Annotated in this window: 62 protein-coding genes and 1 pseudogene (1 of these 63 cut by a window edge); 33 read left to right on the top strand and 30 right to left on the bottom strand. The window is 60.6% G+C overall.

Features of this window, described 5'->3' with window-relative positions:
• From TU80_RS27295 to metG, 8 genes and pseudogenes are all read right to left on the bottom strand, one after another.
• On the bottom strand, positions 1 to 76 hold the 5' portion of the coding sequence (locus TU80_RS27295) for a PA3496 family putative envelope integrity protein (RefSeq protein WP_017844628.1). 104 nt of this gene lie to the left of the window's left edge; 76 of the gene's 180 nt are visible here — the first part of the coding sequence; its start codon is at positions 74 to 76; its stop codon lies off the left edge, out of view.
• A 107-nt stretch (positions 77 to 183) separates the two neighbouring features.
• Positions 184 to 822: an endonuclease III gene (gene nth / locus TU80_RS27290; protein ID WP_046384541.1), complete on the bottom strand. Its 639-nt coding sequence runs from the start codon at positions 820 to 822 to the stop codon at positions 184 to 186.
• 25 nt (positions 823 to 847) lie between these two features.
• Positions 848 to 1,342, bottom strand: a complete 495-nt coding sequence (locus TU80_RS27285) for an Rnf-Nqr domain containing protein (RefSeq protein ID WP_057005823.1) — start codon at positions 1,340 to 1,342, stop codon at positions 848 to 850.
• The gene (locus TU80_RS27280) at positions 1,335 to 1,919 is read right to left on the bottom strand and encodes an RnfABCDGE type electron transport complex subunit G (RefSeq protein WP_057005822.1); all 585 of its coding nucleotides are present in this window, start codon (positions 1,917 to 1,919) and stop codon (positions 1,335 to 1,337) included. Before TU80_RS27280 ends, TU80_RS27285 begins: the two co-directional genes overlap by 8 nt.
• Complete coding sequence (locus TU80_RS27275) at positions 1,916 to 2,875, bottom strand: RnfABCDGE type electron transport complex subunit D (protein WP_057005821.1); 960 nt, start codon at positions 2,873 to 2,875, stop codon at positions 1,916 to 1,918. The genes TU80_RS27280 and TU80_RS27275 overlap by 4 nt, the downstream gene beginning before the upstream one ends.
• Before the next feature lie 556 nt (positions 2,876 to 3,431).
• Positions 3,432 to 3,803 (bottom strand): annotated as a pseudogene (gene rsxB, locus TU80_RS34075) (electron transport complex subunit RsxB); the annotation flags it as partial.
• A 17-nt stretch (positions 3,804 to 3,820) separates the two neighbouring features.
• Positions 3,821 to 4,393, bottom strand: coding sequence for an electron transport complex protein RnfA (locus TU80_RS27265; protein ID WP_057005819.1), 573 nt, complete (start codon positions 4,391 to 4,393; stop codon positions 3,821 to 3,823).
• 103 nt (positions 4,394 to 4,496) lie between these two features.
• Positions 4,497 to 6,548, bottom strand: coding sequence for a methionine--tRNA ligase (metG, locus tag TU80_RS27260; protein ID WP_057005818.1), 2,052 nt, complete (start codon positions 6,546 to 6,548; stop codon positions 4,497 to 4,499).
• 171 nt (positions 6,549 to 6,719) lie between these two features.
• On the opposite strand from metG, the gene apbC reads away from it, so the two are divergent.
• A complete protein-coding gene (gene apbC, locus TU80_RS27255; protein ID WP_046384535.1) occupies positions 6,720 to 7,814 on the top strand; it encodes an iron-sulfur cluster carrier protein ApbC in 1,095 nt (364 codons plus the stop codon).
• A gap of 498 nt (positions 7,815 to 8,312) precedes the next feature.
• On the opposite strand, the gene fdxA is transcribed toward apbC, so the two are convergent.
• Together fdxA and mutS are read right to left on the bottom strand one after the other, a co-directional pair.
• On the bottom strand, positions 8,313 to 8,636 hold the full coding sequence (fdxA, locus tag TU80_RS27250) for a ferredoxin FdxA (RefSeq protein ID WP_003222178.1): 324 nt from the start codon (positions 8,634 to 8,636) through the stop codon (positions 8,313 to 8,315).
• Positions 8,637 to 8,778: 142 nt separating this feature from the next.
• Positions 8,779 to 11,370 (bottom strand): DNA mismatch repair protein MutS, encoded by a 2,592-nt coding sequence (gene mutS, locus TU80_RS27245; RefSeq protein WP_057005817.1) that lies wholly within the window; start codon positions 11,368 to 11,370, stop codon positions 8,779 to 8,781.
• A gap of 197 nt (positions 11,371 to 11,567) precedes the next feature.
• Here mutS and TU80_RS27240 point away from each other — a divergent pair, with 197 nt between their 5' ends.
• The 24 genes from TU80_RS27240 (at position 11,568) to recX (ending at position 26,873) form a co-directional block, all read left to right on the top strand.
• A complete protein-coding gene (locus tag TU80_RS27240; RefSeq protein WP_026139757.1) occupies positions 11,568 to 12,302 on the top strand; it encodes a LexA family transcriptional regulator in 735 nt (244 codons plus the stop codon).
• Between the two features lie 710 nt (positions 12,303 to 13,012).
• Positions 13,013 to 13,357 (top strand): phage holin family protein, encoded by a 345-nt coding sequence (locus TU80_RS27235; RefSeq protein ID WP_017844641.1) that lies wholly within the window; start codon positions 13,013 to 13,015, stop codon positions 13,355 to 13,357.
• A 20-nt stretch (positions 13,358 to 13,377) separates the two neighbouring features.
• Positions 13,378 to 13,893 carry a hypothetical protein gene (locus TU80_RS27230; protein ID WP_057005816.1) on the top strand — a complete coding sequence of 172 codons (516 nt, stop codon included), beginning with the start codon at positions 13,378 to 13,380 and terminating at the stop codon, positions 13,891 to 13,893.
• 3 nt (positions 13,894 to 13,896) lie between these two features.
• A complete protein-coding gene (locus TU80_RS27225) occupies positions 13,897 to 14,508 on the top strand; it encodes a phage baseplate assembly protein V (RefSeq protein WP_057005815.1) in 612 nt (203 codons plus the stop codon).
• Positions 14,509 to 14,517: 9 nt separating this feature from the next.
• Positions 14,518 to 14,850 carry a phage baseplate protein gene (locus TU80_RS27220; RefSeq protein ID WP_017844644.1) on the top strand — a complete coding sequence of 111 codons (333 nt, stop codon included), beginning with the start codon at positions 14,518 to 14,520 and terminating at the stop codon, positions 14,848 to 14,850.
• Positions 14,847 to 15,842, top strand: a complete 996-nt coding sequence (locus TU80_RS27215) for a baseplate J/gp47 family protein (RefSeq protein WP_057005814.1) — start codon at positions 14,847 to 14,849, stop codon at positions 15,840 to 15,842. Before TU80_RS27220 ends, TU80_RS27215 begins: the two co-directional genes overlap by 4 nt.
• Complete coding sequence (locus TU80_RS27210; RefSeq protein WP_057005813.1) at positions 15,839 to 16,477, top strand: phage tail protein I; 639 nt, start codon at positions 15,839 to 15,841, stop codon at positions 16,475 to 16,477. Before TU80_RS27215 ends, TU80_RS27210 begins: the two co-directional genes overlap by 4 nt.
• Entirely contained in the window at positions 16,474 to 17,004 is a 531-nt protein-coding gene (locus TU80_RS27205; protein WP_057005812.1) for a phage tail protein, read from the top strand. Before TU80_RS27210 ends, TU80_RS27205 begins: the two co-directional genes overlap by 4 nt.
• A 119-nt stretch (positions 17,005 to 17,123) precedes the next feature.
• Positions 17,124 to 17,840 carry a hypothetical protein gene (locus TU80_RS32825; protein WP_126586115.1) on the top strand — a complete coding sequence of 239 codons (717 nt, stop codon included), beginning with the start codon at positions 17,124 to 17,126 and terminating at the stop codon, positions 17,838 to 17,840.
• Positions 17,841 to 17,848: 8 nt separating this feature from the next.
• Positions 17,849 to 18,118 carry a hypothetical protein gene (locus TU80_RS27200; RefSeq protein ID WP_057005811.1) on the top strand — a complete coding sequence of 90 codons (270 nt, stop codon included), beginning with the start codon at positions 17,849 to 17,851 and terminating at the stop codon, positions 18,116 to 18,118.
• A gap of 90 nt (positions 18,119 to 18,208) precedes the next feature.
• Positions 18,209 to 18,382 (top strand): hypothetical protein, encoded by a 174-nt coding sequence (locus TU80_RS33165; RefSeq protein ID WP_169796396.1) that lies wholly within the window; start codon positions 18,209 to 18,211, stop codon positions 18,380 to 18,382.
• Positions 18,383 to 18,384: 2 nt separating this feature from the next.
• Positions 18,385 to 19,551 (top strand): phage tail sheath protein, encoded by a 1,167-nt coding sequence (locus TU80_RS27195; protein ID WP_017844650.1) that lies wholly within the window; start codon positions 18,385 to 18,387, stop codon positions 19,549 to 19,551.
• Positions 19,551 to 20,057, top strand: coding sequence for a phage major tail tube protein (locus tag TU80_RS27190; protein WP_017844651.1), 507 nt, complete (start codon positions 19,551 to 19,553; stop codon positions 20,055 to 20,057). The genes TU80_RS27195 and TU80_RS27190 overlap by 1 nt, the downstream gene beginning before the upstream one ends.
• A 51-nt stretch (positions 20,058 to 20,108) precedes the next feature.
• Entirely contained in the window at positions 20,109 to 20,681 is a 573-nt protein-coding gene (locus TU80_RS27185) for a phage tail assembly protein (RefSeq protein ID WP_057005810.1), read from the top strand.
• A complete protein-coding gene (locus TU80_RS33750) occupies positions 20,678 to 20,803 on the top strand; it encodes a hypothetical protein (protein ID WP_017844653.1) in 126 nt (41 codons plus the stop codon). The genes TU80_RS27185 and TU80_RS33750 overlap by 4 nt, the downstream gene beginning before the upstream one ends.
• A gap of 6 nt (positions 20,804 to 20,809) precedes the next feature.
• On the top strand, positions 20,810 to 21,994 hold the full coding sequence (locus TU80_RS27180; RefSeq protein ID WP_057005809.1) for a hypothetical protein: 1,185 nt from the start codon (positions 20,810 to 20,812) through the stop codon (positions 21,992 to 21,994).
• On the top strand, positions 21,994 to 22,377 hold the full coding sequence (locus tag TU80_RS27175; RefSeq protein ID WP_057005808.1) for a phage tail protein: 384 nt from the start codon (positions 21,994 to 21,996) through the stop codon (positions 22,375 to 22,377). The genes TU80_RS27180 and TU80_RS27175 overlap by 1 nt, the downstream gene beginning before the upstream one ends.
• Entirely contained in the window at positions 22,370 to 22,582 is a 213-nt protein-coding gene (locus tag TU80_RS27170; RefSeq protein ID WP_057005807.1) for a tail protein X, read from the top strand. The genes TU80_RS27175 and TU80_RS27170 overlap by 8 nt, the downstream gene beginning before the upstream one ends.
• 12 nt (positions 22,583 to 22,594) lie before the next feature.
• Positions 22,595 to 23,605 (top strand): contractile injection system protein, VgrG/Pvc8 family, encoded by a 1,011-nt coding sequence (locus TU80_RS27165; RefSeq protein WP_057005806.1) that lies wholly within the window; start codon positions 22,595 to 22,597, stop codon positions 23,603 to 23,605.
• A gap of 22 nt (positions 23,606 to 23,627) precedes the next feature.
• Positions 23,628 to 24,185, top strand: a complete 558-nt coding sequence (locus TU80_RS27160) for a glycoside hydrolase family 19 protein (protein WP_057005805.1) — start codon at positions 23,628 to 23,630, stop codon at positions 24,183 to 24,185.
• On the top strand, positions 24,173 to 24,673 hold the full coding sequence (locus TU80_RS27155) for a lysis system i-spanin subunit Rz (protein ID WP_057005804.1): 501 nt from the start codon (positions 24,173 to 24,175) through the stop codon (positions 24,671 to 24,673). The genes TU80_RS27160 and TU80_RS27155 overlap by 13 nt, the downstream gene beginning before the upstream one ends.
• A gap of 81 nt (positions 24,674 to 24,754) precedes the next feature.
• Positions 24,755 to 25,255, top strand: a complete 501-nt coding sequence (locus TU80_RS27150; RefSeq protein WP_017844660.1) for a CinA family protein — start codon at positions 24,755 to 24,757, stop codon at positions 25,253 to 25,255.
• An 83-nt stretch (positions 25,256 to 25,338) separates the two neighbouring features.
• Positions 25,339 to 26,397 carry a recombinase RecA gene (recA, locus tag TU80_RS27145; RefSeq protein ID WP_017844661.1) on the top strand — a complete coding sequence of 353 codons (1,059 nt, stop codon included), beginning with the start codon at positions 25,339 to 25,341 and terminating at the stop codon, positions 26,395 to 26,397.
• 8 nt (positions 26,398 to 26,405) lie between these two features.
• Positions 26,406 to 26,873 (top strand): recombination regulator RecX, encoded by a 468-nt coding sequence (recX, locus tag TU80_RS27140; RefSeq protein ID WP_017844662.1) that lies wholly within the window; start codon positions 26,406 to 26,408, stop codon positions 26,871 to 26,873.
• Between the two features lie 61 nt (positions 26,874 to 26,934).
• Here recX and TU80_RS27135 read toward each other — a convergent pair whose 3' ends face one another.
• Both TU80_RS27135 and TU80_RS27130 read right to left on the bottom strand, forming a co-directional pair.
• Positions 26,935 to 28,047 (bottom strand): LOG family protein, encoded by a 1,113-nt coding sequence (locus TU80_RS27135; protein ID WP_046384508.1) that lies wholly within the window; start codon positions 28,045 to 28,047, stop codon positions 26,935 to 26,937.
• Positions 28,048 to 28,427: 380 nt separating this feature from the next.
• Complete coding sequence (locus TU80_RS27130; RefSeq protein WP_046384507.1) at positions 28,428 to 28,868, bottom strand: PA3611 family quorum-sensing-regulated virulence factor; 441 nt, start codon at positions 28,866 to 28,868, stop codon at positions 28,428 to 28,430.
• A 198-nt stretch (positions 28,869 to 29,066) separates the two neighbouring features.
• On the opposite strand from TU80_RS27130, the gene TU80_RS27125 reads away from it, so the two are divergent.
• From TU80_RS27125 to TU80_RS27115, 3 genes are all read left to right on the top strand, one after another.
• Complete coding sequence (locus TU80_RS27125) at positions 29,067 to 29,786, top strand: tRNA-uridine aminocarboxypropyltransferase (RefSeq protein WP_026139758.1); 720 nt, start codon at positions 29,067 to 29,069, stop codon at positions 29,784 to 29,786.
• Positions 29,787 to 30,038: 252 nt separating this feature from the next.
• Positions 30,039 to 30,689, top strand: coding sequence for a response regulator transcription factor ErdR (erdR, locus tag TU80_RS27120; RefSeq protein ID WP_057005803.1), 651 nt, complete (start codon positions 30,039 to 30,041; stop codon positions 30,687 to 30,689).
• Positions 30,690 to 30,764: 75 nt separating this feature from the next.
• On the top strand, positions 30,765 to 31,127 hold the full coding sequence (locus TU80_RS27115; protein ID WP_017137081.1) for a diacylglycerol kinase: 363 nt from the start codon (positions 30,765 to 30,767) through the stop codon (positions 31,125 to 31,127).
• Between the two features lie 3 nt (positions 31,128 to 31,130).
• Here the strand turns inward: TU80_RS27115 and TU80_RS27110 are convergent, their stop codons facing one another.
• A complete protein-coding gene (locus TU80_RS27110; RefSeq protein WP_046384505.1) occupies positions 31,131 to 32,057 on the bottom strand; it encodes a LysR family transcriptional regulator in 927 nt (308 codons plus the stop codon).
• A 125-nt stretch (positions 32,058 to 32,182) separates the two neighbouring features.
• Between TU80_RS27110 and fpr the strand changes: the two genes are divergently transcribed.
• Positions 32,183 to 32,962: a ferredoxin-NADP reductase gene (fpr, locus tag TU80_RS27105; protein ID WP_017844669.1), complete on the top strand. Its 780-nt coding sequence runs from the start codon at positions 32,183 to 32,185 to the stop codon at positions 32,960 to 32,962.
• Between the two features lie 117 nt (positions 32,963 to 33,079).
• Here fpr and tsaA read toward each other — a convergent pair whose 3' ends face one another.
• The 5 genes from tsaA to rimO all read right to left on the bottom strand — a co-directional run bounded on the left by tsaA (position 33,080) and on the right by rimO (position 37,020).
• Positions 33,080 to 33,775, bottom strand: a complete 696-nt coding sequence (tsaA, locus tag TU80_RS27100) for a tRNA (N6-threonylcarbamoyladenosine(37)-N6)-methyltransferase TrmO (RefSeq protein WP_057005802.1) — start codon at positions 33,773 to 33,775, stop codon at positions 33,080 to 33,082.
• 3 nt (positions 33,776 to 33,778) lie between these two features.
• Positions 33,779 to 34,240 (bottom strand): YehS family protein, encoded by a 462-nt coding sequence (locus TU80_RS27095; protein WP_017844671.1) that lies wholly within the window; start codon positions 34,238 to 34,240, stop codon positions 33,779 to 33,781.
• 68 nt (positions 34,241 to 34,308) lie between these two features.
• Positions 34,309 to 35,019 carry an rRNA pseudouridine synthase gene (locus TU80_RS27090; RefSeq protein ID WP_053254683.1) on the bottom strand — a complete coding sequence of 237 codons (711 nt, stop codon included), beginning with the start codon at positions 35,017 to 35,019 and terminating at the stop codon, positions 34,309 to 34,311.
• A gap of 71 nt (positions 35,020 to 35,090) precedes the next feature.
• Positions 35,091 to 35,564, bottom strand: a complete 474-nt coding sequence (locus tag TU80_RS27085; RefSeq protein ID WP_046384503.1) for a GNAT family N-acetyltransferase — start codon at positions 35,562 to 35,564, stop codon at positions 35,091 to 35,093.
• 115 nt (positions 35,565 to 35,679) lie between these two features.
• Positions 35,680 to 37,020, bottom strand: coding sequence for a 30S ribosomal protein S12 methylthiotransferase RimO (rimO, locus tag TU80_RS27080; RefSeq protein WP_046384502.1), 1,341 nt, complete (start codon positions 37,018 to 37,020; stop codon positions 35,680 to 35,682).
• Positions 37,021 to 37,333: 313 nt separating this feature from the next.
• Between rimO and TU80_RS27075 the strand changes: the two genes are divergently transcribed.
• The 3 genes from TU80_RS27075 (at position 37,334) to TU80_RS27065 (ending at position 41,024) form a co-directional block, all read left to right on the top strand.
• A complete protein-coding gene (locus TU80_RS27075; RefSeq protein ID WP_057005801.1) occupies positions 37,334 to 39,235 on the top strand; it encodes a potassium transporter Kup in 1,902 nt (633 codons plus the stop codon).
• A 225-nt stretch (positions 39,236 to 39,460) separates the two neighbouring features.
• The gene (locus tag TU80_RS27070) at positions 39,461 to 40,567 is read left to right on the top strand and encodes an NADH:flavin oxidoreductase/NADH oxidase (RefSeq protein WP_017844676.1); all 1,107 of its coding nucleotides are present in this window, start codon (positions 39,461 to 39,463) and stop codon (positions 40,565 to 40,567) included.
• A 271-nt stretch (positions 40,568 to 40,838) separates the two neighbouring features.
• Positions 40,839 to 41,024, top strand: coding sequence for a hypothetical protein (locus tag TU80_RS27065; protein ID WP_017844677.1), 186 nt, complete (start codon positions 40,839 to 40,841; stop codon positions 41,022 to 41,024).
• 59 nt (positions 41,025 to 41,083) lie between these two features.
• Here TU80_RS27065 and TU80_RS27060 read toward each other — a convergent pair whose 3' ends face one another.
• From TU80_RS27060 to TU80_RS27025, 8 genes are all read right to left on the bottom strand, one after another.
• Positions 41,084 to 42,709, bottom strand: coding sequence for a glucan biosynthesis protein D (locus TU80_RS27060; RefSeq protein WP_026139759.1), 1,626 nt, complete (start codon positions 42,707 to 42,709; stop codon positions 41,084 to 41,086).
• Between the two features lie 355 nt (positions 42,710 to 43,064).
• Positions 43,065 to 44,489, bottom strand: coding sequence for a gamma-aminobutyraldehyde dehydrogenase (locus TU80_RS27055; RefSeq protein ID WP_017844679.1), 1,425 nt, complete (start codon positions 44,487 to 44,489; stop codon positions 43,065 to 43,067).
• A gap of 82 nt (positions 44,490 to 44,571) precedes the next feature.
• Complete coding sequence (locus TU80_RS27050; RefSeq protein WP_010563467.1) at positions 44,572 to 45,381, bottom strand: ABC transporter permease; 810 nt, start codon at positions 45,379 to 45,381, stop codon at positions 44,572 to 44,574.
• Positions 45,371 to 46,294, bottom strand: a complete 924-nt coding sequence (locus TU80_RS27045) for an ABC transporter permease (RefSeq protein WP_057005800.1) — start codon at positions 46,292 to 46,294, stop codon at positions 45,371 to 45,373. Before TU80_RS27045 ends, TU80_RS27050 begins: the two co-directional genes overlap by 11 nt.
• A gap of 1 nt (position 46,295) precedes the next feature.
• A complete protein-coding gene (locus TU80_RS27040) occupies positions 46,296 to 47,330 on the bottom strand; it encodes an ABC transporter ATP-binding protein (protein WP_057005799.1) in 1,035 nt (344 codons plus the stop codon).
• Positions 47,331 to 47,450: 120 nt separating this feature from the next.
• A complete protein-coding gene (gene ydcS, locus TU80_RS27035; RefSeq protein WP_017844682.1) occupies positions 47,451 to 48,602 on the bottom strand; it encodes a putative ABC transporter substrate-binding protein YdcS in 1,152 nt (383 codons plus the stop codon).
• A 73-nt stretch (positions 48,603 to 48,675) separates the two neighbouring features.
• Positions 48,676 to 50,133, bottom strand: coding sequence for a gamma-aminobutyraldehyde dehydrogenase (locus tag TU80_RS27030; RefSeq protein ID WP_057005798.1), 1,458 nt, complete (start codon positions 50,131 to 50,133; stop codon positions 48,676 to 48,678).
• Between the two features lie 132 nt (positions 50,134 to 50,265).
• Entirely contained in the window at positions 50,266 to 51,177 is a 912-nt protein-coding gene (locus tag TU80_RS27025; protein WP_017844684.1) for a LysR family transcriptional regulator, read from the bottom strand.
• A gap of 168 nt (positions 51,178 to 51,345) precedes the next feature.
• Here TU80_RS27025 and TU80_RS27020 point away from each other — a divergent pair, with 168 nt between their 5' ends.
• Positions 51,346 to 52,056 (top strand): tellurite resistance TerB family protein, encoded by a 711-nt coding sequence (locus tag TU80_RS27020; RefSeq protein WP_017844685.1) that lies wholly within the window; start codon positions 51,346 to 51,348, stop codon positions 52,054 to 52,056.
• Positions 52,057 to 52,109: 53 nt separating this feature from the next.
• Here the strand turns inward: TU80_RS27020 and TU80_RS27015 are convergent, their stop codons facing one another.
• The 4 genes from TU80_RS27015 to TU80_RS33160 all read right to left on the bottom strand — a co-directional run.
• On the bottom strand, positions 52,110 to 52,724 hold the full coding sequence (locus TU80_RS27015) for a hypothetical protein (RefSeq protein ID WP_057005797.1): 615 nt from the start codon (positions 52,722 to 52,724) through the stop codon (positions 52,110 to 52,112).
• A complete protein-coding gene (locus tag TU80_RS27010) occupies positions 52,721 to 53,356 on the bottom strand; it encodes a DUF2515 family protein (RefSeq protein ID WP_057005796.1) in 636 nt (211 codons plus the stop codon). Before TU80_RS27010 ends, TU80_RS27015 begins: the two co-directional genes overlap by 4 nt.
• 188 nt (positions 53,357 to 53,544) lie before the next feature.
• Positions 53,545 to 54,156: a hypothetical protein gene (locus TU80_RS27005; protein WP_057005795.1), complete on the bottom strand. Its 612-nt coding sequence runs from the start codon at positions 54,154 to 54,156 to the stop codon at positions 53,545 to 53,547.
• Positions 54,153 to 54,775 (bottom strand): DUF2515 family protein (locus TU80_RS33160; RefSeq protein WP_057005794.1); only part of this gene is annotated, 623 nt, incomplete at its 5' end. The genes TU80_RS27005 and TU80_RS33160, both read right to left, overlap by 4 nt.

Here is a 54,775-nt window from a genome sequence, read left to right as displayed (position 1 = left end):
CAGGTGCTTCCTGCCCATCGTCATCCGACTCGACAAGGTCATCGTCCACTTCCAGTTGTTCTTTGCCAGTGCTCATAACGTTAACTCCGGGCTAAGACTGCCGTTGGCGCTCCTTATAACGATATTCCATGAGCGGGTAAAAAAGATTTTTTCAATCGATAGATCGAAAAAACCTATGATCCCTCAATCGTCCGACGTCTTGTCCTTGTATTCGCACAGGTCTTCGATGCGACAGCTGCCGCAGCGCGGCTTGCGGGCCTGGCAAACGTAGCGCCCGTGAAGGATCAGCCAGTGATGCGAATCGAGCAGATACGGCTTGGGGACAAACTTCATCAGTTGTTTTTCCACTTCCACCACATTCTTGCCGCGGGCAATGCCGGTGCGGTTGCTCACCCGGAAAATGTGAGTGTCCACGGCCATGGTCAGTTGCCGGAACGCCGTATTGAGCACAACGTTTGCCGTTTTGCGGCCCACGCCTGGCAAAGCCTCTAGCGCTTCGCGGGTTTGCGGCACTTCGCCGCCATGCCGCTCCACCAGTAGGCGGCAGGTCTCGATGACATTTTTCGCCTTGCTGTTGTACAAGCCGATGGTCTTGATGTATTCGGATAAACCTTCCACGCCCAAGGCATGGATCGCTGCCGGCGTGTTCGCCACGGGATACAGTTTGGCCGTGGCCTTGTTGACGCCGACGTCTGTGGATTGGGCCGAGAGAATCACCGCAATCAGCAACTCAAACGGCGTGGAGTAGGCCAGTTCGGTTTTGGGTTCCGGATTGTCTTCGTGGAGCCTGCGGAAAATTTCCAGGCGTTTTGCGGCGTTCATGGGGCAGGCGATTCCTTGCTGGCGGTCAGCGTGATTGTGAAAAATGGGCCCAGGCTTGCAACCCAGCGAGCAATAACCCGAGCAGGATAAACCCGGCCGGCATCAATGTGGTGGCGGCACTGGCGCGTAACAACCCCATGACGAGCATGAGCGCGGCGAACAGGCCGACCAACCGTAGCTGCGCCTTGCGCTGGCCCGCCTCAAAGAAACCATGGTGTTCCAGGACAACGCATTGCACGCTGATCAGCGCGAGGTAGATGCCCAACTGCTGATACAGCGGCAGCGCAAATGCCTGCAACAGTAGCTGCACACAACTGACCAGTGTCGCGGCGACCATCAAGCTGGCACCCAGCCGCAGGGACGCGCTCAGGCGCGAGCGTACCGCGCGCATGACCAGGCCGTAGAGCGTCACGGTCAGCGCCGACAACGCCAGGAAACTCAGGGCTTTGGGCAGGGTGTCAGTCACCCCGAGCAACGGTGCCAGCAGCGTTGCATTGGCCAGGCCAACGGCTCTAGTCATGGGCGTCGGGCTCCAGCAGGGATGAGCGGTGCTCGTCGAAATAGCGCAAAGCGTCATGGGTGGCGCTGATCACCGCTCGAGAGGTGAGGGTGGCACCGGCTATTTGATCGACGGTCGAGTCTTGCATGTCCGTGCGCGAACGCCCCTTGAATGAGGCCAGCCAAGGGTTGCCGGGCTGGCTGATAAGCCCGCCCAGGGTTGGGGTTTCCGATTGCGCCAGGGTCTTGATGCCCAGCAGCTTGCCGTCGCGGTCAATGGCGATCAGCAGTTCGATCGGGCCGGCATAGCCGCTGGTGCTCAACCGCAGCAGCACCGCGCTGGGTTGGCCCGACAGGCTGACCCGATAGCCACCCAGCAGTTGGCTCTCCTCCAGCGGCTGCGCAGCGATCGGCAGCGGTTGCTCCAGCGGCTGATTGTCATAACGGTCGGCGGGTAGCAGGTCGAGCAATGCCTGGCGCTTCAGGGCCAGGGCCTGGCGCGCGGCGTGATCGGCAGTCAGGTGCTGAAGGGTCAGGATCAGCGTGCCGCCGCCGATAGCGATCAGCAACGCCAGCAGTACGCCTCTGTGCGACTTCATAGGCTGACCGCCGGCTGTTTCGCGGCCACCAGGCGTTCCAGCGCCGGCACGGCCAGGTTCATCAGCAGCACCGCAAAGGCTACACCGTCCGGGTAACCGCCCCACGTGCGAATCAGATACGTCAGCAGGCCCACGCCCACCCCGAACAGCAGCCGGGCCCTGGGGCTTTTGGGGCCGGAGACCGGCTCGGTGACGATAAAAAATGCGCCGAGAAGCGTGGCGCCCGTCAGCAGATGAAACAGCGGCGAGCCGTGGGAGTCAGAGCCCGAGCCATTCCAGCACAGCAGGCTGATCACAAACAGGCTACCCAACATGCCCAAGGGCGCGTGCCAACTGAATACCCGCTGGCGCAACAGCCACAGCCCGCCGGCCAGAAACGCCAGGTTCACCCACTCGCTGCCCTTGCCGCCGACATGCCCAAATGCCGGGTTGCGCGCGAACAGTTCATCGATGGTCAGGCTTTTGTTCAGTCGCAGGGCGTCCAGTGCCGTGGCCTGGGCCCAGGCATCGGGCGCGTCGCGGTGCAGGCCGAATACCTGTTGTGCGCCGGCCAGCAGGTCCATGCCGTGGGTGGTCGGCCAGTGCGTCATGAGTTGCGGAAAGGCCACCAGCATCGACGCATACCCGACCATCGCCGGGTTGAAGGGGTTGCGCTGGCCGCCGTACAGGTGCTTGCCCAGCAGCAGTCCACTGGCCACGGCCGCCACGCACAGCCACCAGGGGCAATAGGGCGGCAGTGCCAGGGCGAGCAGGGTCGCGCTGACCAGGCTGCTCAGATCGCCGCCACGCGCCCCCCGCAGGCGTTGCACGCCCGCATCGACCAGCAGTGCGCAGCCCGTCGCCAGCAACAGATTGATCAACACGCCCCAACCGAACAGCCAGAACATTGCCAGCCCACCCGGCAGTGTCGCCAGCAACACCCGTTGCAGGGCCTGTTGAGGCTCAAGCGTGGCCATGGGCATCCACCTGGCGCTGTGCTGCGTCGAGATTGGCGTGTGCCTCGGCCAGTTGCTGTGGGTCGGCGTTCCTATCCTGGGCTTTCTTCAATTCGGCGCGCCGCATTGCCAGTTGGATCTTGGCGCGCTTTAGATCGGCGGTGTTGGCGGGGGCCGGCGTTGCAGGCGCGGGGTTCACCTCCAGAGCGGCCAATGCCTGCTCCGCGGCTTCGAACTGTTGTTGCAGCACGATCAGTTGCGACTGCTGTTCAAAGGTGGGCGGATGCCCGAATGCCTTCAAGGATTTATGCAACTGTGCACGGCTCATCGCCACGTTGATCTTGGCTTTCTTGATCGCGGCGTCCTGGGCTGCCTGCGCCGCATCGATCGGCACGGCGGCCAACGGCGCGGCTCGCTTGGCGCGGGCCAGGCGTTCGGCCTGTTTGTGTTCTTCTTCCCGTTGCAGGCGCGCGTTGCGTTGCTCAAAGCGTCGCCGTGCGCGGTCTCGCTTCAAGCCGCGCGCGCGGCGCTGGTGGTCGTTGGTCGCCAGGCCGCCGACAATCGGCAGCACCGCCACTAGCGGGCGCATCTCGATGCAATCGACCGGGCAGGGCGCGACGCACAGGTCGCAACCGGTGCATTCGTCGATGATCACGGTGTGCATCCATTTGGCCGCGCCGACAATTGCATCCACCGGGCAGGCCTGGATGCATTTGGTACAGCCGATGCATTCGGCCTCACGGATGTAGGCAATCTGTGGTGGCGCTTCGCCGCGGCTGGTATCCAGTGCCAGTACCGGCACGTTCAGCAACTGCGCGAGCGCGCCGATCGTTTCCTGCCCGCCCGGCGGGCACTTATTGATGGCTTCGCCTTGGGCGATCCCTTCGGCGTAGGGCTTGCAGCCCGGGTGCCCGCACTTGCCGCATTGGGTTTGCGGGAGCAGCGCGTCGATACGTTGAATCAGGCTCATGCTTTGATCATTGCGTTGAAACCCAGAAAAGCCACCGCCATCAGCCCGGCGCTGATCAGTTCGACCGGCAGGCCGCGGAAGGGCAGCGGGATGTCGTTGTCGGCGATGCGCTGGCGCAAGTCGCTGAACAGGCTCAGCACCAGCCAGAAGCCGAGCCCGGCGCCCACGCTCAGTGCCGCCATGTGCGCCAGCCCCTCATCATCTTCAATGCCCAGCAACACCACGCCCAGTACCCCGGCGTTGCCCAGCAGCAGCGGCCATAACCCTTCCGTCGGCAGCGTCGGGCGCAGGCGCATGAGCGCGCCGAGCACGGGGCGGATCAGCAGCGCGGTCAGCGGTAAAAACACCCACAGCCGCAGGGCAGTCAACCCCAACGGTTGCAGCACGTAGTGATCCAGCAAATAGGCCAGCACGCCGCTCACTGCCATCAACACGGTGGTGGCAATCCCCAATGCATGCACCCGCGAGCGTGAATGCGCGGCCAGTATCGGGTCGACGGCCAACGGCATCTGCAACACGAGGTTGTTGATCAGGGCGGCGCTGACAAGGGTGAGGAGCATATCGGTCATGGGCATGCCGGTTAAGCGAACAGGGCCTGATTATCCGGCAAGCGAGAAGGGGGTACTAGCTGAAAAGCCCTGTCGCCGCGACGACAGGGCTGTTTTGCAGGGCTTACTTGATGCGTTGACCCGGCTTGGCGCCGCTGTCAGGGCTCAGCAGGTAGATTTCTTCGCCGCCGGGGCCGGCCGCCATCACCATGCCTTCGGAAATACCGAACTTCATTTTCCGCGGCTTGAGGTTGGCGATCATCATGGTCAGGCGACCATTGAGCTTGGACGGGTCCGGATAAGCGCTCTTGATCCCGGAGAACACGTTGCGTTGCTCGTCGCCGATGTCGAGGGTCAGGCGCAGCAGCTTGTCGGCACCTTCCACGGCTTCGGCCTTGAGAATCAGCGCAACCCGCAGGTCGACGGCGGCAAAGGCGTCGAACTCGATCTCCGGGGACAGCGGGTCCTTGACCAGTTCACCGTTGCCAGCCGGGTTCGATTCGCCGGTGTCGGTCGGGCTGGCGACCAGGTCTTCTTTCGACGCGTCGCTCATGGCCTGGACTTTTACCGGGTCGATACGGGTCATCAATGGCTTGAACTCGTTCAATTGATGGTTGCTGAGCAAGCTGGCGTGGTCGTTCCAGGTCAGCGGCGCGACGTTGAGGAACGCCTCGGCATCCGCGGCCAGCAACGGCAGCACCGGCTTGAGGAAGATCACCAACTGGCGGAACAGGTTGACGCCGGTGGCGCAGATGGCCTGGACTTCCGCCTGCTTGCCTTCCTGCTTGTTCAGCGACCACGGTGCCTTGTCGGCGATCCACGCGTTGGCGCGGTCGGCCAGGCCCATGATTTCGCGCATGGCGCGGGCAAAGTCGCGGGCTTCATAGGCATCGGCGATGCTTGGCGCGGCGGCCAGGAACGCGTCGGTCAGTTCCGGTGCGGCATTCTCGGCCACCAGCACACCGGCATTGCCCTTGTGGATGAAACCGGCGCAACGGCTGGCGATGTTGACGACTTTGCCGACGAGGTCCGAGTTGACCTTCTGTACGAAGTCTTCCAGGTTCAGGTCAAGGTCGTCGACACCACGGCCCAGCTTGGACGCATAGTAGTAGCGCAGGTATTCCGGCGACAGGTGATCCAGGTAGGTGCGCGCCTTGATGAAGGTGCCACGGGACTTGGACATCTTCTGGCCGTTGACGGTCAGGTAGCCGTGTACGTTGATGCCGGTCGGCTTGCGGTAGCCCGCACCTTCGAGCATCGCCGGCCAGAACAGGGCGTGGAAGTTGACGATGTCCTTGCCGATGAAATGGTACAGCTCGGCGGTGGAGTCCTTGCCCCAGAACGCATCGAAGTCCAGCTCCGGCGTGCGCTTGCACAGGTTCTTGAAGCTGGCCATGTAGCCGATCGGGGCGTCCAGCCACACGTAGAAATACTTGCCCGGCTCGCCTGGGATCTCAAAGCCGAAGTACGGCGCATCGCGGGAAATGTCCCACTGTTGCAGCCCGGCATCCAGCCATTCGGCGATCTTGTTGGCGACGGCGTCCTGCAGGGTGCCGCTGCGCGTCCAGGTTTGCAGCATCTGCTGGAAATCCGGGAGCTTGAAGAAGAAGTGCTGGGAATCCTTGAGCACCGGTGTGGCGCCGGAGATCGCTGACTTGGGGTTCTTCAGGTCGGTGGGGGCGTAGGTGGCACCGCATTTTTCGCAGTTGTCGCCGTACTGGTCCTCGGTGCCGCATTTCGGGCAGGTGCCCTTGATGAAGCGGTCGGCCAGGAACATTTTCTTTTCCGGGTCGAAATACTGCGTGATCGAGCGCGTGGCAATGTGCCCGGCGTCCTTCAACCGCAGGTAGATCTGGCTCGACAGCTCGCGGTTTTCGTCGGCGTGGGTCGAATGGAAGTTGTCGAAGTCGACCAGGAACTCGGCAAAGTCGGCGCTGTGTTCAGCCTGCACATTGGCGATCAGTTGTTCCGGGGTGATGCTTTCCTTTTCGGCGCGCAACATGATGGCCGAACCGTGGGCGTCGTCCGCGCAGACATAGATGCATTGATTGCCGCGATGCTTCTGGAAGCGCACCCACATGTCGGTCTGGATGTACTCAAGCATATGGCCAAGATGGATGGAACCATTGGCATAGGGCAGGGCGCTGGTGACGAGGATCTTGCGTGGCTCGGACATGGGGCTCGGCTACTCGATGAAACGGAGGTCGGCCACTATAAAGCGCCGGCAAATATATTTCACCCCGTGGCGCTGTTTCAGCATCTTCCCAACCTGCGAAAGCATGCCGTTAAGCCGCTGGAACGGTTAGGATAGCCGCCTGTTTCAGTCAGTCTTTTTCGGGAGTAGCCCATGAGCGCCGTTAATCGCGCAGCGGTGGAAGCCGTTCTTCGCCAGTACACCGACCCCTATTTGAACCAGGATCCGGTCAGTGCCGGTTGTGTCCGCGCCATCGAGATCCAGGGCGACCAGGTGTCGGTCCGGATGGAACTGGGCTATGCCGCCGGTCTGTTCAAGAGCGGCTGGGCGCAGATGCTGCAAATGGCCATCGAAGGCCTCGACGGCGTGCGTTCCGCCAAGGTCGACATTCAGTGTGTGATCGCGCCGCACAAGGCCCAGGCGCAGATCCCCGGCCTGGCCAATGTGAAGAATGTGGTGGCCGTGGCCTCCGGCAAGGGCGGCGTGGGCAAATCCACCACGGCGGCCAACCTGGCGCTGGCGCTGGCGCGCGAAGGCGCCCGCGTGGGGATTCTCGACGCGGATATCTACGGCCCGAGCCAGGGCGTGATGTTCGGCATTGCCGAGGGCACCCGCCCGAAAATCAAGGACCAGAAGTGGTTCGTGCCCATCGAGTCGCTGGGTGTGGAAGTGATGTCCATGGCGTTCCTGACCGACGACAACACGCCGATGGTGTGGCGCGGGCCGATGGTTTCCGGCGCTTTGCTGCAACTGGTGACCCAGACCGCCTGGGGCGATTTGGACTACCTGGTGATCGACATGCCGCCAGGCACCGGTGACATCCAGCTGACCCTGGCGCAAAAAGTCCCGGTGGCCGGTGCGGTGATCGTGACCACGCCGCAGGACCTGGCGTTGCTGGACGCGAAGAAAGGCGTGGAAATGTTCCGCAAGGTCAACATCCCGGTGCTGGGCGTCGTGGAAAACATGGCGGTTCACATCTGCTCCAACTGTGGCCATGCCGAGCACCTGTTCGGTGAGGGGGGCGGCGAGAAGTTGGCGACCCAGTACGGCGTCGAACTGCTGGCCTCGCTGCCGCTGGCGATGGTGATTCGCGAACAGGCCGATGGTGGCAAACCGACAGTGGCGGCCGAGCCTGATGGCCAGATCGCCATGGTTTATCAGGAACTGGCGCGTCACGTGGGCGCGCGGATTGTCCTGCAAGAAGCGGCTTCACCGGCCATGCCGACGATTACAGTCAGCGACGACTGAGTCATTCGTAGGAAACAAGCCCCGCTATTGTCGGGGCTTTTTCTTGTCCGCCGAACGGCCAGGTATCGCTTGTCAGGCTCTTACGCAGTTGCTCGTGTAAGCATTTGCTTACTCTCGCGTAAGTGTTTGGTTTTTTTTGCGTTCCTGGACGTCGCGAATTGTCTGGCCATATTTCTAATCAATTGAAATATAACAATTATTTATTGGCTCGCGAGAGCGAAAGCTCGGCAGGCGGCGGGTTGGGTTGCGTTGTACTTCCCTGGGAACTGGTTACTATCAGTCCTGTGTCCACGGATTGACACAGCCATCAAGGAACGATGGTTTGAAGGAACGTCGCAGGATGCGATTCATCAGGATGATGAAAAAGGAATACAGGGACTAGGGAAAAAATGTGGGCGGGTCATACCGCCCCTTTTTTCGCCTGCAGAAAAGTGAAATGCCTGCCCCTGAACGCAAAAAAGGCCCGCAAGGGGCCTTTTTTGTTGGGCTGCGGCGCTGTCAGCGCTCGAGATCCTTGATCTTGCCTTTTACGCCATCCCACTCTTCCGCATCCGGCAGCGACTCTTTCTTCTCCGTGATGTTCGGCCAGATTTCCGCCAGTTCGACGTTCAACTGGATAAATTCCTGCATATCTTCCGGGACCTCGTCCTCGGAGAAAATAGCGACGGCCGGGCATTCAGGTTCACACAGGGCGCAGTCAATGCACTCATCCGGGTGGATCACCAGGAAATTCGGGCCTTCGTAGAAGCAGTCCACCGGACAGACTTCTACGCAGTCGGTGTATTTGCACTTGATGCAGTTGTCGGTGACGACGAAGGTCATTTCTAATTTTCTCCTCAGGCGGCGGCAGCGAAACCCCTTATGGTGGGGCCCGCGAGGTTTGAGAGCGATAATCTGCGAGCCAGGCTAAAAGCCCGCAGCATCCCAAACCGCGCGAGATAATATCAGCTTGCAAGCGTCTGCGTTAGATCTGTGTCTTCAGTGTATAGAGCATTTCCAGCGCTTTTCGCGGTGTCAAGTCGTCCAGGTCAAGTTTTGCCAATTCATCCAGCACCGGATGGGGCAGGCTGGCAAACATATCGCTCTGGTGTGGCGCGTTGGATTTGCTGTTGCTCTTCTTCGGGCTGGCGACCACGGTGTCGTGGGGCAGGGCGGTGGCTTCCAGGCGGCTGAGGTGCTCGCGGGCGCGGCTGATCACGTCGTTCGGCACACCGGCCAACTGCGCCACGGCCAGGCCGTAACTCTGGCTGGCCGGCCCTGGCAGCACATGGTGCAGGAACACGATACGTTCGTTGTGCTCGGTGGCATTGAGATGCACGTTGGCCACCAGCGGCTCGCTTTCCGGCAGCACGGTCAGTTCGAAGTAGTGGGTGGCGAACAGCGTATAGGCGCGCAGGTGCGCCAGGCGCTCGGCCGCCGCCCAGGCCAGGGACAGGCCGTCGAACGTGCTGGTGCCGCGACCGACTTCGTCCATCAGCACCAGGCTGCGCTCGGTGGCGTTGTGCAGGATGTTCGCGGTTTCGCTCATCTCCACCATAAAGGTCGAGCGGCCGCCGGCGAGGTCATCGCTGGAACCGATCCGCGTGAAGATGCGGTCCACCAGGGACAGCTCGCAACTGGCCGCTGGCACAAAGCTGCCGATATGCGCGAGCAACACGATCAATGCGGTCTGACGCATGTAGGTGGATTTACCGCCCATATTCGGACCGGTGATCACCAGCATGCGGGTTTCGTCATCCAGCGACAGATCGTTAGCGACAAACGGCGTGGTCAATACCTGCTCCACCACCGGGTGGCGCCCCTGCACGATACGCATGCAGGGTTCGCTGACAAACCGCGGGCAGTTCAAGTCAAGGTTCAGCGCGCGCTCGGCCAGGTTGCTCAGCACATCCAGCTCGGCCAGGGCGGCGGCGGTGTCTTGCAGTGGCGCGAGGCGGCTGATCAAGTCTTCGAGCAGTGCTTCATACAGCATCTTTTCCCGCGCCAAGGCACGGCTCTTGGCCGACAGCGCTTTATCTTCGAACGCTTTCAGCTCGGGGGTGATGAAGCGTTCGGCACCTTTAAGGGTTTGACGACGTTGATAGTCGATGGGCGCCTGCTCGGCCTGCTTGCTCGGCAACTCGATGAAGTAGCCATGCACACGGTTGTAGCCGACCTTCAGGTTGGCCAGCCCGGTGCGGGCTTTTTCGCGGGCTTCCAGGTCGATCAGGAACTGCCCGGCGTTTTCGCTCAGGGACTGCAGTTCATCCAGTTCGCTGTCGTAACCGGTCTTGAGTACGCCGCCGTCGCGGATGATCGCCGGCGGGTTGTCGATAATGGCTTTTTCCAGCAGGGCCGCGAGGTCCGGATAGGTGCCGGTGGTGACGGCCAGCTGTTGCAGGTGCGGCGTGTCCAGTTCGGTCATCGCCGCTTGCAACTGCGGCAGGGCGCCGAGGGCATCGCGCAGGCGCGCCAGGTCGCGCGGGCGTGCGTTGCGCAGGCCGATCCGCGCGAGGATGCGCTCGATATCGCCGATTTCTTTCAACTGTGGCTGCAGCTTTTCGAAGCGATAGCCGTCGAGCAGGCAGGTAATCGACGTCTGCCGCGCTTGCAGCACCGTCAGGTCGCGCAACGGACGGTTCAGCCAGCGCGTCAGCAAGCGGCTGCCCATGGCGGTCTGGCAACGGTCGACCACCGATTGCAGGGTGTTGTCGCGCCCGCCCGCCAGGTTGGTGTCCAGCTCCAGGTTGCGACGGCTGGCGCCGTCGAGCACCACGGTATCGTCCAGGCGCTCATGGCGCAGGCTGCGCAAGTGCGGCAGGGCGGTGCGCTGGGTTTCCTTGGCGTAGCTGAGCAGGCAACCGGCGGCGCCGATGGCCAGGGTCAGGGTTTCGCAACCGAAGCCCTTGAGGTCCTGCACGGCGAACTGCTGGCACAGACTTTTCAGCGCCGAATCACGCTCGAAATCCCACGGCGCGCGACGCTTGGTCCCACGACGACGTTCCGCCGGCAGGTCCTTTGGCCAATCATCCGGGATCATCAGCTCCACCGGATTGATACGCTCCAGCTCCGCCAGCAGGTTCTCCCAGCCTTTGGTCTCCATCACGCTGAAGTTGCCGCTGGTGATATCCAGCACCGCCAGGCCGAACAAGCGCTCGTCGCCGAGCACCGCAGCGATCAGGTTATCGCGACGCTCATCGAGCAGCGCCTCATCACTCACCGTCCCCGGCGTAATAATACGCACTACCTGACGCTCAACCGGCCCTTTGCTGGTAGCCGGGTCGCCGATCTGCTCGCAGATCACCACCGACTCGCCCAGCTTCACCAGCTTGACGAGGTAGCCTTCCAACGAATGGTAAGGAATCCCACACATCGGAATCGACTGCCCCGCCGACTGCCCACGGGCGGTCAGGGTGATGTCCAGCAACTTGGCGGCTTTCTTCGCGTCTTCGTAGAAGATCTCGTAGAAATCGCCCATGCGATAGAACATCAACTGATCAGGGTGCTGGTTTTTCAGGCGCCAGTACTGCTGCATCATTGGGGTGTGGGAGGACAGATCGGAAGTGGTTTTACTCATCAGATAATTAGCGAATTCGTTAAAAGGAGTGGCAAAGGGGGCACTTGGCCCGGCTGATTTTGCGATGGCGGCAAGGTTAACACGCGAGGTCGACCCTTCGCAGGCCTGCTCAAAAGACACGGTAAGTGCATAAAAAATGCATGGTCAATGCAAATTAGCATTTGCCAAGCTTCAAATCTGTCGTCACTATCCGCTTTATGCAAAAACGCAACGTTTCTATCGTCTTAAGAGAATTGCTGGACCGCGACCGGATCTCCCCCACGGAGCTTCACCGGCGTACCGGCGTGCCTCAATCCACGCTGTCCCGGATCCTCAGCGGCAAGATCGTTGACCCCTCGGACAAGCATATTTCGCGCATTGCCGAGTACTTCCGCGTCAGCACCGACCAACTGCGCGGGCGCGCGGCGGTGGGCGTTTCGCGGGATGAAGGGCGCGACCCGATGCATTCGGAACTCAAGGACATAAGCCTGTGGGATGACGACACCCCCGTGAATGACGACGAGGTGTCGATCCCCTTTCTGCGTGAGGTTGAATTGGCTGCTGGATCAGGAAGATTCGTCATCGAGGAAAGTGAGAAGGCCAGCCTGCGGTTCGGCAAGCGCAGCCTGCGGCATAACGGTGTGCAGTTCGACCAGGCCAAGTGTGTGACGGTGCGCGGCAACAGCATGTTGCCGGTGCTGCGTGATGGCGCGACGGTGGGGGTGAATGCGGGCAAGAGTGCGATTGGCGACATCGTCGATGGCGACTTGTACGCCATCAATCACAATGGTCAGTTGCGGGTCAAACAGCTCTATCGCCTGCCTTCCGGGATTCGCCTGCGCAGTTTCAACCGCGATGAGCACCCGGACGAAGACTACAGCTTCCAGGACATCCAGGATGAACAGATCAGCATCCTCGGTCATGTCTTCTGGTGGGGCATGTACGCCCGTTAACCTTTTTGCGTAAGACGAAGCCCGCCAATCAGCGGGCTTTTTTTCGTCTGTAGAAAGGCATCAAACCCTTTGCCAGTAAGGCTTACAATGCATCAGTGCATTTGTTTGGTAAAAATAAATGCATTTGTGCATTGACTGTATATGCATACATGCATATTCTTTGTCTCAAGCCGGCCAACAAGGCTCGGTGGAGGCGGCAAGGATGCTGCCAGGAACGACAAGGAAGGCACGCAACATCGGCACGGACGCCATCGAAGCGATGGCAGGGATGCCAGGTAACACCGGCAAGGATGCCGACGCTCTTTAGTTTCACCGTTTTACAAGAACAGGCAGCGATGAACCGGCCTTGACGGTTCAGAGGGTTGGCAACTGACCCGGGTGTGCAGCGTAAAGCACCAGAAGCAGTTATCCGGCAGACAGGGATCGTGGTCGGAAAAACATTGAGGAAAGATCCGTACCGCGCCAGTAGCGCCGAAAGATCGAGTACCCAGCCTCACCCATACTGTTCCTTTTGAAGGCGTCTTTTGTCGCCATGCGGCGTTGCCGCTCAACAACAGCCACTCCTCACAAGAGGATCGTATGGGTGAGGCTGGGCACAGGACCGCATTACTGAAAAGCCCGGGCAACCGGGCTTTTTGGAATGCCTACCTATAAATGGATTTACCCAAACGCCGGCATTTTGCCGGCATTGCTCAGCCAGGAGGCGTGACATGACAAACGAGCAGCAAGCGTTAGCGGAAATGCCTATCTGGCTGGTGATCGTACTGGCGCTGATCGGCGGAGTTTCTGGCGAAATGTGGCGCGCCGACAAGGAGGGCGCCCGTGGTTGGTCGCTGATCCGGCGCCTCGCGTTGCGGTCCGGGGCGTGCATGGTCTGCGGGGTCTCGGCGTTGATGCTGTTGTACGCCGCCGGCATGTCGATCTGGACCGCCGGCGCCCTCGGCTGCCTGACAGCGATGGCCGGTGCAGACGTCGCCATTGGCCTTTATGAACGTTGGGCGGCCAAGCGCATTGGCGTCGACGAGGCCCCGCCCTCCCGCCCGGATCAGCAGTAACCGCTGCAAGGACGCGACTGATGACATCTATCGAAAAACCTTCCCAACTGCCCATCGCAATTGGCGAAGCGCTCAAGGGCGCCTTCCCACAATTGCGTGTGGGCAACCACCAGGACTTCCAGGGCACCGGGGATAAAACCGGCGTGCTGATTACCGTGGAACGCAACGGCCCCGGCGTTCGATCCCTTGAAGGACGTAAGGCCCATGCATTGTCGGTGTCACTCATGGCCAGGGTTGCCAGTGGTTCGGCGCCTTACGACGCCTGCGACCTGGCCAGTCAATTGATGGATTTGGCCCTCGATAATCGCTGGGGCCTGCCGTCGGACCAGTGTGACCTGCCAAGCGCCATCGTCGCGGCGCCGACCCTACAGGGCAGTGCCGAAACCGACTACGACAGTTGGACAGTGTCCTTCACCCAAAACATCTACCTCGGCTCGCCGATACTCGAAGATCCCACCGGAAAACCGCTGTTTGCCTGCACGTGGGAAGTCTCGAATATCGACGATCCTGACCAATACCGACCTTTGCAGGAGTAGTCCATGTTCGATGCTTTGTTACGCATGCAACTGGGACCGATCGTCGAGCGCCTGGCGGAAATGGAGGCCCAGCTCGAAGACCTGTACCGACGCGCTGAAAGCTTTTGTCGGATCGGCATATGCCAGCAGGTCGACGCCGCCAGCAATACCTGCATCGTCAGCCACGGCGACTTGCTGACCCCGGCGATTGGTTTTTTCAACCCCAGCGCGGGGGCGCAGACCGAAACGCGCATCCCGTCAGTGGGCGAGCAATGTTTGTTGCTCAACTATGGCGGTGGGGAAGGCGCTGCGCAGTCGGTAGCGCTTTTCGGCCTCAACAGTAGCCTGTTTCCGGCGGTCTCCAGCGTTGCATCGTTGACCCGGCGCCGCCACCAGGACGGAACGCAAAGTGACTATGACGACGCCAGCCACACATTCAACTGGACCAACGGGCCCACCGTGTTCAGCGGTTCCCGCGAACAGATCGAGGCGAAGGTCGGGGCCGCCACGCTGCAGATGAGCGCCAAGCACATCACCTTGCAACTCGGCGCCGTCGGTGTGCTGCTGGATGCCGGCGGCGTGCATTTGAGCGGCCCGCTGGTGGATCACCAAGGCCGCGTGATCAGCACCGCATAAGGATTTGCCATGATCGGAATCGATAGGAATACCGGGGCAGCGGTCGATGACTGGCTGCAATTCGTACAGCGTGCCACCCGAGCGCTGACCACCCCCGTGGGCACTCGCCAGAAGCGCCCGTTGTACGGCTCGCTGATCCCCCAACTGCTCGGGCAGAACCTCGGCGACGACCTCTTGATCCTCGCCCAAAGCCACGCCGCCAAAGCGTTCTACAACGTCGAGAACGGCATCGCCGACTTTCAACCCCAGGTCATCGTCGCCAGTCGCCAGGGCGCCGGTCTGTTGCTGCGGTTTGCCGGCACGTGGAAAAACCGCCAACAATCCTTCGAGGTCATGACATGAGCATGCTGATCCCTGGCCAGAACCAACTGGCGGAGCCGGCTATCATTGCCGTCGACGCGTTCGAGCTGTTGCTGGCGCAATTCAAGGCGTTCGTCATCGACTACGTCGCCGCCCGCGCGCCACAAAGTGCCGCCAAACTCAAGGTCAGCCTCGATAACGAAAGCGAACTGCTGAGCCTGGCCCTGGAAGCGTTTTGCGTGCGTCTGCAAACCCACGAACGCCAGTACAACGCACGCATCAAGCAGATGCTGGCGTGGTGGGCCACCGGCAGTAACCTCGACGCGCGCCTGGCCGATATGGGCCTGGAGCGCCAGGTGCTGGACCCCGGCGACCCGGCGGCCTTCCCGCCGGTGCCGCCGACATTGGAAAGCGACGACGACGCACGCTTGCGCTATTACTTGGCGCCCCACGCGCCGGCGGCGGGTTCTCGCATGCAGTATCGCCGCGAGGTGTTCACCCTCGGCGAACGACCTGCGGTCAATGTAAAAAGCGCGACACCGGGTGTGGTCACGGTCACCTACACCTTCGACCCGGATGGTTATGCGGCTCAGGTCAAGGATGGCAGCGGCCGACGCACCGCCCCCGGTGAGGTGATGGTGACGGTGCTGTCCAGGGACGGCGATGGAACCGCTTCCGCCGATTTGCTTGACGGCGTGCGCAGACATTTCGCACGCCCCGATGTACGGCCGGAAACTGATCTCGTCACTGTCCAAAGTGCGCAGATCCAACGCTACAAGATTCGCGTGGTGGCCAAGATCAACGCCGGCCCGGACTCGGGCCTGACCCAAGTGGCCGCGCAACGCTTGCTGCAAACCTACGCCGAATCCTGTCACCGCCTGGAAGGGCGCGTCGACCCGAGCTGGATCGACTACGCCATCCACAGCGCCGGAGCGGCGCAGCTGCAAATCCTCGAACCGCTGGCACCGATTGTCTGCTCGGCGTTCCAGGCGCCGTATTGCACGGGTGTCGAGGTGGAGGTACGCACGCTATGAGTGAGCCCAAACCGAGTCTGTTGCCCGCCAATAGCTCACCGCTGGAAAAAGCGTTGGACCTGGGGTTTGGCAGGTTGCTCGAGCGGATCATGCCGCCGTTTCCGGCCTTGATGAACCCGCTGCAAACACCCTCCGAATTCCTTCCTTACCTGGCCGCCGACCGAGGCGTCAGCGAATGGGACGCGGATGCCAGCGAAACGGAAAAGCGCCTCACCGTGGGCTTGTCCTGGCAGATCCAGCGCCAGGCCGGCACGCCCAAGGCTTTGAGTTATGCGGTGGAGTCGCTGGGTTTCAGCCCCAACATCAGCGCCTGGTATCAACAGCGGCCGCAGGGCGTGCCTTACACCTTCGATGTGCAGGCGATCATCGGGCGCAGTTGGTCCAGCGGTGACCATAACCGATTGATCCGCCGTATCAACGCCGCGAAGAGCGAGCGCGACCAGGCGACGATTACCGTGGTTCACCAGACACAAGCACGCCTTGGCCTGACCGCGATTGTCCACGCCCCGTTTAACGACAGCGAGTTAAGCCTGCAAGGCGCGTTACCCGAACTTGCCTTGGGCGCTCGACTTAACAGTGCTGGCATTGCCCGGCACTACACCATTAACGACTACGACCTCAGGGCGCAGCCATGACAGATGACATTACGCGCCTGGTGCGCTTCACCTCCAAGGGTTTGGATGAAGTGCTGCAGGCAAAGAACCAGGGCTTGAAAGGCGAAATCACCCACATCGGCGCCGGCACCGGCCGCTACAACCCAGACGGCACGGAAGTGGCCTTGCGTGACGAGCGCCAGCGGGTGGCGATTGTGGATTACGAGGACTTGGGCGAGCGCCAACTCAGGATGGCCGCGCTGTTCGATGGCGATGGCGAGTATGAGATTGGTGAGTTCGGTTTTTACCTCGCCAGTGGGACGTTGTTGGCGGTGTATTCGGTAGCTGGGAAGTTGCTGACGTATAAAGCGGCGGCGGCTCGGGTGCTGCAGAAGTTCACGTTGGATGTTTCGCCGTTGCCGGCGGAGAGCGTGACGGTAGTTGTCGGTGTGGAAAATTTCAATGTGTTGTTAACCGAGGAGATAGCCCAACTCGCAACTGCTAGTGTTGACAATATGGCTCGGTATACGGGGCTTCTCTTTCGACTTGTCAAACTGGAGGGGAAATAGTGGCAGTGGGTGAGTTGAGCAAAAACGACACTCAGTGAGTATTTCGCTTGAGAAGTTTTCTGGGGTCAGCCGAGCTTGTGTAATGGTGGAATTTAGATGGCTAATAGGATGAATTTAAAATGAGTTTGGAAACTACGATTGCAGGTCTTGTGGCAGCCGCAAATAAGTTGACGGATACCGTAAACTCAAAAATTTCGGTTATTGATAACGCAGTTTCTGAGGCCCAAGCTTCATTTGGGCTGTTTAAGACGTCGTCGCGCTCTGAATATCCAGCAGTAAATGTTTTGCCAAATGCGTCATTTTTTGCTGATGCAAATGCGGATGGTATCCCTGATAGTTGGGCTTTCTCTTCGGCGAATTACATGAACTTGCCTTCTGGGGCTGCTGTCTTGGTTCAAGCAAAACTTGAAACGTTGACGGCGCATCAGACAGAAATAGAGAAGCTTGGGAGGACTTCAAACTCAACCGGTTTTGTATATTTGAATGCCTTGCGTTTGAGTGTCAAAGGAGATGCGGTGAATGCTGTTTGGGCAAGGGTTCAGGCTTCTTTGGTTCAGGCGTTTGCAGGTTTGTATTCTGGCGGTTGCTTTATGAATATTACTAACCCAGGAGCGATCGTCGAGGCCGGCGTCGGTGGTGGCAACTACTATTCGCCTGGAATAACGCCTTATAATCTTTCCAAGGGGGGCTGGCAGTGGGTTAGCTCACCTCGAGGAATTGTTAGCTACCAAAAGGCACATTGTATTAATTTTAAGGTTAATCCGGGTATGAGTACAGATGTTCTCATTGCTATGCCGGTTGCTGTCGATGGTTACTTGGATCGTCCCGTTATTTGAGGTGTTGTATGGCTAGAGTTTTTTTTGAAGGGCAGGTCATCGCGCAAGGCGACATTGAACAGTTAGTCGAAATGCATTCTGTCGGCATGTTTCCGGAGGCCGCTGATCTGAGTGAGTTAAACCGTGAGAAAAGCCTTAAAGGGCGACGTAATGCTTACGCCTTAGAGTCTGACCCTCTGTATATCGAGTATCAGTACGATAATAGCGAAGAAAAGGAAAGAATCTGGCGAGAGAAGGTTCTCGAAATTAAAAAGCGATATCCGCTTACAGAAGAATGACATTCAGTTGCCGCGAAAGCGGTTTTTTTTCGTCTCCCCAAAGCCCCTCCCGCAGGGGCTTTGGTGTTTTCCACCCGGAGAATTCAACACATGCCCACTCGCCAAACCTACACCGTCCTCATCCCATTCCCCATCGGCGCCGGCCATTGGTCCACCGCCGGCCAGGAACTGGAGCTGCTGGACGTCGAAGCATCCGCCCTGCGCACCGCGGGCCGCTTGGAACTGACCAGCGTCCTCAATACCACCCCCAAGAAGGCTGAATAATCATGGCTGAGGTTTTGAACTTCGAGCACAACGGCATCACTGTGAACGCAACTGAGTCCCCCGAGGCCATGGGTGGCCTGGGGGATAACGTGATCGGCCTGGTCGGCACCGCGCCGAATGCCCACGCGTCGATCCCGAAAAACGCCCCGTTCCGCATCAACAGCTTCACCACCCAGGCGCTGCTGGACCCTACCGGCAGTGAGGCGGGCACGCTGTTTCAGGCGGTGTACCAGATCCTCAAAGTGGTCAAGGTACCGGTCTACGTGGTGATCGTGGAGGAGGGCGCCACCCCGGCTGACACGATCAACCATGTGATCGGCGGTAACGAACCGGTCACCGGGCGCAAACTTGGCCTGGCGGCCCTGAGCAGTGTGCCGGAAGACCTGACCATCATCGGCGCCCCAGGCTTCACCGGCACCAAGGCCGTGGCGAGCGAGTTCGCCGCCTTCGGCAAGCGCATCAAGGCCCGTGTGGTGCTGGATGGCAAGGACGCCTCTGTTGCCGATCAGGTGACCTACAGCGGCGAACTGGGCGGTGCCGATCTCGGTTTCGACCGCTGCCTGCTGGTACACAACATGCCGTCGGTGTACTCCAAGGCCGCGAAGAAGAATGTGTTTCTTTCGCCGTCGTCCCTGGCCATCGCTGCACTGGCCAAGGTCAAGCAGTGGGAAAGCCCGGGTAATCAGGTGACCTTCGCCGAGGACGTTTCCCGCGTGGTCGAGTACAACATTCTCGACACGTCCACCGAAGGCGACCTGCTCAACCGCTACGGCGTGAGCTACTACGCCCGCACCATCCTCGGCGGTTTTTCGCTGCTGGGTAACCGCTCCATCACCGGCAAGTTCATCAGCTACGTCGGCCTGGAAGATGCCATCAGCCGCAAGCTGGTCAAGGCCGGCCAGAAGGCCATGGCCAAGAACCTCACCAAGTCCTTCATGGACCAGGAGGTCAAGCGCATCAACGATTGGCTGCAAACCCTGGTCGCCGACGAAACCATCCCCGGCGGCAGTGTGTACCTGCACCCGGAGTTGAACAGTGTCGAGAAGTACAAGAACGGCACCTGGTTCATCGTTATCGACTACGGCCGCTATGCGCCCAATGAACACATGATTTATCAACTCAACGCCCGCGATGAAATCATCGAGCAGTTCCTGGAGGACGTTCTCTAATGTTTACCAACCGAGTCAGACAGGCCATTGCGGCCACCCTCCAAGGCCTGCCGCTGTCCGCGACCGTGGAAGAGTTCACCCCGCCGAAGATCGAGTTCGACATGGAGTCCATGTCCGGCGGGCGCTTCATTGCCGAGGAAATGGCCAAGAGCGGCAAAGTGCTCAACGCCAAGCTGATCCTGCAAGGCGCCGGCCCGGAAATCATGCTGGCCCTGGGCGTGCGGATGGGGGACGACATTCTGCTGAACGTGCGTGAAGCCGGCCAGGATCAGGACGGCAAGACCTACTTCACCTACCACACCGTGGGCGGCAAGCTCAAATCCCTGGAGGAGGCAAAGCTGAAGATGGGCGAGAAGGCCACCACCACGCTGGAGCTGTCCTGCCGCACCTATAACCGCCTGGAAAACGGCATTTCGGTGATCGACATCGACGTGCGTACCCAGAAGTTCGTCCTCAACGGCGTCGATATTCTGGGCGACGCCCGCCGCGCGGTGTTGATGCCGTAACCCCTCGGGGGCGGGCTCGCTCGCCCCCATACTTGACCAAGGAATTGCCCCATGGCCTGGATGCCACCGCTGCACCTCCTGCTGGCCCCGATCACCGCCGACACCGGCGCGACGATCGAGCAGGTGCAACTCAAACCGCTGTACTACGCCGCGCAAAAAGACGCGCTGGCCCGGGCCGGTGATGACGAGGACGACCAATTCTTCGAACTGGCGAAACTCGCCACCGGCCTGTCGGAAAAAGAGCTCGACCAACTCAAGCGCCCGGACTACGTGAGCATCGCCCAATACGTACATGAGATGTCGACGCGCCCGGCGTCATTCTTCCTGCAAACGCCCGAAGTTGCGGCCCACGACCAGCCCGTCCACCTGCTGTTGCCCCTCGACGCGGCCGGCCGCACCTGGACCGAGCTGCCCCTGGAAATGCCCGCCCTGCGCGCGACCAAAGTGATGAAAAAACTCGCCACCAACAAAGAGCGCGCCGAGTTCATCACCGCCCACTGCACTGGCCTGATGATCCCCGATCTGGCCGGCCTGACCGTGCCTGACTGGACGGAATTGCAGGAGCGCATCGATGATTTTTTAAACAAACCGGCGGACTTCTTTCGGAGCGCGACATCGAAGTGATCCTCGACGTGGTGCCGCTGATTTACTCGGTCAATGAAGCGGAAATCCTCGACTGGGACGCCGGAAAAGCACTGCGCCGCTACGACATCGCGATCACTCGCCTTGGCGTCAAACAGGAGTAGAGCGGGATGCAAGAGACTCAATACGAGATCAGGCTCGCCGAAGAAGACAAGCGCTGGATGACCTTTGCGGCCCTGTCCAACGAGGCGACACTCAACAGTGTGCTGACCCCCCTTCCTGATACTTTTGTCGGGCCTTCCAGCCTGGATGCCGAACCGCAGCCATCGTCGGAACTCGGCCTGGCGCTGGTCACGGTGAGCCTGGATATCAACGCCTTGACCCTTGAGCAAGTGCGGTTGCGCGAGACGTTGGAAACGCTCAACAGCACATTATTCATTACCAGTGATTCACTGGCGCTCAGGACGGTCGATAGCGCCTCGCAGGCGCAGAACAGTCAACCCAAGGAGCCGCCGCCGGCCGCCGACTCCTGGGTCGACAAAAGCCTGCAGTTCGGGGCCGATGCGGCGAAGACCATTGCCAAGGATGTGGGCTCGAGTTTGTGGGATACGGCCAAGAGCAGGGTCTCGGGCAAGGCCATTGATGCACTGGCGCAAAAGTTTCCCAAAGCCGGCAAGTGGCTTAAAGACGACAAAGACAAGGACAAGGACAAGGACAAGGACAAGGACAAGGACTGCTGCTGCGGCGGCGAGTCTCTTCGTGGCGCCGTTACCCCGAGCATCATCTTGCCGCCTGGCTATGAGCGTTCTGGCGGGAAAAAGACTTCCGCGAAAAAAACCGCCAAGTCGACGCGGTGGCGGGAGTTGCCCGTCCCCCGTGGCCTCGGCCCGTTGAAGTATGCCGACACCGCCATCAATGTGATCCAGGGCATACGCGATGGCGACGCAAAAGCAGTCACCACCGGCCTGTCTACGGCCGGTGGTGCCTGGGCCGGCGCCTCTGCCGGCGCGGCCATCGGCACCCTGGTTTTGCCTGGCATCGGCACGGCTGTAGGCGGCGCAATCGGCGGCTTGCTCGGCAGCGAAGCGGGCGCTTGGCTTGGGGACAAACTGTTCAGCCCCGCTGACCGCCTGCCCGCACCCAATGCCGTCAGCAAGGAACTCAACAGCGCATGCACGGACAATGTGCAAGTCACCCTGGCCCCCAGCATCCAGATCACCGGCGTCAACCCCGCCGATGCCCAGCAGGTGGTCAATCAGGTGATCCAGGCTCTGCAATTCCAATGCCTGCCGATGCTCTCCGACACCCTCGGGGTTCGGCGCAATGCGGCACTGGCCGATCCAGGAGGTGATTGATGCGACAACAGATGGTGCTGGGCGATTTCATTTTTGGGCTCGCCCGTGGGTTTGCCTATTCCTCGCTGACCCGTAACAGCGACGGCGGCTGGGCTGACCTGACGATTATCGCGAGCAAACCGCAGTCGCGGCAGAACGGCCAGAAGCTGGAAAAACTCACCTTCAGCGGCACGGCGATGTACGGCGTGGGCATGCAACGCCTGGACGAGTTGCGCGCCCTGCAAAATCTACGCGTGCCGCTGCCACTGGTGGATGGCATTGGCCGCAACTGGGGCCTGTGGCGGATCAATTCGGTGATGGAAACCCAAAGCAACGTGATCGATGACGGTACCGCCATGCTCATGACCTGGAGCCTTGAATTGGAGGAATTCATCAATGCGTAGAGTGCGAAGTATTGCCGGTGATTCGGTCAACCTGCTGCTCTACCGCGAGCTGGGGCGTTGCGATGATGCCGCGGAAGAAACCCTCTGGCGCTTGAACCCCACGCTTGCCGAATACGGCCCGTTGCTGCCGGCTGGCGTGTGGGTGATCGTGCCCGAAATGGCTTCGCGGCCGGCGGCGTTGCGCCTCGTTTCGGCGTGGGATTAAGAAGGAGGCTACATGGCTCAGGGATTTACGCCAATTGTGGAGTTCTATGGCGCCAACGCGGCGCTGCTCAATCAACGTCTGATGCACTGGAGCCATACCGACGCGGCGGGCCTTGAGTCCGACCGCCTTGAACTGACGCTCAACATCGAGGGCCTGGAGGGCCTGCCCAGTCTGAGTGGCAAGATCGGTTTGCGCGTCGGTTATCAAGAGTCCGGCTTGGTGGAAAAAGGCGAATTTGTCATTACCCAGCGCACGCCGGTGCTGTTTCCCATGCGCTTGCTGATCGTCGCCACCGCGGCGCCATTCAGCGCGAGCGATGCCAGTGGTTACCGCCAGCGTCGATCCGCCAGTTATGGACCGATCACCCTGGGCGCGCTGTTTCGCCAGATGGTCAGCCGCCACGGCTATTCGCCGCGGGTGGCACCGGCGCTGGAGGGCATTGCGATTGCCCACATCGACCAATCCAATGAAAGCGACATGGCGTTCATCACCCGCCTTGCCAAACGTTATGGCGCCGTCACCAAACCGATCAACGAACTGTACGTGCTCGCCGAGGCCGGGCAGGTCAAGTCACTCTCCGGCCAGCAACTGCCGGACGTGACACTGTCGGTCACCGAGGACAATCGCCCCGGCGATCAAGCATTCATCACCGCCAAGCTCGACGAAACCTCGCGCGCCAAATACCAGGGCAGCCGCGTCACCTGGTGGGATGCCGCCGCGGGCAAGCAGCGGGTGGTTCAGGTCGGGGTTGCGCCCTTCAAGACCTTGCGTCAGCGCTGCCAGAACGAAGCCGAGGCGCGGGCGGTGGCTGAGGGTGAATTGCGCCGCGTGGGCCGTGAAGACCTCAAGCTGCAGATCGATTGTCCGGGGAACCCGCTGTTATCGGCCGAAGGGCTGTTGCTGCTGGATGACACCTGGCCTTCCTACATGCAGGGGCGCTGGTCGATTACCAAGGTGACGCATGTCGGCGATCCGGTGACGGGCTATCGCAGTTCGGTCACGGCCGGCGGGTTGTCGGCGTAGTATCTTTTACGGAGTAGGCACCATGCTGATAACACTGCCCCAGCTTCTTTACATCATGCCGGGCGCCCGCCTCAGCGCGGGCACTTTTCTATCCCCGTTAAATGCGGCATTCGCTCGCTACGCGATCGACAATCCGAAACGCCTCGCCGCCTGCCTCGCCCAGATCGGCCATGAATCCGGCGAGTTGCACTACGTCCGCGAACTGGGCAGCGATCAATACCTGAGCAAATACGACACCGGTACCCTGGCCGTTCGCCTGGGTAACACCGCCGAAGCGGATGGCGACGGCCAGAAGTACCGGGGCAGGGGGCTGATTCAGGTCACCGGGCGTCGCAACTATTTAATCTGCAGCCAAGCGCTGTTTGGCGATGAGCGCCTGCTGCTGCAACCGGAACTGTTGGAACAGCCGCAATGGGCCGCCGAATCCGCCGCCTGGTTCTGGCAACGCAACGGCCTGAACGAACTGGCGGACAACGACCAGTTCACCACCATCACCCGGCGTATCAACGGCGGGCTCAATGGTTTGGAAAACCGCCTGCAGTTGTGGGCACGGGCGAAGGCGGTGTTATGCGTTTCCTAGGGGCTTGGCGCCTGATCGGTGTGTGCCTGTTGGTGGCGCTGACTTGGCAGGTGCAGGCCTGGCGATTGGGTGCGCAGATGGAGCGGCAATCAACTGCCCATGCCCAGGCGCTCAGTCAGCAAAATCAGGCGGCCTTGCGTCAACAACAGGCCGAATACGACAAACGGCTGGCGCTTGAGCAACAACTCAGCGCCATTGACCAACAACATGCTCGGGAGTTGAGCGATGCACAACGTCATCAGGCCGCTCTGCGTGATCGCCTGGCCACTGCTGATGTGCGGTTGTCAGTCCTTCTCGACGCCAGCGACAGCGCCAGTGGTTGCGCAATGCCTGCCGCCACCGCCGCCGGCGGCGTGGTTCATGCAGCCCCGCGAGCCCGACTTGACCCGGCGCATGCTCAGCGAATTATCGCCATCACCGACGACGCGGATAACGCCGTGATCGCCTTGCGCGCCTGTCAGGCGTATGTGCGGGCCATCGTGCGTTAGTGTCTTGATGCACGCTGCAACTTGCATGGCCGATGGGCTCATGTAGGGTAGGCCAATGCCCGCTCATTCCAGGAGACCTCCGTGAAAGAAATCACCCAACTGGCCGCTGAACTGGGTCGACGTCTACAGGTGCTCAATGCCCACGTCACCACCGCCGAGTCCTGTACCGGCGGCGGCATCGCCGAAGCCATCACGCGCATACCGGGGAGTTCGGCGTGGTTCGAGGCGGGATATGTCACCTATTCCAACCGGCAGAAAACTCGGCAGCTGGATGTGCCGGAGGCACTGTTCGGCAAAGTGGGGGCGGTCAGCCGCGAGGTGGTGGAGGCCATGGTCAGGGGCGCCCAGGAAAAAAGCCTGGCGCGCTTTGCCGTGGCGGTCAGCGGCGTGGCCGGGCCCGATGGCGGCTCGCCGGAAAAACCGGTGGGCACGGTATGGTTGGCGTTCGGCGTGGGTGACGAGGTCACGGCCGAGCGCCAGCACTTCCCCGGCAACCGCGATGAGGTCCGCCGACAAACGGTAAAGGCCGCGCTAGAGGGCTTGTTGCGACGAGCTGCAGCAGAAATAGAAAATCAGGGGTAGGCGATCTCCGATCTTTGTGGAACAATACTGTCTACTTATACAGGTGTTGGCCGTCAGGCCTTATTGATTACGTGAGGACTTTAATGGACGAGAACAAGAAGAAAGCCTTGGCTGCGGCCCTGGGTCAGATCGAACGTCAATTCGGCAAGGGTGCCGTAATGCGTATGGGCGATCACGACCGTCAGGCGATCCCGGCTATTTCCACTGGCTCTCTGGGTCTGGACATCGCGCTCGGCATTGGCGGCCTGCCAAAAGGCCGTATCGTTGAAATCTACGGTCCTGAATCTTCCGGTAAAACCACCCTGACGCTGTCGGTGATTGCCCAGGCGCAAAAGATGGGCGCGACCTGCGCGTTCGTCGACGCCGAGCACGCCCTGGACCCTGAATACGCCGGCAAGCTGGGCGTGAATGTTGACGACCTGCTGGTTTCCCAGCCGGACACCGGTGAGCAAGCCCTGGAAATCACCGACATGCTGGTGCGCTCCAACGCTATCGACGTGATCGTGGTCGACTCCGTGGCGGCCCTGGTGCCAAAAGCTGAAATCGAAGGCGAAATGGGCGACATGCACGTCGGCCTGCAGGCCCGTCTGATGTCCCAGGCGCTGCGTAAAATCACCGGTAACATCAAGAACGCCAACTGCCTGGTGATCTTCATCAACCAGATCCGGATGAAGATCGGCGTCATGTTCGGCAGCCCGGAAACCACCACCGGTGGTAACGCGCTGAAGTTCTACGCGTCGGTCCGTCTGGACATCCGCCGTACCGGCGCGGTGAAGGAAGGTGACGAGGTTGTCGGTAGCGAAACCCGCGTCAAAGTCGTTAAGAACAAAGTGGCCCCGCCATTCCGTCAGGCTGAGTTCCAGATTCTCTACGGCAAGGGTATCTACCTGAACGGCGAGATGATCGACCTGGGCGTGCTGCACGGTTTCGTCGAGAAATCCGGTGCCTGGTATGCCTACAACGGCAGCAAGATCGGTCAGGGCAAGGCCAACTCGGCCAAGTTCCTGGCGGACAACCCGGATGTCGCCGCCGCGCTTGAGAAGCAGATCCGCGACAAGCTGCTGACCCCCGCGCCGGACGTGAAAGCTGCAGCCAACCGTGCGCCGGTTGACGAAATGGAAGAAGTCGACACTGACGTCTGAAGCAAACGATGACCGTTGTGCTGGATACACTCGTCGCCGTTCGGCGCACTGCGATGGACCTGCTCGCGCGTCGCGAGCATGGTCGAGTCGAACTGACGCGTAAACTGCGTCAGCGCGGTGCGTCCGCCGAGATGATCGACACTGCCCTCGACCGGTTGACGGAAGAAGGGCTGCTGTCGGAAGCCCGTTACCTCGAAAGTTTTGTGTCCTACCGAGCGCGCTCCGGCTACGGCCCGGCGCGAATTCGTGAAGAGCTGAGCCAGCGCGGCCTGCAACGTGCCGACATCGACCTCGCCCTGCGCGAGTGCGGTATCAGCTGGCAGTCACAGCTGGAAGATACCTGGCGTCGCAAGTTTTCTGGGCATCTTCCGATTGATGCCAGGGAACGCGCGAAACAAGGGCGCTTCCTGAGTTATCGCGGGTTTTCGATGGAAATGATCAATCGGTTGTTCAGCGGTCGGGACATGGACGACTGAACAACGCAAAAAATAAAAGGCCCGCTATGAAAATAGCGGGCCTTTTTTTTTTGCTCAAAAATCACGCCGGCTCCGGCGCCACCCGTTGTTGTGTCTTGCCCTGAGCCTGCGCCCAGTTCTCCGGCAAGTTGATGTAATCCACCAACTCCCGCAACCGGCCCTGATCACGCCCGTTGAAGTTGAACACCAGTCGCGTCAGATGACTGAACTGCGGCTCATCGTGCTCTTCTCCGGTGTAGGCGAGCTGCTGAAAGTCTCCACTCAGTCGCAGGCTGGCGAACTCTTTTTGCACCTGAGCCAGCGCCCGTTCACTGAGCGGATGATTCATGCGTATCACAAACTCACGCTTCAGCCAGCGGGTAGAGTGGAAGTTGGCATAAAACTGGTTGATCTCGTCTACCGCAGCTTCAGCGCTGTACACCAGGCGCATCAGCTTCAGGTCGGTAGGCAGCACATAGCGATTGGCTTCCAGCTGGCTGCGGATAAAGTCCAGGGCGCCTTGCCAGAAACCGCCACCTGGCGCATCGAGTAACACCACCGGCACCAGTGGGCTCTTGCCGGTCTGGATCAGCGTCAGTACTTCAAGCGCTTCATCCAGGGTGCCGAAACCGCCGGGGCACAACACCAGCGCATCGGCCTCCTTGACGAAGAACAGCTTGCGCGTAAAGAAGAAGTGGAACGACAGCAGGTTCTCGGTGCCGTCGATGGTCGGGTTGGCATGCTGTTCGAACGGCAGGGTAATGTTGAAGCCCAGGCTGTGCTCCAGGCCGGCACCTTCGTGGGCGGCGGCCATGATCCCGCCGCCGCCGCCGGTGATCACCATCAGATCGGAGCGCGCCAGTGCCGCGCCCACTTCCCGGGCCAGGGCATAGAGCGGGCTTTCCACCGGCGTGCGCGCCGAGCCGAACACCGTCACTTTGCGCCGCCCCTTGAACTGTTCCAGCACGCGGAAGGCGTGGTCCAGTTCGCGGATGGCTTGCAAGGTGATTTTGGCGTTCCAGCGGCTGCGGTCGTCCTGTGCCATGCGTAGCGCGGTGAGGATCATGTCGCGATAAAGGGGGATATTCGGGCTGTTGGGTGCGATCAACTGGAGTTGAGCTTCGACCTGCTGCGTGAGGTCGACCCCGTTTGCTTCAAAATGCTGGAGCAGGCGGTCATTCGGTTCGTAAGGCATTCAACTTCTCCTTCTTCACAGAGCCTGGGCGGGCGGCGAAATGTTCGTCCGTGGCCACGACACTGCATGTGTCGCTGCATGCCCATGGCATTGCACAGTGTTCGCCAAGCGGCAAAGCGCGACTCTGTATGTTCCTTGTGATTTAAAAACCTTTGCACTGCACATGGCAGGAGGACAACTCTGTTTTGCCCTGAAAATGTTACAGAACAGCATGGGAACTGGGCTGAGCGGGTTGTGGGAATGAGACGATCATGGGCCGAAAAACCCTTGGCTGGCAACCGCTTATTGGTCTCACGTCACCGCGTGCAGCGTTCGGCGGCAAACACAAACGAGGGAATTGCGCGCCACTGGACAGCAGCGCGCGGCGGGACATGCGCGAGTTACTTTTTCTTCTTCGCCGCAGTTGGTGCCGGGCAGTCTGCTTCGACGAATTTCACCGAAGCCACCGGGCGGTTGGTCTTGTTTTCGGTGATTTCGTAGCGCATCACCGCGCCCTTGGCCATCAGCTCGCGGTAGCCGTGGTTCAGGCACACGCTTTGTCCGAGCTGGAAATACACCGCCTTGGGGTTGGCACGCATCTGTTCGGCACGATCGGGCAGCACGCTGAGGTGATCGATCAACTGCATGCCTTCAACGGTGTAGGCCACTTCCAGGGTTTTTTCATCGATTTCCCGGGGCAGGTCTTTGTTGCTTTCAGCCGCGACGCTTTGCAGCTTCTTGTTCATTTGGGCCTCCAGCAGCGAGGCCGCCTGGGCGCCAACAGGCAAGACCAGCGCGAGGGCGACGGATGGGGCGACAAGACGCAGCATGGAACGCAGCATGAAACTCTCCTGATTCGGTTACTGGTGCATAGACCAGCCACTGGGCTGTGCGTTCAGTGGCGCGCAATTATAGGTGAGCCCTGGCCGGTACAGCCAGGCGTATTGCTGGGAAGTGCGTGTGGCTCTGGTAAACTGCGGCCACTTAAGCCTTCCTCGAGTTCCCCCAGTGTCGATTTTCCTTTCCGTGCGGCGCATCCGATGAGCCACGCCGTCTCTCGTCTGCGTACCCAGCGCCTGGCGCGCGCCATCAGGCCTTTCGTCAATCGGGGTTCGCGTGCCGAGCGCTGCCCCGGCTGCCGGGTGATCCCCGCGTATTGCTTGTGTGCCTGGCGGCCCAAGGTCCAGGCCCGGTCTGCGATGTGCCTGTTGATGCACGACGTCGAACCGATGAAGCCCAGCAACACCGGCTGGCTGATCGCCGATGTGATTGACGACACCAGCGCGTTCGCCTGGTCACGCACCGAGGTCGACCCCGGGCTGCTCACTTTGCTGGCTGATCCGCAGTGGCAACCCTACATCGTGTTCCCCGGCGAATTCGTCGCGCCGGAACGGGTTGTCAGTGAGGTCAAGGTGGGGGAGGGCAAGCGCCCGCTGTTTATCCTGCTGGACGGCACGTGGAGCGAAGCGCGCAAGATGTTCCGTAAAAGTCCCTATTTGGAGCATTTGCCGGTCCTCAGCCTGGCCCCCGAGCAGCTGTCGCGCTACAAACTGCGTCGTTCCAAGCGGGATGATCATTTCTGCACCGCCGAAGTCGCCGCGCTGTGCCTGGAGCTGGCCGACGACGGCGCGGCCAGCGAAGTACTGGACGCTTACCTCGACGTGTTCAGCACCCATTATCTGGCCGCCAAGTTCCAGTTGCCGCTGGACTCGACGGATATCGTCCATACTCGTCTAGCGCCCTACATCCCGGCGGTATAACCAGACGACGTTTGCATGATGGCACCGTAAATCCGACAACCGCTAAACTGCCCATTGGCGTAGTGCTTGACCACCCAGGCTACGCTGGGCATGCTGGGCGCCGATCAGGGCGCAACCGTGAATTTCCAACGTCGTTTCAGGTGCTTTTGACGTTGAGCATGCCCTGTGGTGATGGCTGCCTGGCCGTTACCTTGTGTATTGGCGAACCCTGAACCCATCAGGGCTGCCATAAAAAACAGGATCATTTAATCAATGGCCACATACGAAATCCTGATAGCTGATGACCACCCGCTGTTTCGCAGTGCGCTGCATCAGGCAGTAACGCTGGGCTTGGGCCCCGATGTCCGTCTGGTTGAAGTGGCCAGCATTGCCGAGCTGGAAACCCGCCTCACCGAAAAATCCGACTGGGACCTGGTGCTGCTCGACCTGAACATGCCTGGCGCCTATGGGTTTTCGGGGCTGGTGCTGTTGCGCGGGCAATACCCGCAGATTCCCGTGGTGATGGTCTCGGCTCAGGAAGAAGCCGATGTGGTGGTGCGCTCCAAGGAGTTTGGCGCCAGCGGTTTCATTCCCAAATCGAGCTCCATGGAAAAGATCCAGAAAGCCGTGCGCGCGGTGCTGGAGGGCGATGTGTCCTGGCCGCCGCAAGCGTTTGAAGAGATCAACGTGTCCGACGAAGCCAAGGCTGCCCGCGATGGCCTGGCCAGCTTGACGCCCCAGCAGTTCCGGGTGCTCACCATGGTCTGCGAAGGCTTGTTGAACAAGCAGATCGCTTACGAGTTGAGCGTGTCGGAAGCGACCATCAAGGCCCACGTCACCGCGATCTTTCGCAAGCTGGGGGTGCGAACGCGAACCCAGGCGGCGTTGCTCTTGCAACAACTTGAGTCAATTTCGCAGCATTAAGCTATTGTCGATTCACGCTTTTTTGACTTTGCGTGATCTAGTTTTCCCACTTCTTTGGTTCAGTTGCCTACATCTATGTCGCCTTTCAAGGGTCAAACCGGTATCAAACGTATCTTTAACGCAGGGGGCTATTCCCTGGATGGCCTGCGCGCAGCCTTCACCGGTGAGGCGGCCTTCCGTCAGTTGGTGTTGCTGAACGTCATCCTGATCCCGCTGAGTTTTTTCCTGCATGTCAGCCGCGTCGAACGGGCGCTGTTGATCGCGGTGTGCCTGCTTGCGTTGATCGTCGAGTTGCTCAACTCGGCCGTGGAAGCGGCCATCGACCGCATTTCCCTGGACCGTCACCCACTGTCGAAAAACGCCAAGGACATGGGCAGCGCCGCGCAATTCGTGGCACTGACCATGATCACCCTGGTGTGGGCCGTGATCCTGATCTAAGCCTCAGGCAATGTTCGGCAGCACGATTTCGTCGCTGCGCTGAACCCCGGCGGTGAAGGCGCGGCACAGCTCGAGAAACTCGCGCATCGCCGAGGTCTGGTACTTTTGCTTGTGCCAGATGAAGTAGAACTGCCGGGCCAGGTCCAGGTCCGGGGTTTCTACCGGTACCAGGCTGCCGCGGCGGAAAGCATCGCGCAGCGCCAGCCGGGAAATGCAGCCAATCCCCAGCCCCGACTCCACCGCACGCTTGATCGCTTCGGTGTGTTCCAGCTCGAGGCGAATGTTCAGCGCGCTACGATGATGGCGCATAGCCTGATCAAAGGTCAGGCGCGTACCCGAGCCCTGTTCGCGCAGGATCCACGCTTCGTGGGTCAATTCTTCCATGCTGGCGACACCGCGCTGGGCCAGGTGATGCTGAGGCGCGCAAAATACCACCAGCTCATCTTCCACCCAGGTCTGCACTTCGATATCCGGGTGGCTGCAGTCGCCTTCGATTAGACCCAAGTCAATTTCATAATGCGCAACCTGGTGCACGATATGTGCAGTGTTCTGCACGTGCAGCTTCACCTGGCTCTCGGGGTGCTGCTGCATGAAGCTGCCGATCAGCAGCGTGGCCAGGTAATTGCCGATGGTCAGCGTGGCGCCGACGGCCAGTGAACCGAAGCCAGACTTGCCGTTGAGCAGGTCTTCGATCTCCTTGGCCTGATCCAGCAGGGCTACCGCCTGGGGCAACAACTGACGGCCGAGGGCGTTAAGGCTCAGGCGTTTACCCGCCCGGTCGAACAACTGACAGCTGGATTGACGCTCCAGCTCGGTGATTGAGGTGCTGGCGGCGGATTGAGATAAGGCCAGAAGGCCAGCAGCGCGTGAGACGCTTTCCTGCTGGGCGACGGCGACGAAGACTTGCAGCTGACGGAGAGTAAATCGCATATCGATATAACCGATAACCCTTATCTTAATAATCCAGTTAACAGATATTGTCGCCGCCATTAGAATGCTGTGCAATTGCGCACTTATCATTTTGGCGCAGACCCATCTCCAGGAGTCCCCCGTACATGAGCAACATGAACCACGAGCGTGTCCTCAGTGTTCATCACTGGAACGACACTCTGTTCAGCTTCAAGTGCACCCGCGATCCGGGCTTGCGCTTCGAGAACGGTCAGTTCGTGATGATCGGCCTGCAACAACCCAACGGCCGCCCGCTCATGCGCGCTTATTCGATTGCCAGCCCGAACTGGGAAGAGCATCTGGAGTTCTTCAGCATCAAGGTGCCTGATGGCCCGCTGACCTCCCAGTTGCAGCATCTGAAGGAAGGCGACGAGATCATCATCAGCAAAAAACCGACAGGCACCCTGGTGCTTGACGATTTGAAGCCGGGTAAACACCTGTACCTGCTCAGCACCGGTACCGGCCTTGCGCCATTTATGAGCGTGATCCAGGACCCGGAAACCTACGAGCGTTTCGAAAAAGTGATCCTGTGCCACGGCGTGCGTTACGTCAACGAAGTCGCCTACCGCGAATTCATCACCAAGCACCTGCCGCAGAATGAATTCTTCGGCGAAGCCCTGCGTGAAAAGTTGATCTACTACCCCACCGTGACCCGCGAGCCGTTCGAAAACCAAGGCCGTCTGACCGACCTGATGCGCAGTGGCAAGCTGTTCCGCGATATCGGCCTGCCACCGATCAACCCCCAGGACGACCGCGCCATGTTGTGCGGCAGCCCAAGCATGTTGGACGAGACCAGCGAAGTGTTGAACAGCTTCGGCCTGAAAGTTTCGCCACGCATGCGTGAGCCGGGTGACTACCTGATCGAACGCGCCTTCGTCGAGAAGTAAACGCGGTCAAAAAAATGTGGGAGGGGGCTTGTTCCCGATTGCTGAGTGTCAGTCAATGCATCCGGTGACTGACCCGCCGCTATCGGGAGCAAGCTCCCTCCCACATTGGTTTTCGGTTTATTTAGCTGCAATCACTTCCAGCACACAGATGACGCTCGCCTCGGGATAGTGCCAGCGCACATCCACGTCCCAGAACTGCGCGCCATATTCCCGCTCGGGCCCGGGCGTTTGATAGGCCGGCCGCGGGTCTTGCGCCAAACACTGTTCGATCAACGCCACCAGCGGTTCAGCAAGGCGCTGAGCGTGGTCTTGCGCCTGGTGCAGAGCCGTCTTCAGCCACTGCACGGGAATCAGTGGCGGCGTGCCATTGGCGATGCCGTTGGCGGCGTTGTCGACAATGTCGGCATACGGCACATACGGCTTGATATCCAGCACCGGCGTGCCATCGAGCAGATCGATCCCGGAGATCCACAACCGGCCCGGTTCGACCTTGTCCAGCTTCACCACCGACTGGCCAATCCCGTTGGGCCGATGGGTCGCACGGGTGGCAAACACGCCCATGGACTTATTGCCGCCCAGACGGGGCGGGCGCACTTTCAGGCGGGGTTTGTCTTCCAGGGCCTGGTGGAACAGAAACAGCAGCCACACATGGCTGACCTGCTCCAGGCCCTGCACCGCCTCGCCGTGGTCGAACGGCGCGACCAGCTCCAGCACGCCGCGGGCGGCAGGCGCCAGTTGCGGTTGGCGCGGGATGGCGAACTTCTCCTTGAAGCAGGAGCGCACGAAGCCGACGGGCGAGACCTGGTAACTCATGGCTTACGCGCGAACCCGCAGGGTCAGGCCCTTGAGGAAGTTGCGCAGCAACTGGTCGCCGCAGGTGCGGTAATTGGTGTGGCCGAACTTGCGGAACAGCGCGCTCAGCTCAGGCTTGGACACCGGGAACTCGGCAGCCTTGAGGATGGCGTGCATGTCGTCTTCCTTCAGTTCGAAGGCCACGCGCAGCTTCTTGAGGATGATGTTGTTGGTCACCGGGGTTTCGATCGGTTGCGGCGGACGGCTGTCGTCCTTGCCGCGCTTGAAAATCACCAGGCCGTCAAGGAAGTGCGCCATGACCTCGTCCGGGCAGAACACAAAGCCTTCTTCCTCGTCTTTCTTGAGGTAAGTCAGCAGGTCTTCCTTGGTCACGTCCATGCCGCCGAGTTTGATCAGCTCGACCATCTTGTTGTCGCTGATGTCGAGCATGTAGCGCACGCTGCGCAGTACGTCGTTGTGAATCATGGTGGGCAATCCTGGTTTTCAACGGTGGACACCGCCCACGCAGGCGGTGTCGAAAAAGGGGGAGTGGCTCAGAACTTCTCTTTGCCGGACAGGTAACGCCATTGGCCGACCGGCACCTTGCCGATGGACACGCCGCCGATGCGGATACGACGGATGGCGATGACTTTCAAGCCGACAGCTTCGCAGAACAAGGCGATCACCCCCGGTTGCGGGTTTTTCATCGCAAAGCGCAGGCGGTTTTCGTTCTGCCAGCTGGCTTTCACCGCCGGCAGCTCTTTGCCTTTGTAGGTCAGGCCATGGTTGAGGCGGTTCAGGCCGTGAGCAACCATGTCACCTTCGACCTCCACCACGTATTCCTGCTCGATCTTGGCGGCATCGGCGGTCAGTTTGCGCAGAATCTTCCAATCCTGGGTGAACACCAGCAGGCCGCTGGCCTTGGCTTGCAGGTCAGCGCTGGCGGTCAGGCGCAGGAAGTGACCCTTGAGCGGGCGCTTGCTGAAGCGGTGTTCTTCCGACAGCGTTTCGGCGCTGATCGACGCCATTGCCGTCTCGGCATCCACGCCCACCGGCGCGTGCAGCAGGATGGTCACAGGCTCTGGCGCGGTGGCCTTGGCCTCGGGGTCCAGTTCGACCTTCTGGGTGGTGACCTTGAACTGTGGCTCGTCGATCACTTCACCGTCCACCGAGACCCAGCCGCCTTCGATAAACAGCTCAGCCTCCCGACGGGAGCAACCGACCAGTTCGATAAGGCGTTTGGAGAGGCGTATGGGGTCAGTCATGACAAGGGCCGTAGCAAAAGGGGGCCGCTATTGTACCTGTGTGGGCGCGGTTAATCCCGGCCCCATTTCATTTAGCCCCGACGCGCCTCTTGCTGCACCTGGCGCAAACGCATGTGCAGCAGCGGATAAGGCTGCCCCAGGCCATCATGCTCCGTGCGGCCGATGACTTCAAAGCCTTGCTTGAAGTAAAAGCCCAGCGCCTGCGGGTTCTGTTCGTTGACGTCCAGCTCATCGGCGTTCATGCGCTCGATCGCGTAACGCAGCAATTGCCGGCCGAGGCCCTGGCCACGGTGCTGCGGGTCGATGAACAGCATCTCGACCTTGCCCGCGGCCACCCCGGCGAACCCGGTGATGCGCTGGCGCGTGTCCTTGGTGCAGATCAGCATCACCGCATCGAGGTAGCGGGTCAGCACCAGGTTTTTCAGCAGCGTGATGTAGCTGTCCGGCAGAAAGTCATGGGTGGCGCGCACCGACGCCTCCCAGATCCGCGCCAACTCGGCGTAGTCGCTGGTTTTTGGGGTGTGGATAACCGAATGCTGACGCATGCCCGCTGCCCTTTGTGGATGTTCGGTGTCGATGGGCAAAACGATAGACCTAAAAAAGCCCCGCATCTTGTCCAGAAGCAGGGCTTTTTCACTTTTTTATCCGCGCCTGATGCGATCAGTCGCGCTTTTCGGCCCACAGGTCGTATTCGTCGGCATCGGTCACGGTGCACCAGACCTTGTCACCCGGCTTCAAACCGCTGGCATCGTCGATAAATACGTTACCGTCGATTTCCGGGGCGTCGAAGAAGCAGCGGCCTACGGCGCCTTGCTCGTCGACTTCGTCGATCAGCACTTCGATTTCCTTGCCGATGCGCAGTTGCAGGCGCGCCGAGCTGATCGCCTGCTGGTGCGCCATGAAGCGCTCCCAACGGTCTTGCTTGACGTCATCCGGTACTACGGCCAGGTCCAGCAGGTTGGCCGGGGCGCCTTCGACCGGCGAGTACTGGAAGCAGCCGACGCGGTCCAGCTGGGCTTCGGTCAGCCAGTCGAGCAGGTACTGGAAGTCTTCTTCGGTTTCGCCCGGGAAGCCGACGATGAAGGTCGAACGGATGATCAGTTCCGGGCAGATCTCGCGCCAGTTCTTGATGCGCGCCAGGGTCTTGTCTTCGAAGGCCGGGCGTTTCATGGCCTTGAGCACTTTCGGGCTGGCGTGCTGGAACGGGATGTCCAGGTACGGCAGGATCTTGCCGGCGGCCATCAACGGGATCAGCTCGTCCACGTGCGGGTACGGGTACACGTAGTGCAGGCGCACCCACACGCCCAGGCTGCTCAAGGCTTCGCACAGCTCGGTCATGCGGGTTTTCACCGGCGCGCCGTTCCAGAAACCGGTGCGGTATTTCACGTCGACGCCGTAGGCGCTGGTGTCCTGGGAGATCACCAGCAGTTCTTTAACGCCGGATTTGACCAGGCGCTGGGCTTCGTCCAGCACATCGCCCACCGGGCGGCTGACCAGCTTGCCGCGCATCGACGGGATGATGCAGAAGCTGCAACTGTGGTTGCAGCCTTCGGAAATCTTCAGGTACGCGTAGTGGCGCGGGGTCAGCTTGATGCCTTGCGGCGGCACCAGGTCGATCAGCGGGTTGTGGTCCTGGCGCGGCGGCACCACTTGATGCACGGCGTTGACCACCTGCTCGTACTGCTGCGGGCCGGTCACGGCCAGCACGCTCGGGTGTACGTTGCGGATATTGCCTTCTTCCACGCCCATGCAGCCGGTGACGATGACCTTGCCGTTTTCCTTGATGGCCTCGCCGATCACTTCCAGGGATTCCGCCTTGGCCGAGTCGATGAAGCCACAGGTGTTGACCACCACCACGTCCGCGTCCTGGTAAGTGGACACGACGTCATAACCTTCCATGCGCAGTTGCGTCAGGATGCGTTCGGAGTCGACCAGAGCCTTCGGGCAGCCCAGGGAAACAAAGCCGACCTTGGGGTTGGCTTTTGCGATGGTGGTGGACATGTCTAACCTCGGTATTGAATGACGCCGCCCGTCGGGCACGACAAGGCGGTAGACGGGCACTTGGCGCGCTCGTAAAAGAGCATGCTTTTGTGCCTCTGATCAAAAAGTGCGCAATTCTAGCGACGGGCAACGCACTTGACCAGCTTTATGCAGGGAAATACGACGAGTGCTGCGCTATGCTTCGCGCCGTTGCGAACGGGTGAAATCCTTGGGTCAACAAAACGTCTGTTACGAGAAGTAAAACAGCGCATGCTAAGGTCAGCTTAGATGCGTTGTTTATAAGAGACCTCAGGTCATAGGGCAGGAGTGGTTGATGGGTCAGGCAAGTAGTCAGGCAGCGGGTGCCGAGCATTCCAATGCCAAGCCGATTGGCATGCTGGTGGCAGCGGTCGGGGTGGTTTATGGCGATATCGGGACCAGCCCGCTCTATACCCTTAAAGAGGTGTTCGGTGGAGGGTATGGGGTTCAGGTCAACCATGATGGTGTGTTGGGGATACTGGCGCTGATCTTCTGGTCGCTGATCTGGGTCGTTTCGATCAAGTACGTGTTGTTCATCCTGCGCGCCGATAACCAGGGCGAGGGCGGGATCATGGCCCTCACTGCGTTGGCGCGGCGAGCGGCGTCGCCGTATCCGAAGCTGCGTTCGGTGCTGGTGATTCTCGGGTTGATCGGCGCTGCGCTGTTTTACGGCGACAGCATGATCACCCCGGCAATCTCGGTGCTCTCGGCGGTAGAAGGCCTGGAGCTGGCCTTCGAAGGGCTTGAACGCTGGGTCGTACCGCTGTCGCTGGTGGTGCTGGTGGGGCTGTTCCTGATCCAGAAACATGGCACCGACCGTATCGGCAAGCTGTTCGGGCCGGTCATGGTGTTGTGGTTCCTGGTGCTGGCGGGCCTGGGCGTGCATGGCATCAGCCAGCATCCGGAAGTGCTCAACGCATTGAACCCGGTGTGGGGTGTGCGTTTCTTCATGGTCCACCCTGGCATGGGTGTGGCGATTCTCGGCGCCGTGGTGCTGGCATTGACCGGTGCCGAAGCGCTGTACGCCGACATGGGCCACTTCGGGCGTAAACCCATTGCGCGTGCCTGGTTCGCCCTGGTGCTGCCGGCGCTGGTGCTCAACTATTTCGGCCAAGGTGCGTTGCTGCTGGAAAACCCCGAAGCGGCGCGTAACCCGTTCTACCTGCTCGCACCGAGCTGGGCGCTGATTCCGTTGGTGGTGTTGTCTACCCTGGCCACGGTGATTGCGTCCCAGGCGGTGATTTCCGGCGCGTTCTCCCTGACCCGTCAGGCGATCCAACTGGGTTACATCCCGCGCATGCACATTCAGCATACGTCCAGCGCCGAACAGGGCCAGATCTATATCGGCGCGGTGAATTGGTCGCTGATGGTCGGCGTGATCCTGCTGGTGCTGGGCTTCGAGTCGTCCAACGCGCTGGCTTCGGCCTACGGCGTGGCGGTGACCGGCACCATGCTGATCACCAGCATCCTGGTGTCGGCAGTGATGCTGTTGCTGTGGAAATGGCCACCGGTGTTGGCGATTCCGGTGCTGATCGGTTTCCTGTTGGTCGACGGGCTGTTCTTCGCCGCCAACGTGCCGAAAATCGTCCAGGGCGGTGCATTCCCGGTATTGGCGGGGATTGTGCTGTTTATCCTGATGACGACGTGGAAACGCGGCAAGGAACTGCTGATGGACCGCCTCGACGAAGGCGGCCTGCCGCTGCCGATCTTTATCAGCAGTATCCGCGTGCAGCCGCCCCATCGCGTGCAGGGCACCGCGGTGTTCCTCACCGCGCGGCCCGACGCGGTGCCCCATGCGCTGTTGCATAACCTGCTGCATAACCAAGTGTTGCACGAGCAAGTGGTGTTGCTGACGGTGGTCTACGAAGACATTCCCCGCGTTCCCGCCGCACGGCGCTTCGAGGTGGATGCCTACGGCGAAGGGTTCTTCCGCGTGATCCTGCACTTCGGTTTCACCGATGAGCCGGACGTGCCCGAAGCGCTGAAGCTGTGCCACCTGGATGATCTGGATTTCAGCCCGATGCGTACCACGTACTTCCTCAGCCGCGAAACGGTCATCGCCTCGCGCATCAAAGGCATGGCCCGTTGGCGCGAAGGCTTGTTTGCGTTCATGTTGAAGAACGCCAACGGCAACCTGCGGTTCTTCAAACTCCCGGTCAACCGGGTGATCGAGCTGGGTACCCAGGTCGAAATGTAAGCGGTTGTTGGACGGGAGCCGGCAATCGGCTCCCGCTTTGTCTTCTGAACCCTGTGCAATCCCCCGTTGTCGACTAGGCTCTAAGCACTGTTGTGTAGGAGCGGGCTTGCCCGCGAAAAACCTTAACGGTAACGCGTCGATCCTGGATAAACGCGGTGCCCATGAGGCTTTCGCGAGCAAGCGCGCTCCTACAGAAGTGCCCAAAAAGCCAAGAAGAGGTGCGCCATGAGTCAGTTGCTCGAACCGTATACCCTGCGCCAATTGACCCTGCTCAATCGCATTGCCGTGTCGCCGATGTGCCAGTACTCCAGCGTCGATGGCCTGGCCAACGACTGGCACCTGGTCCACCTCGGCAGCCGCGCTGTCGGCGGGGCGGGGCTGATTTTCACCGAAGCCACCGCCGTGACCGCCGAGGGCCGTATCACCGCCGAAGACCTGGGCCTGTGGAACGACGCACAGATCGCCCCGCTGCAACGTATCACGCGCTTTATCACTGCCCAGGGCGCCGTGGCCGGGATTCAATTGGCTCACGCCGGGCGCAAGGCCAGCACCCATCGGCCGTGGATCGGCAAACACGGCAGCCTCAAGCCGCAAGACGGCGGCTGGGTGCCGGTGGGGCCCTCGCCGATTGCCTTTGACCCGAACCATACGCAGCCCAGGTCGCTGGACGAGGCGCAGATCGAGCAAGTGATCGCCGACTTCGTCGCCGCCGCCAAGCGCGCGTTGACCGCCGGTTTCAAAGTGGTGGAGATCCACGCCGCTCACGGTTACCTGCTGCATCAATTCCTCTCGCCCATCAGCAATCAGCGTCAGGACCAGTACGGCGGCACCTTTGAAAACCGTATCCGCCTGGTGCTGCAAGTCACCGAAGCGGTGCGCGAAGTCTGGCCGCAAGACCTGCCGCTGTTTGTGCGGGTGTCAGCCACCGATTGGGTGGAGGACGGCTGGAACCCCGATGAAACCGTGGAACTGGCACGTCGCCTGAAAGCTTTGGGGGTCGACCTGATCGACGTGTCCTCCGGCGGCACCGCCGCCAACGCCGAGATCCCCATCGGCCCCGGCTACCAGACGCGGTTTGCCGAGCGTGTGCGCAAAGAGTCGGGCATCGCTACCGGCACCGTGGGCATGATTACCGAGCCGGCCCAGGCCGAACACATCCTGCGCACCTGCCAGGCCGACATCATCTTCCTCGCCCGCGAGCTGCTGCGTGACCCGTATTGGCCATTGCATGCCGACGATGACCTGGGCGGGCGCAAGGCGACCTGGCCGGCCCAGTACCAGCGGGCGACCCATCGGGAGCAGCCGATTCATGAGTCTGATCTCAGGGATTGAGCCTTCTTAGGTTCCAACAAAACCCACCCTTATCCGGTGGGTTTTTTTTGCCAGGAGCTGTGGGATAGGGCTGTAGGTATTTATTCCTGACCCAATTATTTAAGTGAATACTCTAAAAAAATCCCACACGTCATGAGATTGTTTCTACGCTTAGAGTACGCCTGATTTCTGGCCCAGGGAGCCAGTCGGTTTGTCTACCGAGGCATTGCGCTTCACGGCAGGCGGGTAATGGGCACACGGAGTTTTTGATCGATATCAGGAGAAACAGTCCATGGCCAAGTCCTATGGTGTAGCGGGTGTGGTGGCGTCTTTTCTGACCCGCAGGGTGTCCTTGCGTGCCCGAAGGTTGAGTTCCGATGAAGCTGAATTGCTCGCACAGTATCGCGCCCTGACCGAGAACGATCAGGTGGCGATGCGCTATTTGATTGGGGCGATGAAGAGTGTGTCGCGGTTCTGAGCGGGCTGTGACCCCATGTGGGGGCGGGCAAGCCCGCGCTCACATGGTCGGTCACGGTGTCAGGTGTATTTACGCTGCTCCGGTGCCGGCGGGAAGTACTGATACAACCAGGTTTCACTCAAGGTGCGGTCCTGCGTGCGGATAAACAGGCGCAGTTCCACTGGCTCCACGCTGTCGCTGGTCGGGTACCAGTCGAAGAGGATGCGATAGCCCTTGATGCTGTCGAGCACCAGCACGCTGAAGTCTTTCACCTCGCCGTGGGAACAGGTCACCACCGGCTCGATCCCGGTGCCGGCTGCCAGGCGATCCAGGCCGCCGCCCTTGAAGTCCACGGCAAACCGCCGCGCCCAGACTGGCGGGTAATGTTCGCCCGGTGCCCAGCCTTCGGTGAAGCCGCCCATGCCTGAACGCGTGGCGTCGACTTGCGCCAACGGCGTGCTCACTGGTGGCAGGGCGCTCCAGTACAACTTGTAGCCATAGTTGAGTGAATCACCGGCGGCCACCGGTTTTTTCGGGGTCCAGAAGGCCACGATATTGTCCAGAGTCTCGCCGGTGGTCGGGATCTCCAGCAGGTCGATCGAGCCTTCGCCCCACGCGGTGGTCGGTTCGACCCACAGGCTTGGGCGCTTGCTGTACCAGTCGACGGTGTCCTGGTAGCTGGCGAACTCATGGTCGGTCTGCACCAGGCCGAAGCCTTTCGGGTCGGTGTCGGCGAACGCATTGAATTGCAGCTTGGCCGGGTTGTTCAGCGGGCGGCAGATCCACTCGCCGTTGCCGCGCCACATTGCCAGGCGGTCCGAGTCGTGGATCTGCGGGTGGATGGTGTCGCACATGCGCCGCTCGTGGGTGCCGCAACTGAACATGCTGGTCATCGGCGCGATGCCCAGTTGTTCGATGGCGGTGCGCGCATTGATATGGGCGTCGATTGCCATGACCACCTGGTTGGCCTGGCAGTCGATATCGAAACGGTAGGCGCCGGTGGCGCTCGGCGAGTCGAGCAGGGCGTAGACCACAAAGCGCGTGGCATTTTTATCCGGGGTTTCGAACCAGAACTGCGTGAAGTCGGGGAATTCCTCGCGCTTTTTCGCGTAGGTATCGATCGCCAGGCCGCGTGCGGAAAGGCCATATTGCCCCGTGGAATCCACCGCGCGGAAGTAACTGGCGCCGAGAAACGACAGCACGTCATGGCGATCCAGTTCCGGCGCCTTGAACAGCTTGAAGCCGGAGAAACCCAGGTCGCCGGTCAGTTGTTGGGTGTCGACCGTGGTTTTTTCATAGTTGAACAGCGAAGGGCGGAAATGCACTTCGCGGGCCTCGCGGGTCGTGGGGTCGACGGCGTGCATGCGAACGGGCGTCTTGAAGCCCATGCCGACGTGGAAAAACTGCACGTCCAACTGGCCGTTCACTTCCTTCCACAGCGAGTGTTTGCCGTCGTAGCCGATGGCGTTGAAATTTTGCGGGGTCATGGTCGCCAGGGTGGGCGGCAGCACCTGTTTGGTGTCTTTATACGCGGTCCCGGCGAGTTGCCTGGCCTGGGTCTTCAGCGTTTCGAAGTCGAACGCCACGGCCTTGCCGTCGGCGGCGCGGTTCCCGGCCCAGGCTTGCGCAGCCAACAGGCCGCTGGCCGATAAACCGGTGTAAGCCGCAATGGCCATGGACGCTTTAAGCAAATTCCTGCGGTGCATAGAGACAACCTGTCGTGAGCAAATCCCGCGCCGGCCCTGGCGCGTGCTGGATCAAAGATAACGGTTCGGACATGCCTTCGGCCAAACGCAACGGACATTAAACAGACGCCGCATAGCTTAAGCGGTTCGATGGCGTAGGAAAAATGATTGATGGCGGGATGATGGCTTGGCAAATGCGACAAGACATTTCCGGGCTTTGAGTGAGCACATTACCCAGGAATTATGAAGATCCAATGTAGGCGGGGGCTTGCTCGCGACAGGCGCCTGGACACCGCGTTTAATCGGATGCCCCGCATTATCGTTGGCGTTCTTCGCGAGCAAGCTTGCTCCTACAGTCAAGGTATCAGGGCGAGGTTCAGTGCTTGAACATCACATGGCGCACGGTGGTGTAGTCCTCCAGCCCGTACATGGACATGTCCTTGCCATACCCCGACAGTTTCTGACCGCCGTGAGGCATTTCGCTGACGAGCATGAAGTGAGTGTTCACCCAGGTGCAGCCATACTGCAAGCGCGCAGCCAAGCGATGGGCGCGTCCCACGTCGGCGGTCCATACGGATGACGCCAGACCGTAGTCCGAATCGTTGGCCCAGCCCAGCACCTGTGCCTCATCGGCGAACTTGGTCACCGACACCACCGGCCCGAACACCTCGCGGCGCACGATCTCGTCGTCCTGCTGCGCATCGGCCAAAACCGTCGGCTCAAAGAAGAAGCCATTGCCTTCCACCGCCTTGCCACCAGTCACCAGACGGATATGCGGCTGCGCCACGGCACGTTCGACGAAACCGGCCACGCGGTCGCGGTGTTGCGCGGTGATCAGCGGGCCCAGCTCGGTGGTCGGGTCATCCTGCAAGCCGTACTTGATACTGGCGACTGCCGCGCCGAGCTTCTCGACGAACGCGTCGTAGATTTCCGCTTGGGCATAGATACGGCACGCCGCGGTGCAATCCTGGCCGGCGTTGTAGAAACCGAAGGTGCGGATGCCTTCCACCGCCGCGTCGATGTCCGCGTCGTTGAAGATGATCACCGGCGCCTTGCCGCCCAGTTCCATGTGCATGCGCTTCACGCGGTCGGCGGTGTTGGAAATGATGTTGGCGCCCGTGGCGATGGAGCCGGTCAGCGACACCATGCGTACTTTCGGGTGGTTCACCAACGGGCTGCCCACGGTGGGCCCACGGCCGAAGACCAGGTTGAGCACGCCGGCCGGGAAGATCTCCGACGCCAGTTCGACCATGCGCAATGCGGTCAGCGGGGTTTGTTCCGACGGCTTGAGCACCACGGTATTACCGGCGGCCAGGGCTGGGGCGATTTTCCAGGCGACCATCATCAGCGGGTAGTTCCACGGGGCGATGGAGGCGATCACGCCCACCGGATCGCGGCGGATCATCGAGGTGTGGCCCGGCAGGTATTCACCGCCGGCCGAGCCGCTCATGCAGCGGCTGGCACCGGCAAAAAAGCGGAACACGTCGGCAATCGCCGGGATCTCGTCGTTCAGTGCGGCGCTGTAGGGTTTGCCGCAGTTGTCCGATTCCAGCTTGGCCAGTTCTTCGCCGTGGGCTTCGATCACGTCCGCCAGTTTCAGCAGCAACAGCGAGCGATCCTTGGGCGTGGTCTGTGACCAGCTTTCAAACGCTGCATCGGCGGCCCGCACGGCGGCGTCGACCTGGGCTTCGCTGGCTTCGTTGATTTCCACCAGCACACGGCCCAACGCCGGGTTGAATACGGCCTGCGCCGGGCCTTCGCCTTTGACCAGTTGGCCGTTGATCAAGAGTTTGGTTTGCATGGTTCACTCCTCCAAAAAACTGTTGTTATTGCCCTGAAGAAACCGGCTCTGAGTGTGGGGGGGCACTTCTCCAATACCCACATTATTTACCGCCACTGCCTGCCACGCTTTCACCGCCGCGGGTCAGGTAATAGGCACCCAGAATCGGGAACATCGTCACGATCATCACCAGCATCGCCACCACGTTGGTCACCGGCACATCCCGTGGGCGACTCAACTGGTTGAGCAGCCACAGCGGCAAGGTGCGCTCATGCCCGGCGGTGAAGGTGGTGACGATGATTTCGTCGAACGACAGCGCAAACGCCAGCATGCCGCCGGCCAGCAGCGCCGAGCCGAGGTTGGGCATGATGATGTAGCGGAAGGTCTGCCAGCCGTCGGCGCCCAGGTCCATCGAGGCTTCGATCAGGCTGTGGGAGGTGCGGCGCAAGCGGGCGATGACGTTGTTGTAGACGATCACCACGCAGAAGGTCGCGTGGCCGACGATGATGGTGAACATCCCCGGCTCGATGCCCAACGTCTTGAACGTCGCCAGCAGGGCGATACCGGTGATGATCCCCGGCAGCGCGATCGGCAGGATCAGCATCAGCGACACGCCTTGCTTGCCGAAGAACTCGCGGCGATACAGCGCGGCTGAAGCGAGGGTACCGAGGACCATGGCGATCAGGGTAGCGATCGCCGCGATCTGCAGCGACAGCTTGATCGCTTCGAGCACGTCCGGGCGGGCGAACGCCACGCTGAACCACCTCAGGGTGAAGCCCTGGGGTGGAAAGCTGAACGCTGCCTCTTCGGTGTTGAAGGCGTACAGGAAGATGATCAGGATCGGGAAGTGCAGAAACACCAAGCCGCCCCAGGCCGCAATCTTCAAGCCGATGGATGATTTCTCAGAGTGCATCGAAGGCCCCCAGACGTTTGACGATGGACAGGTAAACCGCGATCAGCACGATTGGCACCAGGGTGAACGCCGCGGCCATGGGCATGTTGCCGATGGCGCCTTGCTGGGCGTACACCATGCCGCCGACGAAGTAACCCGGCGGCCCGACCAGCTGCGGCACGATGAAGTCGCCCAGGGTCAGCGAAAACGTGAAGATCGAACCGGCGGCAATCCCCGGCACCGACAGCGGCAGGATCACCTGCATGAAGGTCTGGCGCGGCTTGGCGCCCAGGTCGGCCGAGGCTTGCAGCAACGACGGCGGCAAACGTTCCAGCGACGCCTGGATCGGCAGGATCATGAACGGCAGCCAGATGTAGACGAACACCATGAACCGCCCCAGGTGCGAGGTGCTCAAGGTGCTGCCGCCCACGCCGGGGATTCCCAGCACGAACTGCAACAGCGGCTCCAGGCCCAGGTGCTGCACAAACCATTGCGCTACGCCGCCCTTGGCCAGCAGCAGGGTCCAGGCATATGCCTTGACGATGTAGCTGGCCCACATCGGCATCATCACCGCGATATAGAAGAACGCCTTGGTCTTGCCCGTGGTGTAGCGCGCCATGTAATAGGCGATGGGGAAGGCGACGATGGCGCTGGCGAGCGACACCACAATCGCCATGCTCAGGGTGCGCAGGATGATGTCGAAGTTCGATGGCTGGAACAATGCGGCGAAGTTGGCCAGGGTCAGGTCCGGCGTGACCGCCATGGTGAAGTCGTCGAACGTGTAGAAGCCCTGCCACAGCAAGGTCAGCAACGAGCCCAGGTAGATCGCGCCGAACCAGATCAGCGGCGGTATCAGCAGCATTGCCAGGTAGAGGTTGGGTCTGCGATACAGCAGGTTGGAAAACCTGCGCATCGGCGCTTGGGTCAGGCTCATGTCACACCTCGCCTGCGTGGTCGGTCAGGGTGGTCATGGCGGCCCGCGCCCAGCGTGCAGTGATGGGCTGGCCGACCTGATAGCCGTTGCTGATGTCCAGCCACTGGTTATTCGCCTGGCTGATGTTCAACGCCTGGCCGTTCGCCAGTTTCAGTTCGTAGCGGGTGGCGCTGCCCTGGTACTGGATGTCATGCAACAGGCCGCTGATTTCCACTTCGTCGGCCGCCAGCGGGCCTTCGGCAAAGCGCACGTGCTCCGGGCGGATCGAGAACGGCTGCGGGCTGCCGCTGAGGCGCTGGGCCAACTCGCCGCGAATCACATTGGAGGTGCCGACGAATTCGGCGACGAACGCGGTGGCCGGTTTCATATAGAGGTTGCGCGGGGTGTCGACCTGTTCGATGCGGCCCTTGTTGAACACGGCCACGCGGTCGGACATCGACAGCGCTTCGGTCTGGTCGTGGGTCACGAAGATAAACGTGATGCCCAACTGACGTTGCAGCTTTTTCAGCTCGCTTTGCATCTGTTCGCGCAGCTTGAGGTCGAGGGCGCCCAGCGGTTCATCCAGCAGCAACACGCGCGGGCGATTGACCAGCGCGCGGGCCAGGGCGACCCGTTGGCGCTGGCCGCCGGAGAGCTGCACCGGCTTGCGCTCGCCGTAGCCGCCGAGGGCGACCATGGTCAGGGCTTCTTCGGCGCGGTCGAGGCGCTCGGTCTTGCCCACGCCTTTGACTTTCAGGCCGTAGGCCACGTTGTCGCGCACATTCATGTGGGGGAACAGCGCGTAATCCTGGAATACCGTGTTGACGTCACGCTGATACGGCGGCAAGCCGGCGGCTTCCTCGCCATGAATCCGGATCGAGCCTGCGCTCGGCTGCTCGAACCCGGCGATCAGGCGCAGGCAGGTGGTCTTGCCCGAGCCGGAAGGGCCGAGCATGGAAAAGAACTCGCCGTCCTGGATATCGATGGAAACCCGGTCAACGGCTTTCACTTCGCCGAACTGACGGGAAACGTGGGTGAATTGGACTGCAAGCGTCATGGTGCGGTGCTCCCAAAAGGCGCGGGTCGTCGCAGCGGCCCGGCCTGGACTTCTGAAAAAACAGAACATCGGTGAATGTGCTCAATGTGGGAGGGAGCAAGCCCCCTCCCACAGGGGGGATTAGCGCCCGCCCATGATCGCAATGTAATCCTGGGTCCAGCGACTGTACGGCACGAACTTGCCGCCCTCAGCCTGCGGGGTTTTCCAGAAGGCGATCTTGTCGAACTGGTCGAAGCCGTTGGTCTTGCAGCCCTCGGCGCCGAGCAATTCGCTGCCGGTGCAGGCCGCCGGCACCGCCGGCAGGGAGCCGAACCAGGCGGCGACATCGCCCTGGACCTTCGGCTGCAGCGACCAGTCCATCCATTTGTAGGCGCAGTTCGGGTGCTTGGCCTCGCTGTGCAGCATGGTGGTGTCGGCCCAGCCGGTGGCGCCTTCCTTGGGAATGGTCGAGGCAATCGGCTGCTTCTCGTTGATCAGGCCGTTGACCTGATACGGCCAGGCGCTGGAGGCGACCACGCCTTCGTTCTTGAAGTCACTCATCTGCACGGTGGTGTCGTGCCAGTAGCGGTGGATCAACGGTTGCTGTGCGCGCAACAGGTCGAGCACGGCTTTGTACTGGGTTTCGGTCAGTTCGTAGGGGCTCTGGATGCCCAGCTCCGGCTTGGTCGACTTGAGGTACAGCGCCGCATCGGCGATGTAGATCGGGCCGTCGTAGGCTTGTACGCGGCCTTTGTTCGGCTTGCCGTCCGGCAGGTTCTGCGCCTCGAACAGCACATTCCAGCTGGTGGGCGCGGTCTTGAACACGTTGGTGTTGTACATCAGCACGTTCGGCCCCCACTGGTACGGAGTACCGTAGGTTTGCTGGCCGACCACGTACCACGGCGCGTCTTTCAGGCGCGGGTCGATAGTCTTCCAGTTGGGAATCAACGCGGTATTGATCGGCTGCACCCGCTTGCCGACGATCAACCGCAGCGACGCATCGCCTGACGCGGTGACCAGGTCGTAACCGCCCTTGGCCATCAAGCTGACCATTTCGTCAGAGGTGGCGGCGGTTTTCACATTGACCTTGCAGCCGGTTTCCTTCTCGAAACCTGTGACCCAGTCGTAAGCCTTGTCGCTTTCGCCCCGTTCGATATAGCCGGGCCAGGCGACGATATCCAACTGGCCTTCGCCGGCGCCTACCGCTTTGAGCGGTTCGGCGGCCTGCAGGCTGGCGCTGGCCAGCAGCGCGGTGGTCAGGGCACTGAGCAGTGCGGTCTTATGCGCGGACATGGGGAATCCCTCTTCTTTAATTATGGTCGGGGCAGTTTTTTGCAGCCGGTGACGCTTGAGCTTAGTTGTTGTTTTAAAGGTGCTGGCCGTGGCGGGCCATGATGTGCCGCACCACGCTGTAGTCCTGTAGCGAATCGCTGGACAGATCTTTGCCATACCCGGAGCGCTTCAAGCCGCCGTGGGGCATTTCGCTGACCAGCATGAAATGGCTGTTGATCCAGGTGCAGCCGTATTGCAGGCGCGCCGCGACCTGCATGGCCTTGTCCAGGTTCTGCGTCCACACCGACGAGGCCAGGCCGTATTCGGAGTCGTTGGCCCAGTCCACCGCTTGTTCCAGTTCGTCGAAGCGGGTCACGGTGACCACCGGGCCGAACACTTCGCGCTGGACGATTTCATCACTTTGTTTACAGCCGGCGAGCAAGGTCGGCTGATAAAAGAAGCCCGCGCCGGAATGCACGGCGGCGCCGGTGACGCGTTCGATATGCGGCTGGCCGAGGGCGCGTTCGACAAAGCTGGCGACGCGGTCGCGCTGGCGCGTGCTGATCAGCGGGCCGAGTTCGTTGTCGGCATCGCGCTTGCCGGCAAAGCGCAGGCTGCTGACCGCCGCGCCCAGGTCGGCGACCAATTTGTCGTGAATCCCCGCCTGGGCGTAGATACGGCACGCGGCGGTGCAGTCCTGGCCGGCGTTGTAGTAACCGTAGGCGCGCACGCCTTCGACCACGGCTTGCAGGTCGGCGTCGTTGCACACAATCACTGGCGCCTTGCCGCCCAGTTCCAGGTGCGTGCGTTTAAGGGTTTTCGACGCGGCTTGCAGGATCTTTTGTCCGGTGACGATATCGCCGGTCAACGACACCATCCGCACCTTCGGGTGGCTGACCAGATGGCTGCCGACGCCTTCGCCGCCGCCGCACACAATGTTGATCACCCCGCGCGGCAACAACTGGTTGAGCGCTGGAGCGAGGGCGAGGATCGACAGCGGCGTGTGTTCCGACGGCTTGAACACCAGGGTATTACCGGCGGCCAGGGCGGGAGCGATCTTCCACGCGGCCATCATCAGCGGGTAATTCCACGGCGCAATCGAGGCCACCACGCCAATCGGGTCACGCCGCACCATGCTGGTGTAGCCCGGCAGGTATTCGCCGCTGAGCTGGCCGGTCTGGCAGCGCACGGCGCCGGCAAAGAAGCGGAACACATCGACGGTGGCGCTCAAGTCATCCTGGCGGGCCAGGTGCAACGGTTTGCCGCAGTTCAGGGATTCGAGGCGGGCCAGGTAGTCGGCTTGGTGCTCGATGGCATTGGCGATGCCCAGCAGAATGTTCGAACGTTGCTGCGGCGTGGTGCGGGACCAGCCGGCAAATGCGCGGTGGGCGGCAAGGATCGCGGTTTCGACCTGTTCGATGCTGGCTTCGGCGATCTGAGTCAGCACTTCGCCCGTGGCTGGGTTGAGAATCGGTTCGACAAAGCCCTGGCCCTGGACCAGTTCGCCGTCGATCAGCAACGCAGTGAGCAGCGGGGTGGGCGCAGCGGACATTTTTCGCGATCTCTTTTCTTGTGTGGCCATGGGCGTTCTCTTACAAGGCGCCCGACTTTCTCTTATGGATGCACAGAGACTAGAGGTCAGGCGCGAGGTCAACAAATACTAAATACTGAATGCAGCATTCGATTAAATAGATGGCTTGCGCGGGTGCGGCTGTTCCCGCGCCACGGTCAGGAACGGGTCGACCAGCGCCGGGCGCGCGGTGCCACGGCGCCAGGCGAGGCCGACGTCGAGGGTCTGGCTGAGGTCGGCGATGGGGCGCGCTTCGATAATGTCGCCTTCCAGGGACCAGGGGCGGTAGGTCATGTCCGGCTGGATCGACACGCCCAGGCCGGCGGCCACCAGGCTGCGCACAGCTTCGGTGGAGGCGGTGCGCAAAGTGACGTGTGGTTGCAGGCAGGCAGAGGCCCACATGCGTTGAGCGTTGTGGCCCATTTCGTCGACGTTCAGCTGAATCAACGGCTCACGCGCCACATCGGCCAGGTTGATGCTGTCGTGCTCCAGCAGCGGATGTTGCGCCGGCAGCCATAGGCGGTGGGGCGAGTGGGTGAGTACTTCGGTCTGCAGGGCGTGGCGGTCTTCGAGGTTGGAGAGGATCAACACGCCCACATCGATCTCGCCGCTGACCAGCAAATGCTCGATGTACGGGCGCTCATCCTCCATCACGCGGATTTCCACATTGGGGTAGGCGCGTTGGAAGCGGGTGAGCAGGTCGGCCAGGTAATAACCGGCCACCAGGCTGGTCACGCCGACGATCAATTGCCCGGCCACCTGGTCGGTGCTCTGCTGCAGGCTGCGCTTGGCGTTGTCGACGGTGGCCAGGATCAAGTGCGCCTGGCGCAGGAACTGATGGCCCTGGTGGGTCAGGGTCATGCCCTTGGCGTGGCGGTTGAACAGGTTGACGCCGATTTCCTGTTCCAGTTGCTGGATCGCCAGGGTCAGGGTCGACTGCGAAATAAACGCGGTTTGCGCAGCGGCGGAGATCGAACCGGTCTCGGCCACGGCGATGAAGTGGCGGATCTGACGCAAGGTCATCATGCTGGAGTTACCAGTGGGGTGTTTTTATCGATTTGCTCGAGTGTATATCGATTTAACCGAAGGATAGCCGCGTTACATCTGGAAGCACTCTAGATCGGGGTTTTTTGGCGCTAAGTTTTACGCTGGGAGTCTATTGGTCTTATGAACCCTGGTGTCTGGAGGCTACGCATGAATACCCGTGGATTACTCGAACAACTGCTCAAGTCTGGTCAGGACATGTTGCAGAACAAGGCCGGCGGCCAGCGCAAATCCGACGACAAAGGCGCCCTCGGCGGCCTGCTCGGCAGTGGCGGGCTCGGCAGTTTGCTCGGCGGCGCTGGCGGCGGGGCCCTGGCCGCTGGGGCCATGGGCCTGCTGCTGGGCAATAAAAAGGCGCGCAAATTCGGCGGCAAGGCCCTGACCTATGGCGGGTTGGCGGCATTGGGCGTGATCGCCTACAAAGCCTATGGCAACTGGCAGGCGCAACAGGCCAGCGCGCCCCAAGGCGAGCCGCAGACCATCGACCGCCTGCCGCCAGCCCAGGTCGAGCAACACAGCCAGGGCATCCTCAAGGCGTTGGTGGCGGCGGCCAAGGCCGACGGGCATGTGGATGAGCGCGAGCGCGCGCTGATCGAAGGTGAATTCAACAAGCTGGATAACGACCGTGAATTGCAAAGCTGGCTGCACGGCGAGCTGAACAAACCCCTCGACCCGGCCGACGTGGCGCGGGCCGCCGGCACCCCGGAAATGGCCGCCGAGATGTACATCGCCAGTGTGATGCTGGTGGATGAGGAGAACTTTATGGAGAAGGCGTACCTGGATGAGCTGGCGCGGCAGCTCAAGTTAGAGCCCGGTTTGAAGGTTGAATTGGAGAAACAGGTGCGCCAGGCGACGCTTTAGGGATCGTTCCCATGGATGGGCGCGATCAGGAGTGACAGGTCTATCGGGGGCGGCTAAGGAGGGCCCCATGGCGCGGCCAGTTGCAGCGTCATGAGGTAACGCTCCTCTGTGGGACGTCTATCGTCCTTGAATCGCCCAACCACCAGCATCACTTGATACTTGTCGCTCGCTCGCCAATAGGATGTGCCGCCTCGGTTCACATTGCGCAGCCGGGCACGCCATTCCGGGGTATCGGCGAACGGAGGGTTGGACGCAACTCGAATGGGTTCCCAGCCTGCCTTGCGCCATTGCTCCTGCAAGTCCAGTACGACCTTGAGGGTGTCGTCGAGCAGTAGTGGCTCTACTTGGGGAGACAAGCTGAGATCTGCGACTCGCATATCCTTATATCTAATCATGAAGAAACGCGCAGGCGGGCTCATAAACCCATACTGAGGGTCTATGAAACGCAGGCGAGCATCAGATTTCGGTACTGTTCCCCAATAATTTCCCGAAACGGCTGGGCCAATGCTTGCGCTGGAACGCTGACGCATGTCTTCCCAGGGCTCGCCTAGCATCAGCGCAATTTCCGGATCTTCCGCGCCCAGGCGTAGCGCTATCCATACGAGTGATGCGGCAACGACCAGTCCCGGTCCGCCACGTCGCCAACCTATCTTCGCGAGCCGGCTCATTGAACACCCCGGTTTTCAGCGATATCGTCTAGCGCCTGTTCGATTCGATGCCGCTCAGTACTGCGCAGCAGTGTGTGAAACCGTGCTGCAGCCTTGAGCACGAATGCCATACGCTGATCGATATTGGCTAGATTGGCGAAGGGGTTGTTGTTGAAATCAATGGTCCGACCTTCATCAGCGGGACTGCATTGGTTTGCCAGTGTCAGTTCAATGGCCTGAGCGATCCCGGACGGTATGCCCGTGACGTATGAAAGATGGTTGCTACGTAGCAGGGTCACGAGTTTTGGATCGCCGTACATGGTCGGTTGAAGAATGTTTCGTTGTTCGTGGTCAGCCAGATGCTCAATACTTTTGGCAATGTCTCCATCGTCAATCGCCTTGAAGGCCTGCAATATTTCCGGGTAATCCCCCTCAAACCTTAGCTTTTCCTGCCCCACCGACCACAACACCCGATCCTGTCCATCCTCATAAATGTTCTGGCGCGACCGCAAGCAGGTCTCAAGCAAGCCCAACCCCCGGTCCTCACCTTCAAGGGCGATGGCTACTTTGGTGATGCGAAAGCCCCTCAAACCGCCGCCGACGGTCCCGCCAGCGGTGGTCTTGGCTCCTCGGGTAATGAAATAGCGGCGCATGCCAGCGATGTCCTTTTGTTCGCAGGGACTAGCACGCTAGGCTCGGCGAGAAAAGCCTGGTAGTCGGACGCTTCGCGGGTTTTTGTAGGTTGGTTCTGTGAAAAGGGTGCCTCAGGCCACCCTCTAGGCATGCCTGCGCACGATGAAGATCGTTCTCACGTTCTGTGGAAACGATTTAACAAATCTATTTATGGCAGCCCCCACGGCCTGGATAATTCCAGTGTAATGAGGTACCGCTCTTCTGTGGGATGCCGATAGTCCTTGAAGCGCCCAACTACCAACATGACTTGGTATTTGTTTTCTGCCCGCCAGTAAGACTTGCCACCCCGGTTCACATTTCGCAATCGAGCACGCCATTCAGGTGTGTCGGCGAATGGAGGGTTGGAGGCGACTCGTATGGGCAGCCAGCCGGCATTGCTCCATTGTTTTTGCAAATACAGCACGACGTTGAGGGTGTCATCGAGCAATAGCGGTTCGATTTGGGGGGACATGCGGATACTACCAACGCGCTCCTTGTCGAAACTTACCGCGAGGAAGCGGGCAGGCGGGGTAACGAATCCATATTGAGGGTCTATGAAGCGTAGACGGGCATCGGACTTTGGTAGCCTCCCCCATATTTCTCCGGGAATAGCAGGGGCGATTGCTGCACTGGAGCGCTGACGCATGTCTTCCCAAGGCTCCCCAAGCATCAGTGCGATTTCTGGCGTACTGGTGAAGAAACGTATCATTCCTACCAGTAGTACGGCAGCGAACAATACAAGTGCGGCATGTCGCCAGTTTACTTGTGAGAGCCGGTTCATCGCATGCCCCGACCTGCAGCGACATCATCCAGCGCTTGTTCGATTCGATGCCGCTCACCGCTATTTAACAGCTTGTCAAATTGCGCCGCGGCCTTGAGCACGAAGGTCATGCGTTGATCGATATCGGCCAAGTTGGCGATGGGGTTGTTGCTGAACTCAATGACCCTGCCGTCATCAACAGAGCGGCATTGGCTTGCCAGCGTTAGCTCAATGGCCTGTGCTGCTCCGGACGGTATGCCCGTGACGTATGAAAGATGGTTGCTACGTAGCAGAGCCACTAATTTTTGGTCGGTATACATGGTTGGTTGAAGAATATTTCGTTGCTCGTGCCAAGCCAGATGCACAACACTTTCTTCAATATTGCCCGCGTCAATGGCTTTGAAGGCTTGCAGAATTTCCTTGTAATCAATACCAAACCTTAGCTTCACCTGCCCCACCGGCCACAACACCCGCTGCAGCCCATCCTCAAAAATGTTCTGGCGCGAGGACAGGCAGGTCTCAAGCAACCCCAACCCCCGCTCCTTATAAAACGCATGCAACGGAAACACATCCAAAAACAGCGTGGTATTGCCCATCGCCATCATCTCGTACACATGTTGATAAAGCTGTTGCACGCTCG

Origin of the sequence: Pseudomonas veronii, from assembly GCF_001439695.1 — a bacterium.
Lineage (GTDB): Bacteria > Pseudomonadota > Gammaproteobacteria > Pseudomonadales > Pseudomonadaceae > Aquipseudomonas > Aquipseudomonas veronii.
Note: the sequence above shows the minus strand (reverse complement) of the source record. Positions and strands in the feature narration are given on the sequence as shown.

Coding starts and splice junctions, on each gene's coding strand:
- TU80_RS27065 (WP_017844677.1), top strand. CDS start 40,839: ATGGCCAAGTCCTATGGTGTAGCGGGTGTGGTGGCGTCTTTTCTGACC.
- TU80_RS27090 (WP_053254683.1), bottom strand. CDS start 35,019: ATGACTGACCCCATACGCCTCTCCAAACGCCTTATCGAACTGGTCGGT.
- TU80_RS27015 (WP_057005797.1), bottom strand. CDS start 52,724: ATGAGCCGGCTCGCGAAGATAGGTTGGCGACGTGGCGGACCGGGACTG.
- recA (WP_017844661.1), top strand. CDS start 25,339: ATGGACGAGAACAAGAAGAAAGCCTTGGCTGCGGCCCTGGGTCAGATC.
- TU80_RS27205 (WP_057005812.1), top strand. CDS start 16,474: ATGACAGATGACATTACGCGCCTGGTGCGCTTCACCTCCAAGGGTTTG.
- TU80_RS27005 (WP_057005795.1), bottom strand. CDS start 54,156: ATGAACCGGCTCTCACAAGTAAACTGGCGACATGCCGCACTTGTATTG.
- TU80_RS27050 (WP_010563467.1), bottom strand. CDS start 45,381: ATGCACTCTGAGAAATCATCCATCGGCTTGAAGATTGCGGCCTGGGGC.
- TU80_RS27275 (WP_057005821.1), bottom strand. CDS start 2,875: ATGGCCACGCTTGAGCCTCAACAGGCCCTGCAACGGGTGTTGCTGGCG.
- TU80_RS27060 (WP_026139759.1), bottom strand. CDS start 42,709: ATGCACCGCAGGAATTTGCTTAAAGCGTCCATGGCCATTGCGGCTTAC.
- TU80_RS27075 (WP_057005801.1), top strand. CDS start 37,334: ATGGGTCAGGCAAGTAGTCAGGCAGCGGGTGCCGAGCATTCCAATGCC.
- metG (WP_057005818.1), bottom strand. CDS start 6,548: ATGTCCGAGCCACGCAAGATCCTCGTCACCAGCGCCCTGCCCTATGCC.
- TU80_RS27030 (WP_057005798.1), bottom strand. CDS start 50,133: ATGTCCGCTGCGCCCACCCCGCTGCTCACTGCGTTGCTGATCGACGGC.
- TU80_RS27135 (WP_046384508.1), bottom strand. CDS start 28,047: ATGCCTTACGAACCGAATGACCGCCTGCTCCAGCATTTTGAAGCAAAC.
- mutS (WP_057005817.1), bottom strand. CDS start 11,370: ATGAGTAAAACCACTTCCGATCTGTCCTCCCACACCCCAATGATGCAG.
- TU80_RS27185 (WP_057005810.1), top strand. CDS start 20,109: ATGGCCTGGATGCCACCGCTGCACCTCCTGCTGGCCCCGATCACCGCC.
- TU80_RS27200 (WP_057005811.1), top strand. CDS start 17,849: ATGGCTAGAGTTTTTTTTGAAGGGCAGGTCATCGCGCAAGGCGACATT.
- TU80_RS27020 (WP_017844685.1), top strand. CDS start 51,346: ATGAATACCCGTGGATTACTCGAACAACTGCTCAAGTCTGGTCAGGAC.
- tsaA (WP_057005802.1), bottom strand. CDS start 33,775: ATGAGTTACCAGGTCTCGCCCGTCGGCTTCGTGCGCTCCTGCTTCAAG.
- TU80_RS27125 (WP_026139758.1), top strand. CDS start 29,067: ATGAGCCACGCCGTCTCTCGTCTGCGTACCCAGCGCCTGGCGCGCGCC.
- TU80_RS27070 (WP_017844676.1), top strand. CDS start 39,461: ATGAGTCAGTTGCTCGAACCGTATACCCTGCGCCAATTGACCCTGCTC.
- TU80_RS27280 (WP_057005822.1), bottom strand. CDS start 1,919: ATGAAGTCGCACAGAGGCGTACTGCTGGCGTTGCTGATCGCTATCGGC.
- TU80_RS27180 (WP_057005809.1), top strand. CDS start 20,810: ATGCAAGAGACTCAATACGAGATCAGGCTCGCCGAAGAAGACAAGCGC.
- TU80_RS27285 (WP_057005823.1), bottom strand. CDS start 1,342: ATGACTAGAGCCGTTGGCCTGGCCAATGCAACGCTGCTGGCACCGTTG.
- TU80_RS27215 (WP_057005814.1), top strand. CDS start 14,847: ATGAGCATGCTGATCCCTGGCCAGAACCAACTGGCGGAGCCGGCTATC.
- TU80_RS27225 (WP_057005815.1), top strand. CDS start 13,897: ATGTTCGATGCTTTGTTACGCATGCAACTGGGACCGATCGTCGAGCGC.
- TU80_RS27170 (WP_057005807.1), top strand. CDS start 22,370: ATGCGTAGAGTGCGAAGTATTGCCGGTGATTCGGTCAACCTGCTGCTC.
- TU80_RS27175 (WP_057005808.1), top strand. CDS start 21,994: ATGCGACAACAGATGGTGCTGGGCGATTTCATTTTTGGGCTCGCCCGT.
- TU80_RS27130 (WP_046384507.1), bottom strand. CDS start 28,868: ATGCTGCGTTCCATGCTGCGTCTTGTCGCCCCATCCGTCGCCCTCGCG.
- TU80_RS27220 (WP_017844644.1), top strand. CDS start 14,518: ATGATCGGAATCGATAGGAATACCGGGGCAGCGGTCGATGACTGGCTG.
- TU80_RS27010 (WP_057005796.1), bottom strand. CDS start 53,356: ATGCGCCGCTATTTCATTACCCGAGGAGCCAAGACCACCGCTGGCGGG.
- fpr (WP_017844669.1), top strand. CDS start 32,183: ATGAGCAACATGAACCACGAGCGTGTCCTCAGTGTTCATCACTGGAAC.
- apbC (WP_046384535.1), top strand. CDS start 6,720: ATGAGCGCCGTTAATCGCGCAGCGGTGGAAGCCGTTCTTCGCCAGTAC.
- nth (WP_046384541.1), bottom strand. CDS start 822: ATGAACGCCGCAAAACGCCTGGAAATTTTCCGCAGGCTCCACGAAGAC.
- TU80_RS27235 (WP_017844641.1), top strand. CDS start 13,013: ATGACAAACGAGCAGCAAGCGTTAGCGGAAATGCCTATCTGGCTGGTG.
- TU80_RS27040 (WP_057005799.1), bottom strand. CDS start 47,330: ATGACGCTTGCAGTCCAATTCACCCACGTTTCCCGTCAGTTCGGCGAA.
- TU80_RS27240 (WP_026139757.1), top strand. CDS start 11,568: ATGCAAAAACGCAACGTTTCTATCGTCTTAAGAGAATTGCTGGACCGC.
- TU80_RS27055 (WP_017844679.1), bottom strand. CDS start 44,489: ATGCAAACCAAACTCTTGATCAACGGCCAACTGGTCAAAGGCGAAGGC.
- rimO (WP_046384502.1), bottom strand. CDS start 37,020: ATGTCCACCACCATCGCAAAAGCCAACCCCAAGGTCGGCTTTGTTTCC.
- TU80_RS27045 (WP_057005800.1), bottom strand. CDS start 46,294: ATGAGCCTGACCCAAGCGCCGATGCGCAGGTTTTCCAACCTGCTGTAT.
- recX (WP_017844662.1), top strand. CDS start 26,406: ATGACCGTTGTGCTGGATACACTCGTCGCCGTTCGGCGCACTGCGATG.
- erdR (WP_057005803.1), top strand. CDS start 30,039: ATGGCCACATACGAAATCCTGATAGCTGATGACCACCCGCTGTTTCGC.
- TU80_RS27190 (WP_017844651.1), top strand. CDS start 19,551: ATGTTTACCAACCGAGTCAGACAGGCCATTGCGGCCACCCTCCAAGGC.
- TU80_RS27025 (WP_017844684.1), bottom strand. CDS start 51,177: ATGATGACCTTGCGTCAGATCCGCCACTTCATCGCCGTGGCCGAGACC.
- TU80_RS27160 (WP_057005805.1), top strand. CDS start 23,628: ATGCTGATAACACTGCCCCAGCTTCTTTACATCATGCCGGGCGCCCGC.
- TU80_RS27265 (WP_057005819.1), bottom strand. CDS start 4,393: ATGACCGATATGCTCCTCACCCTTGTCAGCGCCGCCCTGATCAACAAC.
- fdxA (WP_003222178.1), bottom strand. CDS start 8,636: ATGACCTTCGTCGTCACCGACAACTGCATCAAGTGCAAATACACCGAC.
- TU80_RS27095 (WP_017844671.1), bottom strand. CDS start 34,240: ATGATTCACAACGACGTACTGCGCAGCGTGCGCTACATGCTCGACATC.
- TU80_RS33165 (WP_169796396.1), top strand. CDS start 18,209: ATGCCCACTCGCCAAACCTACACCGTCCTCATCCCATTCCCCATCGGC.
- TU80_RS27210 (WP_057005813.1), top strand. CDS start 15,839: ATGAGTGAGCCCAAACCGAGTCTGTTGCCCGCCAATAGCTCACCGCTG.
- TU80_RS27195 (WP_017844650.1), top strand. CDS start 18,385: ATGGCTGAGGTTTTGAACTTCGAGCACAACGGCATCACTGTGAACGCA.
- TU80_RS27230 (WP_057005816.1), top strand. CDS start 13,378: ATGACATCTATCGAAAAACCTTCCCAACTGCCCATCGCAATTGGCGAA.
- TU80_RS27155 (WP_057005804.1), top strand. CDS start 24,173: ATGCGTTTCCTAGGGGCTTGGCGCCTGATCGGTGTGTGCCTGTTGGTG.
- TU80_RS32825 (WP_126586115.1), top strand. CDS start 17,124: ATGAGTTTGGAAACTACGATTGCAGGTCTTGTGGCAGCCGCAAATAAG.
- TU80_RS27165 (WP_057005806.1), top strand. CDS start 22,595: ATGGCTCAGGGATTTACGCCAATTGTGGAGTTCTATGGCGCCAACGCG.
- TU80_RS27110 (WP_046384505.1), bottom strand. CDS start 32,057: ATGCGATTTACTCTCCGTCAGCTGCAAGTCTTCGTCGCCGTCGCCCAG.
- TU80_RS27085 (WP_046384503.1), bottom strand. CDS start 35,564: ATGCGTCAGCATTCGGTTATCCACACCCCAAAAACCAGCGACTACGCC.
- ydcS (WP_017844682.1), bottom strand. CDS start 48,602: ATGTCCGCGCATAAGACCGCACTGCTCAGTGCCCTGACCACCGCGCTG.
- TU80_RS27115 (WP_017137081.1), top strand. CDS start 30,765: ATGTCGCCTTTCAAGGGTCAAACCGGTATCAAACGTATCTTTAACGCA.